The 55372-nt window shown below is 67.8% G+C and carries 56 protein-coding genes (2 of these 56 running past the window's edge); 24 read left to right on the top strand and 32 right to left on the bottom strand.

Annotated features, from left to right (window positions below; translation table 11 throughout):
* A protein-coding gene (locus ABZY89_RS10775) for a site-specific DNA-methyltransferase (RefSeq protein WP_355226985.1) crosses the window boundary here: on the bottom strand, positions 1–849 show its 5' portion. The gene continues 393 nt to the left of window position 1, outside the view; the window shows 849 of its 1242 coding nt (coding positions 1–849); the start codon lies at positions 847–849; the stop codon falls past the left edge of the window.
* Positions 850–859: 10 nt separating this feature from the next.
* Positions 860–1270 carry a hypothetical protein gene (locus ABZY89_RS10770; RefSeq protein ID WP_355226984.1) on the bottom strand — a complete coding sequence of 137 codons (411 nt, stop codon included), beginning with the start codon at positions 1268–1270 and terminating at the stop codon, positions 860–862.
* A gap of 203 nt (positions 1271–1473) precedes the next feature.
* Between ABZY89_RS10770 and ABZY89_RS10765 the strand changes: the two genes are divergently transcribed.
* Positions 1474–2049, top strand: a complete 576-nt coding sequence (locus ABZY89_RS10765) for a mismatch-specific DNA-glycosylase (RefSeq protein ID WP_355226982.1) — start codon at positions 1474–1476, stop codon at positions 2047–2049.
* Between the two features lie 124 nt (positions 2050–2173).
* Here the strand turns inward: ABZY89_RS10765 and ABZY89_RS10760 are convergent, their stop codons facing one another.
* Both ABZY89_RS10760 and ABZY89_RS10755 read right to left on the bottom strand, forming a co-directional pair.
* Entirely contained in the window at positions 2174–3331 is a 1158-nt protein-coding gene (locus ABZY89_RS10760; protein ID WP_355226981.1) for a hypothetical protein, read from the bottom strand.
* A gap of 150 nt (positions 3332–3481) precedes the next feature.
* Positions 3482–7456, bottom strand: a complete 3975-nt coding sequence (locus ABZY89_RS10755; protein WP_355226980.1) for a carboxypeptidase regulatory-like domain-containing protein — start codon at positions 7454–7456, stop codon at positions 3482–3484.
* Between the two features lie 396 nt (positions 7457–7852).
* Between ABZY89_RS10755 and ABZY89_RS10750 the strand changes: the two genes are divergently transcribed.
* The 3 genes from ABZY89_RS10750 to ABZY89_RS10740 all read left to right on the top strand — a co-directional run bounded on the left by ABZY89_RS10750 (position 7853) and on the right by ABZY89_RS10740 (position 10791).
* Positions 7853–9691, top strand: a complete 1839-nt coding sequence (locus ABZY89_RS10750) for a hypothetical protein (protein ID WP_355226978.1) — start codon at positions 7853–7855, stop codon at positions 9689–9691.
* Positions 9692–9793: 102 nt separating this feature from the next.
* On the top strand, positions 9794–10555 hold the full coding sequence (locus ABZY89_RS10745) for a DUF2975 domain-containing protein (protein ID WP_355226976.1): 762 nt from the start codon (positions 9794–9796) through the stop codon (positions 10553–10555).
* Entirely contained in the window at positions 10555–10791 is a 237-nt protein-coding gene (locus tag ABZY89_RS10740; protein WP_350663721.1) for a helix-turn-helix transcriptional regulator, read from the top strand. The genes ABZY89_RS10745 and ABZY89_RS10740 overlap by 1 nt, the downstream gene beginning before the upstream one ends.
* A gap of 12 nt (positions 10792–10803) precedes the next feature.
* Here the strand turns inward: ABZY89_RS10740 and ABZY89_RS10735 are convergent, their stop codons facing one another.
* Entirely contained in the window at positions 10804–11343 is a 540-nt protein-coding gene (locus tag ABZY89_RS10735) for a TOPRIM nucleotidyl transferase/hydrolase domain-containing protein (protein ID WP_355226974.1), read from the bottom strand.
* A gap of 74 nt (positions 11344–11417) precedes the next feature.
* On the opposite strand from ABZY89_RS10735, the gene ABZY89_RS10730 reads away from it, so the two are divergent.
* Both ABZY89_RS10730 and ABZY89_RS10725 read left to right on the top strand, forming a co-directional pair.
* Positions 11418–12167, top strand: coding sequence for a helix-turn-helix transcriptional regulator (locus ABZY89_RS10730; RefSeq protein ID WP_355226972.1), 750 nt, complete (start codon positions 11418–11420; stop codon positions 12165–12167).
* Entirely contained in the window at positions 12161–12946 is a 786-nt protein-coding gene (locus ABZY89_RS10725; RefSeq protein WP_355226970.1) for a hypothetical protein, read from the top strand. The genes ABZY89_RS10730 and ABZY89_RS10725 overlap by 7 nt, the downstream gene beginning before the upstream one ends.
* A gap of 3 nt (positions 12947–12949) precedes the next feature.
* On the opposite strand, the gene ABZY89_RS10720 is transcribed toward ABZY89_RS10725, so the two are convergent.
* A complete protein-coding gene (locus tag ABZY89_RS10720) occupies positions 12950–13561 on the bottom strand; it encodes a nucleoside/nucleotide kinase family protein (RefSeq protein WP_355226969.1) in 612 nt (203 codons plus the stop codon).
* Positions 13562–13570: 9 nt separating this feature from the next.
* Positions 13571–14116 carry a hypothetical protein gene (locus tag ABZY89_RS10715; protein WP_355226968.1) on the bottom strand — a complete coding sequence of 182 codons (546 nt, stop codon included), beginning with the start codon at positions 14114–14116 and terminating at the stop codon, positions 13571–13573.
* Between the two features lie 45 nt (positions 14117–14161).
* On the opposite strand from ABZY89_RS10715, the gene ABZY89_RS10710 reads away from it, so the two are divergent.
* Positions 14162–14404 (top strand): hypothetical protein, encoded by a 243-nt coding sequence (locus tag ABZY89_RS10710; RefSeq protein ID WP_355226966.1) that lies wholly within the window; start codon positions 14162–14164, stop codon positions 14402–14404.
* A 118-nt stretch (positions 14405–14522) separates the two neighbouring features.
* Here the strand turns inward: ABZY89_RS10710 and ABZY89_RS10705 are convergent, their stop codons facing one another.
* The 7 genes from ABZY89_RS10705 to ABZY89_RS10675 all read right to left on the bottom strand — a co-directional run bounded on the left by ABZY89_RS10705 (position 14523) and on the right by ABZY89_RS10675 (position 24069).
* Complete coding sequence (locus ABZY89_RS10705) at positions 14523–15320, bottom strand: helix-turn-helix transcriptional regulator (protein ID WP_355226965.1); 798 nt, start codon at positions 15318–15320, stop codon at positions 14523–14525.
* Between the two features lie 53 nt (positions 15321–15373).
* Positions 15374–16909, bottom strand: coding sequence for an alpha-N-arabinofuranosidase (locus tag ABZY89_RS10700; RefSeq protein WP_355226963.1), 1536 nt, complete (start codon positions 16907–16909; stop codon positions 15374–15376).
* 254 nt (positions 16910–17163) lie between these two features.
* Positions 17164–18186: a LacI family DNA-binding transcriptional regulator gene (locus tag ABZY89_RS10695; RefSeq protein ID WP_355226962.1), complete on the bottom strand. Its 1023-nt coding sequence runs from the start codon at positions 18184–18186 to the stop codon at positions 17164–17166.
* An 816-nt stretch (positions 18187–19002) separates the two neighbouring features.
* Positions 19003–19290 carry a hypothetical protein gene (locus tag ABZY89_RS10690; RefSeq protein WP_355226961.1) on the bottom strand — a complete coding sequence of 96 codons (288 nt, stop codon included), beginning with the start codon at positions 19288–19290 and terminating at the stop codon, positions 19003–19005.
* The gene (locus tag ABZY89_RS10685; RefSeq protein ID WP_355226959.1) at positions 19287–20156 is read right to left on the bottom strand and encodes a hypothetical protein; all 870 of its coding nucleotides are present in this window, start codon (positions 20154–20156) and stop codon (positions 19287–19289) included. Before ABZY89_RS10685 ends, ABZY89_RS10690 begins: the two co-directional genes overlap by 4 nt.
* Positions 20153–21256 (bottom strand): hypothetical protein, encoded by a 1104-nt coding sequence (locus ABZY89_RS10680; protein WP_355226958.1) that lies wholly within the window; start codon positions 21254–21256, stop codon positions 20153–20155. The genes ABZY89_RS10685 and ABZY89_RS10680 overlap by 4 nt, the downstream gene beginning before the upstream one ends.
* Positions 21256–24069 carry a Z1 domain-containing protein gene (locus ABZY89_RS10675; protein ID WP_355226956.1) on the bottom strand — a complete coding sequence of 938 codons (2814 nt, stop codon included), beginning with the start codon at positions 24067–24069 and terminating at the stop codon, positions 21256–21258. The genes ABZY89_RS10680 and ABZY89_RS10675 overlap by 1 nt, the downstream gene beginning before the upstream one ends.
* Before the next feature lie 243 nt (positions 24070–24312).
* On the opposite strand from ABZY89_RS10675, the gene dcm reads away from it, so the two are divergent.
* Positions 24313–25803 (top strand): DNA (cytosine-5-)-methyltransferase, encoded by a 1491-nt coding sequence (dcm, locus tag ABZY89_RS10670; RefSeq protein WP_355226955.1) that lies wholly within the window; start codon positions 24313–24315, stop codon positions 25801–25803.
* Here dcm and ABZY89_RS10665 read toward each other — a convergent pair.
* Entirely contained in the window at positions 25711–26574 is an 864-nt protein-coding gene (locus ABZY89_RS10665; RefSeq protein ID WP_355226953.1) for an HNH endonuclease, read from the bottom strand. The two genes, dcm and ABZY89_RS10665, sit on opposite strands and share 93 nt — an antisense overlap.
* A gap of 52 nt (positions 26575–26626) precedes the next feature.
* On the opposite strand from ABZY89_RS10665, the gene ABZY89_RS10660 reads away from it, so the two are divergent.
* Entirely contained in the window at positions 26627–26962 is a 336-nt protein-coding gene (locus ABZY89_RS10660) for a very short patch repair endonuclease (RefSeq protein ID WP_355226951.1), read from the top strand.
* Positions 26963–27055: 93 nt separating this feature from the next.
* On the opposite strand, the gene ABZY89_RS10655 is transcribed toward ABZY89_RS10660, so the two are convergent.
* Positions 27056–27748, bottom strand: a complete 693-nt coding sequence (locus tag ABZY89_RS10655; RefSeq protein ID WP_355226949.1) for a helix-turn-helix domain-containing protein — start codon at positions 27746–27748, stop codon at positions 27056–27058.
* 275 nt (positions 27749–28023) lie between these two features.
* Between ABZY89_RS10655 and ABZY89_RS10650 the strand changes: the two genes are divergently transcribed.
* Both ABZY89_RS10650 and ABZY89_RS10645 read left to right on the top strand, forming a co-directional pair.
* Entirely contained in the window at positions 28024–29442 is a 1419-nt protein-coding gene (locus ABZY89_RS10650) for a helix-turn-helix transcriptional regulator (protein ID WP_355226947.1), read from the top strand.
* Positions 29443–29472: 30 nt separating this feature from the next.
* Positions 29473–29955: a TrmO family methyltransferase gene (locus ABZY89_RS10645; protein WP_355226945.1), complete on the top strand. Its 483-nt coding sequence runs from the start codon at positions 29473–29475 to the stop codon at positions 29953–29955.
* A 24-nt stretch (positions 29956–29979) separates the two neighbouring features.
* Here ABZY89_RS10645 and ABZY89_RS10640 read toward each other — a convergent pair whose 3' ends face one another.
* Entirely contained in the window at positions 29980–30339 is a 360-nt protein-coding gene (locus tag ABZY89_RS10640; protein ID WP_355226943.1) for a hypothetical protein, read from the bottom strand.
* A 91-nt stretch (positions 30340–30430) separates the two neighbouring features.
* Positions 30431–31351, bottom strand: a complete 921-nt coding sequence (locus ABZY89_RS10635) for an AraC family transcriptional regulator (RefSeq protein ID WP_355226942.1) — start codon at positions 31349–31351, stop codon at positions 30431–30433.
* Positions 31352–31404: 53 nt separating this feature from the next.
* Here ABZY89_RS10635 and ABZY89_RS10630 point away from each other — a divergent pair, with 53 nt between their 5' ends.
* The 6 genes from ABZY89_RS10630 to ABZY89_RS10605 all read left to right on the top strand — a co-directional run bounded on the left by ABZY89_RS10630 (position 31405) and on the right by ABZY89_RS10605 (position 37602).
* Complete coding sequence (locus ABZY89_RS10630; RefSeq protein ID WP_355226940.1) at positions 31405–32103, top strand: methyltransferase domain-containing protein; 699 nt, start codon at positions 31405–31407, stop codon at positions 32101–32103.
* Positions 32104–32150: 47 nt separating this feature from the next.
* Entirely contained in the window at positions 32151–33908 is a 1758-nt protein-coding gene (locus tag ABZY89_RS10625) for a DUF429 domain-containing protein (protein WP_355226938.1), read from the top strand.
* 33 nt (positions 33909–33941) lie between these two features.
* Complete coding sequence (locus ABZY89_RS10620) at positions 33942–35483, top strand: molybdopterin-dependent oxidoreductase (RefSeq protein ID WP_355226937.1); 1542 nt, start codon at positions 33942–33944, stop codon at positions 35481–35483.
* Positions 35484–35565: 82 nt separating this feature from the next.
* Positions 35566–36213, top strand: coding sequence for a fasciclin domain-containing protein (locus ABZY89_RS10615; protein ID WP_355226935.1), 648 nt, complete (start codon positions 35566–35568; stop codon positions 36211–36213).
* 37 nt (positions 36214–36250) lie between these two features.
* Entirely contained in the window at positions 36251–36850 is a 600-nt protein-coding gene (gene sigK / locus ABZY89_RS10610) for an ECF RNA polymerase sigma factor SigK (protein ID WP_355226934.1), read from the top strand.
* The gene (locus tag ABZY89_RS10605) at positions 36847–37602 is read left to right on the top strand and encodes an anti-sigma factor (protein ID WP_355226932.1); all 756 of its coding nucleotides are present in this window, start codon (positions 36847–36849) and stop codon (positions 37600–37602) included. The genes sigK and ABZY89_RS10605 overlap by 4 nt, the downstream gene beginning before the upstream one ends.
* 26 nt (positions 37603–37628) lie before the next feature.
* Here ABZY89_RS10605 and ABZY89_RS10600 read toward each other — a convergent pair whose 3' ends face one another.
* Positions 37629–38405 carry an NPP1 family protein gene (locus ABZY89_RS10600; protein WP_355226930.1) on the bottom strand — a complete coding sequence of 259 codons (777 nt, stop codon included), beginning with the start codon at positions 38403–38405 and terminating at the stop codon, positions 37629–37631.
* A gap of 137 nt (positions 38406–38542) precedes the next feature.
* Here ABZY89_RS10600 and ABZY89_RS10595 point away from each other — a divergent pair, with 137 nt between their 5' ends.
* Entirely contained in the window at positions 38543–38989 is a 447-nt protein-coding gene (locus ABZY89_RS10595; RefSeq protein ID WP_355226928.1) for a hypothetical protein, read from the top strand.
* Here the strand turns inward: ABZY89_RS10595 and ABZY89_RS10590 are convergent.
* The 9 genes from ABZY89_RS10590 to ABZY89_RS10550 all read right to left on the bottom strand — a co-directional run bounded on the left by ABZY89_RS10590 (position 38983) and on the right by ABZY89_RS10550 (position 45789).
* On the bottom strand, positions 38983–39426 hold the full coding sequence (locus ABZY89_RS10590) for a hypothetical protein (protein ID WP_355226927.1): 444 nt from the start codon (positions 39424–39426) through the stop codon (positions 38983–38985). The two genes, ABZY89_RS10595 and ABZY89_RS10590, sit on opposite strands and share 7 nt — an antisense overlap.
* Positions 39423–39845: a hypothetical protein gene (locus tag ABZY89_RS10585; protein WP_355226925.1), complete on the bottom strand. Its 423-nt coding sequence runs from the start codon at positions 39843–39845 to the stop codon at positions 39423–39425. The genes ABZY89_RS10590 and ABZY89_RS10585 overlap by 4 nt, the downstream gene beginning before the upstream one ends.
* Before the next feature lie 2 nt (positions 39846–39847).
* Positions 39848–40207, bottom strand: a complete 360-nt coding sequence (locus tag ABZY89_RS10580) for a hypothetical protein (RefSeq protein WP_355226924.1) — start codon at positions 40205–40207, stop codon at positions 39848–39850.
* Between the two features lie 7 nt (positions 40208–40214).
* Complete coding sequence (locus ABZY89_RS10575; RefSeq protein ID WP_355226922.1) at positions 40215–41417, bottom strand: hypothetical protein; 1203 nt, start codon at positions 41415–41417, stop codon at positions 40215–40217.
* Positions 41417–41719, bottom strand: coding sequence for a hypothetical protein (locus tag ABZY89_RS10570; protein ID WP_355226921.1), 303 nt, complete (start codon positions 41717–41719; stop codon positions 41417–41419). The genes ABZY89_RS10575 and ABZY89_RS10570 overlap by 1 nt, the downstream gene beginning before the upstream one ends.
* A 53-nt stretch (positions 41720–41772) precedes the next feature.
* The gene (locus ABZY89_RS10565) at positions 41773–43785 is read right to left on the bottom strand and encodes an MDR family MFS transporter (protein ID WP_355226919.1); all 2013 of its coding nucleotides are present in this window, start codon (positions 43783–43785) and stop codon (positions 41773–41775) included.
* A 73-nt stretch (positions 43786–43858) separates the two neighbouring features.
* Positions 43859–45019: a hypothetical protein gene (locus ABZY89_RS10560; RefSeq protein ID WP_355226917.1), complete on the bottom strand. Its 1161-nt coding sequence runs from the start codon at positions 45017–45019 to the stop codon at positions 43859–43861.
* 103 nt (positions 45020–45122) lie between these two features.
* Complete coding sequence (locus ABZY89_RS10555; protein WP_141802705.1) at positions 45123–45383, bottom strand: metal-sensitive transcriptional regulator; 261 nt, start codon at positions 45381–45383, stop codon at positions 45123–45125.
* The gene (locus ABZY89_RS10550) at positions 45367–45789 is read right to left on the bottom strand and encodes a DUF302 domain-containing protein (protein WP_355226915.1); all 423 of its coding nucleotides are present in this window, start codon (positions 45787–45789) and stop codon (positions 45367–45369) included. The genes ABZY89_RS10555 and ABZY89_RS10550 overlap by 17 nt, the downstream gene beginning before the upstream one ends.
* A 128-nt stretch (positions 45790–45917) precedes the next feature.
* On the opposite strand from ABZY89_RS10550, the gene ABZY89_RS10545 reads away from it, so the two are divergent.
* The 3 genes from ABZY89_RS10545 (at position 45918) to ABZY89_RS10535 (ending at position 47606) form a co-directional block, all read left to right on the top strand.
* Positions 45918–46307 (top strand): carboxymuconolactone decarboxylase family protein, encoded by a 390-nt coding sequence (locus ABZY89_RS10545; RefSeq protein WP_355019938.1) that lies wholly within the window; start codon positions 45918–45920, stop codon positions 46305–46307.
* A 35-nt stretch (positions 46308–46342) separates the two neighbouring features.
* Entirely contained in the window at positions 46343–46513 is a 171-nt protein-coding gene (locus ABZY89_RS10540) for a hypothetical protein (protein ID WP_355226914.1), read from the top strand.
* Positions 46514–46607: 94 nt separating this feature from the next.
* Positions 46608–47606, top strand: a complete 999-nt coding sequence (locus ABZY89_RS10535) for a hypothetical protein (protein WP_355226912.1) — start codon at positions 46608–46610, stop codon at positions 47604–47606.
* 51 nt (positions 47607–47657) lie between these two features.
* On the opposite strand, the gene ABZY89_RS10530 is transcribed toward ABZY89_RS10535, so the two are convergent.
* The 3 genes from ABZY89_RS10530 to nrdR form a co-directional block, all read right to left on the bottom strand.
* The gene (locus ABZY89_RS10530; protein ID WP_355226910.1) at positions 47658–48017 is read right to left on the bottom strand and encodes an HIT domain-containing protein; all 360 of its coding nucleotides are present in this window, start codon (positions 48015–48017) and stop codon (positions 47658–47660) included.
* Positions 48018–48099: 82 nt separating this feature from the next.
* Positions 48100–51015 (bottom strand): vitamin B12-dependent ribonucleotide reductase, encoded by a 2916-nt coding sequence (locus ABZY89_RS10525; RefSeq protein WP_355226909.1) that lies wholly within the window; start codon positions 51013–51015, stop codon positions 48100–48102.
* Positions 51016–51179: 164 nt separating this feature from the next.
* Positions 51180–51680, bottom strand: coding sequence for a transcriptional regulator NrdR (nrdR, locus tag ABZY89_RS10520; RefSeq protein WP_160025421.1), 501 nt, complete (start codon positions 51678–51680; stop codon positions 51180–51182).
* Between the two features lie 397 nt (positions 51681–52077).
* Here nrdR and ABZY89_RS10515 point away from each other — a divergent pair, with 397 nt between their 5' ends.
* A complete protein-coding gene (locus ABZY89_RS10515) occupies positions 52078–52974 on the top strand; it encodes a hypothetical protein (protein WP_355226907.1) in 897 nt (298 codons plus the stop codon).
* Between the two features lie 112 nt (positions 52975–53086).
* Here ABZY89_RS10515 and ABZY89_RS10510 read toward each other — a convergent pair whose 3' ends face one another.
* Entirely contained in the window at positions 53087–53464 is a 378-nt protein-coding gene (locus ABZY89_RS10510) for a LysM peptidoglycan-binding domain-containing protein (protein ID WP_355226905.1), read from the bottom strand.
* A gap of 182 nt (positions 53465–53646) precedes the next feature.
* On the opposite strand from ABZY89_RS10510, the gene lexA reads away from it, so the two are divergent.
* The gene (gene lexA / locus ABZY89_RS10505; protein WP_160025424.1) at positions 53647–54414 is read left to right on the top strand and encodes a transcriptional repressor LexA; all 768 of its coding nucleotides are present in this window, start codon (positions 53647–53649) and stop codon (positions 54412–54414) included.
* A gap of 97 nt (positions 54415–54511) precedes the next feature.
* On the top strand, positions 54512–55372 hold the 5' portion of the coding sequence (locus ABZY89_RS10500) for an alkaline phosphatase D family protein (protein WP_355226903.1). 810 nt of this gene lie beyond the right edge of the window; the window shows 861 of its 1671 coding nt (coding positions 1–861); its start codon is at positions 54512–54514; its stop codon lies beyond the right edge, outside the window.

Raw genomic sequence — 55372 nt, 5'->3', positions numbered from 1 at the left:
GCCGATCTCCTCGGCCATCCAGATCGTGGTGAGCTTCTTGCGCCTCGCCTCGCCGGAGGCGTCGCGGGAGAGCCAGTCGCGCTGGTAGACGTCGACCCGCTCCCCCAGCTTCCCGCGTACGCGACGGCACATCAGATCGTGGGGACGGGCCGCGATCAGCGGGGCGCTCCACCGCCAGACCGCGGGGCGACCGTCACCGAAGACCGGCCAGATCTCCTGGCCGCCGGCGAACGGCTCGACCGCGACGCGACCGGTGTCCGGGTCTCCCCACACCGGGAAGTGGAGGGTCCTGGCGGTCGCCGGGTTGAACTTCTTGTTGGTGTTGCGCAGCGGCAGCCGCCGGTAGTGGCGCCCGTCGTCGGTGACGAGCGGGAAGTCCTGCTCGTTGACGGCCTCGGGGATGCTCGACTCCAGCGCGCAGGCCCGGGCGTCCTTGGCGTAGACCAGCAGATACTCGTGGGACGTCGCGAACCCGTTGCCGAGCTGGCGGCCCTTGGGGTTGAGGTTGACCACGATCTGCGCGAGCTGGTTGCGCTCCTCGAAGACCTCGTCCATCAGCACCTTGAGGTGGGCGGCCTCGTTGTCGTCGATGGAGACGTAGATCGCCGCGCGCTCCGACATCACGGTGCGCGCCGCCTGCAGCCGGGGCCTCATCATGGCGACCCAGGCCTCGTGGCGACTGGCCCGCCGGCCGTCCTCACCGCGCCGGTCGTCGTGGTAGGCGAAGAGGCTGCCGGTGTTGTAGGGCGGGTCGATGTAGATCAGGTCGAACTTCTCCCCCGCCACCGAGAGCGCCCGAAGAACGTCGAGGTTGTCGCCCTCGACGAATGTGTTCCACGGCTCCCCCACGCGGGGAACGTTAGCCGACCGGGATATCAGTGCTCAGCAACGCGACCGATCGCTCCGCCACCAGGCACTGGATCTTGGTGCTCTTCGGCGGCGTGACGCTCAGGACCACGTCATCGCCGGTCGTGCCCGCCGTGATCGTAGCCGGGTCCGGGGCCTCGCAGCCGTCGTAGACCGTCTGGGCATAGAGCCGCTGGCCGGGCGGGACGTGGGCGAGCAGCGTGGTCGCCTCGGTGGTGAAGGATGCCTGCAGCGAGGTGCCCAGCGTGGCCGCGTACGCCTTGATCGCAGCCTCGTCCGGAAGGGGCGTCGCGGTCCTCTCCAGGTCGCCCTCGGCCGCGCCGCCGGCGGAGACCAGGCCGCGTACGGGCTTCTCCGAGCTCGGCGGACGGGACGGCTCGGGCTGAGGCTTCGGCTTGGGCATCGGGGTTGCGGAAGACGAGGCCGACGGGCTCGAGGCCGGGTCGGTCGCTTCATCGGGGGTGCCGCAGGCGGAGACCAGGAGCGCCGTCGCAGCGAGTGCGAGTGGGAGAGGACGCGTGGGGTGCATATTTCACATACTCCCCACGGCACCTTGCTGTTGCACCCCCGACCGGCACGTCGTTACTGAGATGGAAGGATCACGCCGTGGCCCGCTTCACCCAGGCCGAGCTCCAGACCTACTACGGCGCCTCGGTCCCCGACCTCCTTCCGGCAGACGACCAGCCCCTGCGGCTCCTCTTCGTCGGCATCAACCCCGGCCTGTGGACGGCAGCGACCCAGACCCACTTCGCGCACCCGCTCAACCGCTTCTATCCGGCGATCTTCCGGGCCGGGATCACCACCCGGCCGATCGACGCCTCCGCAGGGATGACAGCGGAGGACCGCGACTACTTCCGGGCCCGGGGCATCGGCTTCACCAACATCGTCCGTCGTGCCACCGCGAAGGCGTCCGAGCTCAGCAACGCCGAGCTCAAGGAGGGCGGCGCCGAGCTGTTCTCCCTGGTCGCACGTCGGAAACCAGCCGTCGTCGCGATCGCCGGGATCACCGCCTACCGGACCGCGTTCAACCGCCCCAAGGCCAAGCAGGGCCTCCAACCGGAGCCGCTGGCCGGCGCCGAGCTCTGGGTCGTACCGAACCCGTCGGGCCTCAACGCCCACGAGACCGTCCCGACCCTGGCCGCCGCCTACGCCGAGGCCGCCCGCGCCGCCGGCCTGATCTGACCCGCCCGCCCGCCCGCCCGCCGAAGAGTCGATTTTTGACGTCGAATGGTCCATTCGACTTCAGAAATCGACGTCTCAGCGTCAGAAACTGACCTCTCGGCGGGAGGTCAGAAGCTGCGGGAGGTCAGAAGCCTGTCGGGGCTTCCGGCAGGTCGGGGACGCCTAGTTTGGCGAGGAGCGCGATTGCGGCTTCGGGCGAGACCCGCGACGACTGGGAGTGGAGCATGTCGTCGACGGCGAGGTCGACCTCGGCGGTGAGGCAGACGAGCACGTCCTCACCCTCGGCCTCGGCAGGCCCCTGGAAGGCGAGCACGGGCAGGTAGGCGAGGTCGAGGGAAGCGGTCTTCTGGAGAAGGCGTACGGCGGCGAGCACATCGGCCCGCGGATCGGCGACCTCCAGCGGGCGGCCTTCGACGGACGCCGCGCCCGAGGCCGGCACCTCGACCATGCCCGCGGTCGAGGGGATGTCGTGCTGCTCGATGACCGCGACCCCACCTGGATGCACCACGACCGCCTCGAGCTCCCGCGAACCGATGCTCACGTTGAGCACGACCAGCGCCGACTCGAGCTGGCCGAGCGCCTGACGGAGCTTCTCCTCGCCGAAGGTCTCCGGGGCGCCGAGGTCGAGCATCCAGCCGCCCGCGGCGGTGGCCACCCACGAGGCGGTCTCCTGCTCCTTCAGCGCCACCAGCTTCTCGGCCTCCTGCCGCAGCCGGTCCCGCTCGAGGGCCGCGTCGTGGGCTCGGCGCCGCTCGTCGTCGAGCTCGGCGCGCAGCATCGCGACCTCGCTCTCGGCCAGCTGCTGCAGCTCGCGGCGCCGCTCCGCCTCCCGGGCACGCTCCTCGGCCCGCTGCTTCTCGGCCCGCAGCCGGGCGACCTCGAAGCGGCGTACGCCCTCTTCGAGCAGCCCGAGGGTGCGGTCGGAGACCGCGACATCGGCGCCCGACTCGAGCCGGTCCCGCAGCGCACCCCAGTTGACCTCGGGGTGGTCGGTCACCAGCGCGTCCAGCACCTTCACGAGTACGTCACCCTCGACGCCCACACGCGAAGCCAGTGAGGCCTGGTTGAACCGAGCCGGCGCGGGCGCCGCGGTCGGGGCCGGAGCCAGGCTCCACTGCCCCGGCGGCCCCTCGACGAAGCCGCCCGAGTTCAGCACGGCGAGCAGCTCCTCCTCGGTCAGCAGCACCCGCTTGCCCTTCAAAGCGGCGCGCAGGACCTGCAGGCTCAACGGAGCCCGCAGGCGCAGGATCTCGGCGACGGCCGGCATGGAGGAATGAGGCATAGGGGCTGGTTAGGGGGTTGTTCTCGCAAGCGCCGCGATCGTACACCGCAGCACCGACATTCAAGCCCCGCCAGAGCCGTTCCGAACAAACACGCGAAGGCCCCGGACACCGACTGGTGCCCGGGGCCTCGCGGTCGAGCCGGTCGAGTGCTAGTCGAGCGGCTTCAGGTCGAAGTCGTAGACAGTCGTCTGACCAGCCACGATCTGCGCCTTCTTGGTCGCCGGGACGAACCCGTCGGCCGCGACGACCACCTGGAGCGGCGCGTTGGACTTCTGCATCCAGTACCCGTAGGTGCCGTCCGCATCAGTCCGAAGCGTCACGTCGTACGACACGCCGTCGAGGGCCACCACAGCACCCTCGAGCGCCTCACCAGAACCCGTCACCGTGCCCGTGATCTTGCCCCAGCCAGCGGGCGCCTTCACGATCATGGTCGCCGGGACCGGCGCCACGGTGTAGGGCGTGTTGTTCCCGATGACCACGTCGGCCGTGTAGGTGCCCGGCTGGTCGACCGTGGCGGCGAACGTGGCGATCGCGGTGACCGACTTGCCCGGCGCCAGGGTGAACGACGGCGGCTGTACGTCCAGCCACGCGATACCACCGCCGCCACCGGCCTCGCCGGTCACATCGAGAATGATGTTGGAGTCGGGGAACCCGAGCTCCGCGGCGTCGGTCGGCTCCGGCGTACCGCAGGCGTCGGAGGCCAGGTAGGTCGGCGACGTCTCGGCGGCGGCGTTGCCACCGAAGTAGACCGCACCACCGGCGACGGAGACGACCAGGATGTCGTCCGGCGCGATCTCCGCCGACGCCGCGATCGGCACGGTGTAGGTCGCCCCGAAGTCGCCGGTCACCGTCGTCGTACCCGACCCGATCGGGGTCAGGTTGGCGAAGGTGAACGCCGCACCCTCCGGCAACGTGTAGAGCGTCGCCGTCACCGGCGTGCTCCCGTTCGCCGACTCCTGGACCGCGAAGCTCACGCTGGTGGGCGTGAAGCCGCCGGAGATCCCGAAGTCACCGGGTGAGTAGGTGCGCAGGATCGTCGTGGTCCCCGAGGGGCACGCGACCGAGCTGGCCTGCACGACCTCGTGCGAGCTCGAGTGGGACAGGGTCGTCTCACCCGCGGGGGTCGGCGCGAGAGCGGTCACCGAGGGCTGCCCCGACGAACCGAGCTTGCTCCCCGACTTCGACGAGGTCAGGCCCGACGCCTTCGAGCCGGCGCCCGGCTTGGTCTCGACCGTCGTGGCCTTCTTGGTGACGCTCTTGGTGACACCGGCCGAGGCGGTCTTGTCGCCCTGGATGACGATCTCCTCGCCGGTGGCACCCAGATCGACCTCGGCGGGCGCTGACCCGGTGTTGGTGATCTTCAGGTTGCGGGAGACCGAGCCACCCATCGCGAGGCTGGCGTTCAGCGCCGTCTGGGTGACGGCGAGCTGGCCGGCCTTGAGCTGGGCGTTGGAGGTGAGCGTGGTGTCCTCGGCGACGGTGAGGTTGCGGCTGATCGGGTCGTAGTCGGGCGCAGTGAAGCTCACGCCGTACTTCCCGGTCACCAGGTCGACGCTGTAGGAGCCGTCGGCGCCGGTCTCGACCGTCTTGACGGACCCGCCGGCGGTCGGGGTCAGGGTGACCTCGGCGCCGTCGATGCCTGCCTTGGTGTTGTAGTCCTTGACGACACCGGAGACCGTGCCCATCGGGGCCAGGTCGAAGGTGATCGACTTGTTGTCGCTCAGCGAGGCGGTGTTGAGCGAGAACTGGGTGCCGATCGTGCCGGTGGCGTTCTCGATGCCGATCGTGGCCGAGCCGCCCAGGGCCCGGTCCGCGGTGGGCAGGTCCCCGTAGCCCAGCTCGACCCGGCCGTCCTCGAAGAGGGTGACCGAGAAGTCGAGCAGGTCTGAGCTGTTCAGCGGGTAGACGTCGCGCCACTCGATGACGAACGCGTCCACGCCGTCGACCGTCGTCGCTGCGGTGAACACGTCGGCCTCACCGCGGGCGTCGAGGTCGTCCCAGAACGGGTAGATCGCCGCGTTCGGCACGGCCGTGGACGGGATCGCCCCGTTGCCGTAGGCCGTGCTGGACGCGAGGAAGTTCACGTGACCGTTCGATGCGACGTACGCCTTGGCGTAGCTGCCGCCGTAGAGCGGGAAGCTGAACGGCAGGTCCACCGAAGCGGCGGCGTCGTCACCGTCCAACCCGAGCGCGGTGGTGCCGGAGCGTACGCCGCTCGAGCCCTCCGAGCAGAAGTAGCCGTAGCCGTCGTAGGAGAAGACCACCTTGACGTTGTGCGTCTTCGCGCCCGTGACCTCGATCTCGGAGCTCGTGGCCTCGGCACAGCCGGACCCCTCGGTGAAGATCGTGTACGTCCCCTCCGGGACGCCCGCGATCGAGTAGGTCCCGTCGGCGCCCGAGGTCGCGGACAGGTTGCCCGGCGAGAGCTGGACCTCGGCCCCCGCGATCGGGGCGTTGGTGCTGGCGTTGGTGACCGAGCCGCTGACCGTGTGCTTCGGAGCCTCGGCGAGGTCGAAGTCGACGGTCGTGGTGGCGTCCTGGGTGACCGTCGCGGACCCCGTCTCGGTGACGAAGCCGAAGGCGGAGGTGGTCAGGTCGTAGTCACCGACGAAGACACCGGCCGAGAAGTGGCCCTCGGCGTCGGTGGTGAGGGTGCGGTCGAGAGCCTCGCCGTCGAGCTCGACGGTCGCGCCCTCGATCGGCTCGCCGCCACTGGTGACGGTGCCGGCGACCGTGCCGCCCTCGGCCGGAGCCAGGGCGATCAGGCGCGCCAGGTCGAGGTAGCCCTCGCCGTACACGTTGTTGTTCTCGGCGGTGCCACCGCAGGTGGTGTCGTCGGCGTCGGTCGCCGCCTCGTTGAGCAGGCGGCGGGTCTCCTCGACGTTACCGATCAGGGTGGGGTTGTAGCTCCACAGCGCCGCGACGGCTCCCGCGAGGTGCGGGGCGGCCATCGAGGTGCCGTTGTAGCTGCCGTACGAACCACCCGGGAGGGAGGAGCGTACGTTCACGCCCGGTGCCGCGATGTTGGGCTTGACCAGGCCGTTCTGGCCCGAACCACGGCCCGAGAAGGAGGCGACGGCTCCGGAGGAGTCGACCGCGCCCACCGAGTACGTGAGCACGTTCGCGCCCGGGGAGGACGTCCCCTGACACATCGAGCCCGGGTTGCCGGAGGCCCACGAGGAGAACTGGCCGGCTGCGTTCCAGGCGGCGTTCACGTCGTCGAAGAAGGAGTCGATGTAGCCGACGCCGTTCCAGCCCCAGGAGTTGTTGATGACATGCGGGCGCTTGGCGACGTCCGGGTTCTCACCGGCGGCGTCGGTCGGCTCCAGCAGCCACCAGCCCGACTCGAGGAGTCCGGCGTCGCTGCCGCAGCAGCCGTTGGTCTCGATCCACTCGGCGTCGGGTGCGACACCGATCTGGTTGCCGGCGCCGTCGTCTCCGATCATGGTGCCCATGGTGTGGGTGCCGTGGCCGTCGAGGTCGCAGGGACCGCTGGAGCAGTCGCCGTAGGCGTCATACCAGTTGTAGTCGTGGGTGAAGGTGCCGTCACCGTTGTTGCCGCGGTACTGGTTCACCAGTGCCGGGTGGGTGTAGTCGGTGCCGGAGTCGACGCTGGAGACCACGATGCCGGCGCCGGTCGCGCCCTGCTCCCACGCCTCGGGAGCGTTGATGAAGTCGATGCCCCACTCGATGCCCTGCGGCGCCTTGGTGGCCGTCTCCTCCTTGACCGGCTCCACGAGCGAGAGCTTGGCCCGCTCGTGGACGGTCTTGATCTCCGGGTCGGCGGCCAGCTTCAGCGCCAGGTCCTCGGAGCCGTCCTTCACCAGGATCGCGTTCGAGATCGCGTACGTCTTGTAGCTGACCTTGGCGGAGTCGAGCTCGGCGACCGCGCCGGCCTGAGATGCCTTCGCCGTCTTCTCGAGCGCGTCGACGACGTACTGGCCACGTTCGGTCCAGTCGTCGATGGAGGAGGCCGGGCCGAGGTTGGCCTTGTCGGAGAACCGGAGCCAGAAGTCGGTCGAGTCCGACTTCTCGAACTTCGACTCGAGGGTGGACGTGAGCTTGGCCGCGGGGGCCTTGTCGTCGGCGGTAGGGGTGCCGGCGAATGCGGGGGTGGCAAGCATCGCAGCCGTTGCGGCGAGTATGCCTGTGGCTGCTACGGCCGATCGGCCGAGGCGTGAATATCTCAAGGTGGGTCTCCTTGCGGAAACCGTCGGCAAAACCCGCGAACAGAGATCGTGCACATTTCCCGGGTAATGCGGACGGATCGATTATTGCCAGGGGAAAGCGTTCTCCGGATTTGTTACAACCGCAGTCATTCGAGGCGCCCGAGCGCGGCAGATACCTGCCAATGTCGTAAAAGCGTCACCGGGACTAGACAAGTTGGCGAGGCAAATATGACACCTCCGCGTCATTGACACCCGCCCCCGGTATCGGCGTCGACGAATGCTCCGTCAAAGGCCGGGTCGTTGACGTAGGTCCGCTTTCCGTTCGCTGTACGTTTTTGTAAAAGGAGGGGCATGTCTGCGATCAAGCGCGTGACGAACACGTCCGAGGCCGAGGCGCTGGCGGCGTTGCTCAACGGCGACTCCCGCACGAGACCGACCGTGGTGGTGACGGTTGCGTCAGGACACACCGAGCCCTACGCCGACGTCGAGCGGATCGCGGCCGAGATCGGCGACCTCGCCGACCTCTACCTGGTCACGACCGGCGGACACACCTGGGCCTTCTCCAACAAGATGACGCCGGGCACCCAGGTCTACGGCGGCGCCGGACGGGTCTACCCGGTCGGCCTGGCGTGGAACATCGACCTGCTGCAGGCCCCGCTGCGGTTCGCGTGGAGCAAGTCCGAGGGCCGCAAGCTCACCGGGCAGCTCATCGACGACGCCCTCGACATGGCTGCGGCGGCCGGCCTCTTCGACAGCGCCCGCACCGCCTCCACCCGCGAGCGCCGCGCCGGCACGGTGCGCTCGATCATGAGCGAGCGCGCGCTGGTGGACCTAGTTGGTGGCGACATGGCCTCGGTCCCGCCCCAGCTCGCCCAGGCTGGGGTCCCGATCGAGCGCGTCCTCGCTCCCGGGATGCACGTCGACGGCGTACTGGAGAAGAAGTCGCGCTGGCTCGACATCCGGGAGAGCCGCCCCACCGCCGAAGAGGCATTGAAGACGTACGCCGCCGGGGACGTCGTCCCCGCCGAGGTCCGCTCCGTGCTGGCCGGCTCGGCCGACCTGCGCCTGCATCCCGACGTCACCGTCGAACTCTTCCGCTCGGATGTGACCGGCGACCCCGACGACGACCTCTCGGCGCTCCTCACCCCCGGTGAGGTCGTGCTCGCGCGGGTCGTCGCCACCGGACCCAAGTGGCGGCTGTCGCTGCGCGAGGTCCGCGAGCACGACACGGCCCGCGAGGCTCTCGCCCTGTACGCCGGTGGCCCGCCCTGGCTCGACCCGGATGCTCCGCCGCCTGCGGTCGTCGAGCATGTCGATCCCGAGCCCGCACCTGCTGAGGTCGCTCCGGTGGTCGAGCCGATCGAGCCGGTTGAGCCTGCTGCCGAGCCCGTGGTCGAGGCTCCGGCCAGGCCGGCGATCCCGAGTCCCGCGATGATGCCGCGGCGCAAGGGCGAACCGGTCCGCGCGGTCCGGCCGGCACCCGCGCCGGCGCCATCGCCCGAGCCCGTGCCGGAGAAGGAGCACGCGCCGGCGAAGAAGGCCGCGGTGCAGTCGATGTCACTGCAGGTCACCGCGATCAAGGCCGAGAAGGCCCATCTCGAGGCCGAGCTGACCGAGCTCCGCGACCAGGTCTCCGGGCTGCGCAACGAGCGCGTGCAGTTCGCCAAGGACCTCGCCCGCGCGGCCCGTCAGGTCGAGACCCGCGACGCCGAGCTGGCCCGGATGCGCTCCCAGCTGCGCCGCGCCAAGCAGCGCACCGCCCCGCCCGACGTCGCCCTGCCCGTCTTCGCCGACCGCGAGCGCGGCTTCCGTCACCTGGTCGAGGCCGCCTGGGCCCGCCGGATCCCGGTCGGCGAGCAGCCGACCCGGCCGCTGCCGACGTACGCGATCGGCGAGCGGTTCCTCGACAGCGTCGACGCGCTCGAGGGCATCGCCGTCGACAAGATCGCCGACGTGGTCATGGAGGTGCTCACCGGCCTCGCGGAGCAGTCGACCGGCCGCGAGCTGCACCAGCTGCGTACATCTGCCGGGGGCAACGCCGCGCCACAGTCCCGCACCGATGGCGCCGTCTGCTACCGCGTCTCGATGCAGATCCACACACCCAGCGCCCGCCGGCTGCATTTCTGGAAGTGCCCCGACGGCACCATCGAGCTCTCCCGCGTCGTCGTCCACGACGACATGGAGCCCTAGGTCGGGCTCCGCGGTCGACCCGAGATCGGCAGTTCTCGGGACGCCTGTCGTCGATCGATCTATATTGTTTTTCGATAAATCTCTATCGAAAAACGGAGAGCCATGCGCCACAATCGCGCGTTCGCCATCGCCGCCTGGATCGCCCTCGCGGCAGCGGCGGTCACCACCCTCGCGGCGCTGGCGGTAGTCGCAACGGCCGTGTCCGGGCTGTCCGGGCGCACCGAACTGCCCCAGCGGATCAGCCTCATCCCCGGCACCGATCTGATCGACCTGAGCTACCAGCCGTCGTGGGAGGTCTCGGCGTACGCCGACATCTGCCCACGCATCGATCTCGACGTCGATCCCACCAACCTGGACTGCGAGAACGCCCACTTCCACCACCTGGAAACGCAGCGGGAAGGATACGTCGTGATTCCGGACGATGTCCGGGCCGTGGGAGTCTTGTTCGAGGGCCGCATGTACTTCGAGACCGACCCCGGCTGGAACCCACTGATCGCGTCGTTGTACGCGATGACCGCGCTCAGCCTGCTCATCGTCGCCTTTCTCCTCACCCAACTCTGGCTGCTGCTGCGCGCGGCCTCCCAGGGCGAACCCTTCACCGACCGCGTCGTCCGCCGGCTTCGGATCATCGGTGCGACCCTGATCGCCTGGGAGTTCGTGGAGCCGTTCCTGTGGTTGTTCCTCAGCCCGAAGGCCTGGGACTACCACCTGGCGACGTACAGCGACGTCAACAACCTTGAACTAGGCTCCATGGAGCCCGGCATGGAGCTCACCCCGATCGCCTTCGGGATCCTGCTGCTGCTCCTGGCCGAGGTCTTCAAACGTGGTGTACGCCTGGAACACGAACAGAGGCTGACGGTCTGATGGCGATCGATGTCCGACTCGATCACGTCCTGCTCGACCGGAGGATGACCCTCACCGAACTGAGTGACCGGGTCGGGATCACCCTTGCCAACCTCTCGATTCTCAAGACCGGCAAGGCGCGAGCGATCCGCCTCTCCACCCTCGACGCCATCTGCCGCGAGCTCGACTGCCAACCCGGCGACCTGCTGATCCATGTCCCGGACGAGTCCAGGCTCCCGCGTTCGTCACCACGGTGACCGGCGTCAGCGTCAGCCCCAGCACCAGGTCAGCAGCCCGATGAGCGGGTCCGGGATCGACTCGAGCTCGACGGCCTCGCCGAGGATGGCGCCGTAGCGGATCTTGCGTCCGGACGCGGTACCGAAGAAGCGGTGCAGCTGGTCGGCGACCTCCTCACCGCGGTGCTCGGGCTGGTTCTGCAGCGTACGGAATTTTCCGCCCTCGCCGTTGGCCTCGAGGATCTCGACGATCCGCGCCGCCCCGATCGCCCGGATCATCTCGTCCTCGAGGTCGCGTCGGCACGCGAAGAACCCCTGCCCGGAGAGGTCCTCCCCGAGCTGCCGGCCGAGCGCATTGGTGACGAAGTGCTCCTCGGCCTCGTCGTAGAGTCCGCCGACCCGATGCCCCGCCGCCGTCGTCTCCCGGATGAACCGTCCAGCGTTCCCGGCGCCGCCCATGGAGACGACCTCGATCCCGAGCTCGGCGAGCTCCACCCCGTAGCGCGGAGCGAGCGCCTCCACCAGAGCCTTGTCGGACTCGCCCTCGACAAGCAGCGTGATCGGTCGCGTCATGGCGCACACGATAGAAGAACGTACGCCGCCGCGCCTGTTCCATATATGCAACAAGTCGCCATAGGGTTGCAAATATGGAACAGGACGTCGGCCGCCTCGTCGCCGAGTGCATCGAGCACTCGGGGCTCAACGCACGGCAGGTGGCTGCGCGCGCCGGCGTGGCCGCGTCCACGGTCCACCGGATCCTCAACGACCAGGTCAGTCCGTCGGTCGCGACCCTCCACAACATCACCGCCGCCTGCGGGCTCGACCTGACGATGAGCACCTCGACGCTGGCGTCCCCGGCAGCCGCCGCGGCGGCACGAGCCATCCTCGACGAGGACTATCCAACTGAGGTGGACGCCGATATCGAGGAGTGGGCAGCCCGGCTCGATACCTGGGCCGACGGCGACCCCGTCCAGATCATCGAGGAGGCGGCACGAGCCTCCGGCGTACTCCACCGCGCCGATGCGATCCGGCTCAGCGGGGAGGCCACCATCGGCCGGCTCGCGTCCGCCGGCGACGCCTCCGGCCAGCGTTGGGCGGTCTCCGGCGCGGCCGGCCTGGACCTCCCCTCCTTCGACGAGGCCATCCCCCGGATCTCGGTCCTGTGGTGCGAGGACCCGAGCGAGATCCGGCCGCTGCTCACCGGCGGCACCCTCCGCCCGGCGTCCGCCCCGCACCGGTCCACCGTGGTCATCACCGCCGCCGAACCAGACCTGTTCCTCGGCACGTTCGAGCGCGATCGGGTCGTCTACGCGGCCCCGATCCAGATCGCCATCGACGCCATCTCGGTCGGCGGCGACGCCGCGGCCCGCGCCCGCGAGGAGATCCGGACATGGTGACAAAACAGCCCCGCTGGGCGCCGGACCCCGAGACGTACGCCGCCCGCAAACCGGCCGCGGACGACACCTATCGGGAGGTCGCGGACCGCGACGCCCAGCTGCGCGACACCGGCATCTGGTGGACCGAGGTCGACACCGCCCGCATCCTGCCGAGCGACACCGACCGCGCCTGGCGCCGGTTCCGCGCGAGCCTGCCCGAGCTGATCTGGAACGCCGCGAGGCTCGAGGGCAACAGCTTCACCCTTCCCGAGGTGCGCTCCCTCCTCGATGGCGTCACCGTCGGTGGCCATCCAACCGCGGAGGAACTGCAGGTGCTGGCGCTCAGCGAGGCGTACGGCACGATCCGCGATCTGATCGGCTACGGCAGGTTCCATATCGACAAATCGACGTCCGACCGTCTCAACCGGATCGTCGCCCGCCACGAGACACCGGACGCCGGAAGATTCCGCGGCGAAGGCACGCTGCGCCGCAATGGCAGCGAGCTGCTCCGAGCCCGCTTCGCCACGCTGCAGGAGCGCCTGGCCGAGACCGGCGACCCACGGCTCCAGGCACTGATCTACTTCTGCTCCGCCGCCCGGACCGGGTTCTACGCCGGCGGCAACCTCCGCACCGCTCTTCTGATGGCGAACGGCATCCTGATCTCGAACGGCTTCGACGCCATCACCGTTCCCTACGTCCGGAATCTCGAGCTCGACCACGCCCTCGACACCCTCGTCACCACCGACGACGCCACCGAGCTGATGGCCTTCCTCATCGACTGCGCGGCCTCCGAGGCCTGACGGCTACAGCACCAGATCCGCCCGATCCCGCGTCGCCCTCACCAGTGCGGCGTTGCGCAGATCGCTGGCGGCAATCTTCGCCTCCGCCTCCTCCCGCGACCTCCCGCCGGCGAGGAACCGCTCGAGCAACCTGGGCACGAGGACGGCGTCCGGAACATCGACGAACCACACCTCATCCAGCAGCCCGCGTACGTCCTTCCACGGACCGTCATCCAGCAGCAGGTAGTTGCCTTCGGTGATCACGATCGGCTCGTCCTCGATCACGACCCCGCCGGGGACAGGCTCGTCCGTGATCCGACTGAACGTCGGCCACTCGACTCGTCCCTGCCGCTCCCGCACCCGTCGCAACGCGGCCACGTACCCCTCAGCGTCGAAGGTGTCCGGCTCCCCCTTCCGCCCCCGCGCCCCCATCGCGTCCAGCTCAGCGTTGCTCCGGTGGAACCCGTCCATCGGCGCCACCACCGCGACGTTCCCGGACTCGTTGAGTATGTCCCGAAGCCGCTCCGCCAACGTCGACTTCCCCGCCCCCGGAGGCCCGACGATTCCGAGCACGAACCTGACGCCCGCCTTGTCTCGCACACGTTTCGCGAGGTCAGCCAGGGCTGTATCAGTCACGTTCACCGATCACCCCTGGAACGCGAGGTACCAGTTCCGAACGACCCGCGAGACGTCACTTTCCGGAACGGCCCCGACGAGGTTGCTGCCGACGAGCGACCGGATGTGACCGTCGCCGATGATCGTCCGCAGATGATCCAGTCCGACCTGGATCGCCTCACCGCTTCGCTCGTCGTCGACGTGGCGATCGAAGACCGCGCGCACCTCGGCACCGTCGCTGGTCGCGAGGAGGCGCCAGACGTCGATCGCGTCCTTCGGCCGCACCCGATTGCGGCCGTTCGTATCCCGCTCACGGATCCGCTCGCCGAGCTTGTAGGCCTTGGCGCACAGCAGACCGGCGTGACCCGCGACCCAAGCCTCGCGGACGGTGCCGTCGACGAAGTTCTCGATCTTCATCAGCGAGCGGTCGAGAACGACGAGCTCCAGACCTGGGGTGTGGCGCGTGGCTTGCTTGCCGTGCCGTTTGAGCGCCCGCGCCGAACGCCGGCCACCGCCCGCGATGGAGGTCGGGACGAGCAAGTCGACCTCACCGACCGGCTCTCCTGCCTTGGTCATCCCGGTCGCCCATAGCCCCGGCTGCGCCTCGTACCGCCGCCTCACGTGAGGATCGTGCTCGCGCGCCTCGGCCTCGATCTCCGCGAGGGTCCTGAACCCCGCGGCTCGCATAGCCACGTCCAGGTGCGGCTCTTCTGCGACAAGGGCAGGGGTGAGCGCAAGGTCAGCGTCCTTCGTCGCAAGGGCAACCACGTCAAGATCGCGACTACGCTCCAGCACAGCGTGCGCCCCGACGACCGTCACCGCTTCCCGATGAGCGCCAAGCGCATCCAGCGCGACGCACAGTGACGCTCGGCTGGGCGCCATCTCCGCATCACGTCCGGCGCACTGCCTCGCGATTGGCACGGCGAACCGGCCTCGATCGGCCACCGGGCGAACCGCCGAACCCGAGGGCCTTTGACTGTCATCAGGCACTCTCGATGTCCTCTTCGTCCGTCGTCATGGGTAGCGTCTCGAGGATCCGGTCTGCCTGCTCAGGGACCCGGTCACTGCCGCCATAGCAGTCGAGAATCACCTGCCATGGCGCGGCGTACCAACAGCCGTCGTCATCTCGCCAACGATCGGCTTCGCCGAAGCCGTCAAAGGGCAGGAGCGTGATCGGGTACCCCCATTCGCGCTCCCCCTTGAACACCAACCCCAGCGTCGTGATCGCCTCGTCGATATCGGACACGTAAAAGGTGGGCTGTCCCTCGCTGGCCGAATAGACCAGCCGGTTCGCCGCCCGGTCGCCGGTCCCGGCCCACTCGATGCCGGCGCGGTTCATCCCGTCTGCCATGTCGTTCCACGTGCGGTCCTGACGCACCCTGACCACGTTCGGACGCCACGCCAGCGCCGCTGCCCGTCCCGCCCGGAAGGCGAATGTCTGCAGATCAGGAACTGTGACGTCGCCGATCTTGTCGAGCTTCAACGTCCCCGTCAGGATCCATCGGTTGATCCAGTAGTCCACCCCCGGCGGCTCCTCGCCGAAACCGAGGACCCAACGCGCGGTGGCGACCGCGAGCGGGTCCGAGATCGGGTCGAATCGCTCATCGAGCCCGACCGCGTCGAGAAGCTTGAGAACCACGTCGTACGTCGGGTTCATCTTGCCCGACTCGACCCTCGTCACGGTCGACGGGGAGACCCCCGCGAGGGCCGCGACCTGGCGCGCTGACAGAGCGTTCATCATCCGCGCGGTGCGCAGCCGCTGAGCGAGCGTCCCCTCCATGCGTACCAAATTACGCCGCGGTGTTGCTGATCCGCAACACCAGCCACGAGAGATCAGGCCGTGGCGACCTCGAGCTCGACCACGGCCCATGACAGCGGAGGCAAGGACAGCCGCACGCTGCTGTCCTGGACACCGACGTCGCGAAGCGGCACGAGCCCCACTCGGTCAGGCGCAGCCTCCACGTTGGACGCGTGCCGGTCACCGCCCTCGGGGATGGTGAGCACCTCGGCGCTCGCCACGCGCGCGACCCCGAGCCCGCGTAGGTCGACGGTTACATCGGAGGCGTCGTCGAGGCCACGGTTGGCGACGAAGAGTGCGACCCGACCGTCCGCCTCGGACCAGGTCGCGGCGGCGTCGATGACATCGACGTCGCCGAACTTCTCGGTCGGGATCTGGTCGGCGGAGACGGCGAGCCGCAAGATCTGCCCGCGAGCGAGGGAAGCCATCCGGGCGAACGGCCAGAAGATCGTCTGCCGCCAGGCCGGTCCGCTCTCCTCCGAGCGGATCGGGGCGATCACGTTCACGAGCTGCGCCTGGTTGGCGATGCGTACGCGGTCGCCGTGGCGCAGCAGGCTGTTGAGCAGGGTGCCGACGACGACGGCGTCGGTGACCGAGTACTCGTCCTCGATCAGCCGCGGATGCTCACGCCACTCCTTCTTCACCTGATCCGGCTGGTCCTCGGAGTCGAGGCCCTCCATGTACCAGACGTTCCACTCGTCGAAGGAGATGTCGACCTGCTTGGTGTGCTTGCCGGCCGCCTTGACGGCGTCGATCGTCGCCACGACGCCGTCGATGAACGCGTCCATCCCGACGGCCTCGGCGAGGAACGAGGCGGCGTCCTCGGAGCGCTCCTGGTAGTACTCGTGCATCGAGATGTAGTCGATCTCGTCGTACGCGTGGGTCAGCACGGTGTGCTCCCACGAGCCGAACGTCTCCATGTAGCGGTTCGAGGAGCCGACCGCGACCAGCTCGATCGAGTCGTCGACGAGCTTCATCGCCTTGGCCGTCTCCTGGGCCAGCCGGCCGTACTCGTGTGCCGTCTTGTGGCCGATCTGCCACGGCCCGTCGAGCTCGTTGCCGAGACACCACAGCTTGATGTCGAAGGGCTCCTCGGCCCCGTTCTTCCGCCGCAGATCCGACCAGTACGTCCCACCGGGATGGTTCGCGTACTCGACCAGCGCCCGCGCTTCCTCGACCCCACGCGTACCGAGGTTGATCGCCTCCATCACCTCGACGCCGGCCTCGCGGGCCCACCCCATGAACTCGTGCAGCCCGAACTCGTTGGTCTCGATCGTGTGCCAGGCACCGTCGATGCGGCGCGGCCGGTCCGCGACCGGGCCGATGCCGTCCTCCCAGCGGTAGCCGGAGACGAAGTTTCCCCCGGGGTAGCGCACCACCGTCGGGCCCAGCTCCCGGACGAGCTCGAGCACGTCCTTGCGGTAGCCGCGGTCGTCGGCGGTCGGATGGCCGGGTTCGTAGATGCCGGTGTAGACGCACCTCCCCATGTGCTCGACGAACGACCCGAAGAGACGTCGGGGTACGTCGGCGATCGTGAAGTCACGGTCGATGGTGATGCGTGCGCGGGTCATGGCACGAAACTATTACATCGTTGTAATCACACTAGCAAGAGTCGCCGCCTCCCCTATTCGGTGGATCCCTTCCGTCTCCGACCGGCCACGCCTCGATCACGAGTGCCAATGGGAAGCATGAAGTCCCGAAGGCCACGCTCCCGATGAGTACGACGATGCTCATCGCCGCAGGTATCGGCTACCTGCTGGGCATCCTGGTCGGCGTCTGGATCGCGCACGGCCGCTGGACCGTGCACTAGACCGCCTCGGCCGAGCTACCGCGTCGTGCTCGCACGGACGACCAGCTCGTGCGGGATCGCCACTGCGCGAGGAGGGCTCGTCCGGTCCCCGATCCGGGTCAGCAGCAGGTCGACAGCCGCCTCGGCGAAGGCGTGCCGGTCCAGGGCGATGGTGGTCAGCGACGGATTCATGAACCGGGCGTGCTCGACGTCGTCGAACCCGGTCATCAGTACGTTGCCGGGCACCGAGATCCCGTGCTCCTGAAGCACGTGCATCGCGCCGAGGGCGATCGAGTCGGTGAACGCGACGATCGCGTCGAAGCCGGTATCGCGGGCCAGCAACTCGGCCGCCGCCTCGGCACCGCCCGCCATCGACCACTCCTCGACGTACACCTCCAGCTGCGGGTCAGGCTCGATCCCGTGCTCCCGCAGCGCCCGGTGGTAGCCCTCCAGCCGCTGGATGCTGGTCGCCGACGCACCGGTCGCGCCCGCCTTCCCGCCCAGCGCCGCCACCCGTCGCGCGCCGCGCTCGAGAAGGTGCTTTGTCACCTCATACCCGGCTTGCCGGCTGTCGATCAGCACCCGGTCGACCTCGTGCTGCTCGACCTCACCGATCAGCACCACCGGCGGCAGCTGATCGTCGTGGACGACGATGCTGTCCTGGAGCCGGATCGGGTTGAGGATCAGCCCGTCGATCTGGTGCTCGCGAGCCCGCGAGACCAGGTCGTACTCCCGCTTCGGCTCGGCCCCCGTCTCCTCGATCTGGACAGCCATCCCGCGCTCGTGCGCCACCTGCACCACCCGGTGCACCAAGTCCGCCGAGAACGCCGTCGCCAGATCCGGCAGCGCGAGCGCAATCACTCCCGTCCGGCCGTTGCGCAGGCTCCGGGCACTCAGGTTCGGTACGAACCCCAGCTCCTCGACCGCCGCCAGCACCTTCTCCTGAGTGTCCGAACGTACGAACACCGTCCCGTTCATCACGTTTGAAACCGTCTTCGGCGACACCCCCGCCAGCGCCGCGACATCCTTCACCGTCGCCCGCCGCGGCCCTCTGCTCACGGAGTCAGCGTAGATGACCGGCACGCACTTCCGTTGGCCGCCGGAGCCGCAGATTCGTCCCGCCGCCGGACTCAGTCGATGGAGATCAGAGCCCCGGGAACGCCTTTCGAAGCACTCCCACCAACTGCGCCGCTATCTCCCGATCAACCTGGATTGACTGACTACTCTTCGGATCACTCGTGCGCGTGTCCGAACCAAACGTCGACAAGTGCAACAAACGCTCGCCTCGCGGTCCTTCAACGATTTGATAGAAGCAGTCAACCTCTGAGGCGTGCGAACGAACGTTCTGCGTCCCTTCACCCAGTGTCCTGATACGAGCCACGAATCCTCCTAACCAGGTCCTCCTCCCAGGCTATGCCAAAGAAGGCCGGTGCCGCTTCTGAACAGCCCCGTTGAACTGCGCGGTGCATCCGTTGCCGTACGTCCACAGTTGCGGCGAGGCCCCGTAGACTGACTCCAACCTGACCTCATTTGGTGACTCGAACGGATCGACGTCAGCACCGGCGTCGCTGATCTTGGCACCCAACGAGAGCAGTCACAGTAGGGCGATGCTGGGATCGGAGCGTCGGTGTTGTTGCACGAACTGAGTTCGAGCGTCGAAGCCGGCGTCTGCGCCCAAGTGAGAGCGACCCCGAGCAGCAATGCAGCGACAGCGGCACTGGCCGAGTGTCGCATACGTGCCGACCGGCCGGATATCCCCCGAGAGCACTCCGGATCCTATCTAGGTTACCTCGGACGAGCACTCGAGGTTTGCGCCGGCTTTGTGATTACGGGCTCCTTCACGCGGTCATCGACCGTCGGCAGTGGATAAGAGACTTACTCCTGGATGTAGAATCTCACGGCTTCACGGACTGCCTGCAGCCCTGGCAGCGTCACAGTTCCACCCCGCGACTCGTGGTCCGGAAGCCACTTCTCACCAGTCGACTCGACGATCGCTTGAGCAATCTGCGGCTTTGTGAGGCTGGTCGGCAGCCCCAACGCCAGTTCCTCGTTGACCATGTCGAAAATCGCACGTGGCTCCGTCGATCCCGTCGACATCTTGGGCGGCTCCTTGCCTAGCGCAACCGCAATCTCAACAACGACGTCCTTCTTCTGAACCTTCACAACTCCCCTATCTCTCCCAGTTCCACCCGAAGTTCATCGAGCGTCGACTCCACCCAGGCGCTAGCCATCTCGTCCTCCTCGCTGACGCCAGCCAGACCGACGATGCGAAATCGATCGAGGATCATGTACTTAAGAGCCAATTCGTCCCATACCGGTCCGGCCGCGAGCGCAGTCGGCGTCGCAAGGGCAGTCATTGGATCTGTGTCCATAGCCAGCCACGAACTCCACAAACGGGTATCGATGTCCAGGCCCTTGGCGACCAGGTTGTCCTGCAAGGTGCATTGCACGAGTAGCACAGGAAATCCCGGGCGGTGGTCTGGAAAGGGCCGCCACGCGACGACGTCAACTCCGCCATCCTTGCGGCGCGGCTGGCGGTAGCCCTGCCCCACTTTGACCCCGATCTTCCCGGCTAGCCACTCGATCGCCAAGTCGAACTCGGGAGGCCTGCCGATGTCTGACGGCCATCCAAACCGAAGCGCTCTCCCAGGTTCGCCCCAAAGCGAGGAAGCAGCGGTGACTACGACGTTCTCGAAAATGACCGCCATGGCTTCGTCTGGCGCTGGATTGATGTACTCGCGGACCGGATTGCCAGGCGCCATGAGAGCTACCGTTGCATATGTTGACGTCGCCGCGCCGTGAGCGCACTGCACCGCGTACTCTCCGTGGATCTTGAACGGATACTGGCCTCCGAGTACACGTGAACGTCGATCCATCTCACGTAGGCCAATGTTGACGCGCTGAGGCTCGAGGCCCTGGATCTTCTCGAAGTACGTGTGGAGAGGGTCAATCCCCAACGGCCGACTCCCCCGAACGAGCAGGGCCGTCTCGATCCAGTCAGCGATGCGCTCGCGCCCGCGGATACTCACTCGGCCGATTCCGCCTGGTCAACGACGTTTCTCATAGACTCGACGAGCGCCTCAAGGTCGGATAGGAGCGCGATCACCTGACTATCACCGGCGTTCTCAGCCAGGTCGTCCGCCGCCGCGCTGAGCGCGCTGGTCGCCGCGGTCATGCGCTTGATGAGCCTCTCACGCGGATCCATGCCATGGCTCTGGACCTGCTGCTTGGCCTCATCCAGGCTCTTCCCTGCCCGAAGGGCGCTGAGACCGATCTCGCTTGAGACGACGTTGCCAAGTGCGCTCATCTGCCGGGAGTCCGTGATGACAGGTTCCGACTCTTCGTCACCGAACACCCACGAGATAAGTTCCTTGAGCTCGCCCACTTTCCCTTGAGGGACCGGGTCCGTGCCAGGCTCGAGCCGCGACCCGAGAGGTGCGCTGATGTGGTCCCTGAGCTTGGTGTTGCTCATAGCTACGGAGAGCACAGAGAACGCCTTCTCGACTTCGCCGGTGTTCAGCCCGGACCTCTCCGCCTGGGCGACGATCGCCTGATCGCGGTAGAGGTCAGCAGCTTTGCTCTTGGTAATGCCGATGAGCTCGGCTACTTCAGCGATGCTTCTGCCTTCGGCAACACGCGCCGCGATGAAGCGGGCCTGCATGTATGGGCGCCAGGGCAACTTGCCGACCACATGGGCTCTGGACACCTCGACGTGGGTTGAAGCGCGGTCGTCGTGCACCACGATGGGAATGATGACATCCGGAGAAAGCGCCGCTTTCGCAGCGACGTCCTCCCACCTGGACGAATCGGCGAAGTCTTTGCGAATCTCCTGGTGCGATAGGCCGAGCAACGCGGTCAGTCGCCGGTTCCCTTCAACGACGATGTACTTTCCCGGCTCGTCGGCAGGCACACCAATGAGAGGCTCGGCAGCGAAGTAGCCGTTATCGGCGATCGACTGGGCGACGGCGAATGCGTCGAAGCCCATCTCCAGCACGACTGCGAGGTCGGCCTGATCTCCTCCCCTGAGCGACTCCGGGAGCCTGGGGTTGTACGGGTCAAGCAGAAGGGCAGAGACCGGGACCTGCACGTTGAGTCCCGTTCGGACCCCAGTCTGGTTGTCGGCCGTCATCAGCGGCTTTCCTTTCGTACAATCTGGCGGTCCCCGAGGTGAACCGCAAGTGTGAGGATCTCGGTTGTCGGGTCGTCGCGGCGTGCGACTCTGTGAACTTGGACGACAACGGAACTGGGATCGAGATCGATGCCACCGATCTGTCGGTCGCCGGGGTACGCCGGGCCCGTACCTTGGCCGAGGTGGTTGTCGCGACCCTGGAACAGGTTGACGAACCCTGTCTCGATGTCCCACTTGCGTTGGCGAACGTTGCCAGAGTCGTCCATGAGGATGACGGGCACCTTCTCGTCCTGGTTGGGGTGACGTTCCAACGACTCCGAGACTTCCCGAAGTCGCCATGACGGACCGTACTCATCTGCAACCCAGTTGTTCACCAACTCACTCACATCCCGAATACTGAGGTCGACGGTGCGGAGCGAGATACGGCCGTAATCCGCCAACGGGGCGTCGAACAATCCAAGGTTCTCGACGATCGCCCGGTTCGCGGCGAGGGCCTCACCGTCAAGGCGCGGAAGGCGAATCGAATACCAGCCTTGTCCGCTGTAAGACAACTGCGAAACGACAGCGTCTCTCGTCGGCTTCATACCCTCTGGAAGAAGAAGCCCGACCTCACGCGCCCACGAGTGGACCGTCCCTCCAGACTCGACATGGTCACGAAGCTGAGCCCTCAGGTCATACTCGGTAAAGACTATGTCTCGAAGTGACCGAACTGTGCGCTTGGTCGCGAAGAACTGGCAGAAAGGGAGTTGGTCGCGGCGGTAGCCGAATGCCCGTGCCCGTTGCTCCAAGGTGTCGACCTGCGAGCTCGGAGGGCGGTTCATGTAGGTAACGGTCAAACCTTCGACCGTGAACCCGCGGTCAAGCTTGTTGCCCCCTATCAAGATGTGGACCGGAGTGACGTTCCACTCAACCTTCTTTAGAGCACTCGTCGAGTTGACAAGCCAGAGCGATGTCTCACGCAAGACCCATCGAACTTGCTCCATGAAGCGAGAGTCCTCCAGATCAGGAGCGCCGCGTTCGGTGAGGGCAACCCGCTCCTTCTGGATCTCGATGGGAAGGTCATCGACGGTGGCAGCCTTGTCAGCGGCCGAGCGCCACTTCTTCAGCGCCCGCTCGGTCAGGAAGCGGTATCGCTCTTGAACATCGTTCCGCTGGGTCGAATGCACAAGCATGCTCACAGGTGCCGCACCGGGTTGCAGATCGGTAAGGATCGCGGCACCGGCAACGAAGGAACCGAGTGCTGCGACGAGGCTGCGTTGCAGTTCTAATGGAGGCGTCTTATTAGCTTGCTCGTCAAGCAACGGCACATCTCGGATGACCTGATCAGCAAACTCAACGAAAAACTCGCGTCCCCCAGTGTAACCGTTCCCTGGCTCGAGGAACTCGACAAAGTTCGGGCTCAAGAGATCGTCCGCGTCAAGCATCAGAGGCGCATACGGCGTGGCCGTGTACTGGACGTAAAGGTGCCGCGGCACCCTGCTGCGAAGGATGCGGATCGACTCGTACGTCTTGCTCTCTGCCTCGGTGCTCGTGTTAAGCGATGCCTGGTCGGCCTCGTCATCGATGATGAGAACGGGAACATTCTCAATGTCTTCTACTGCGTTGAGCACAGCGGCGAGTGCGTTGAGACGACCAGCGTGCTTCAGGACCGGGACGAGAACAGTCCGTCCTCCGGCTATCCGGTCGGTGATGCGCTTCGCCGCCGCAACTCCCGACGGGTTGGCCTCCGTGACCCACCGGTAGTCCTTCCTCGTCTGGGTGCCAAGCGAGGCCTCAAGTCGTTCCTTGTTCTGGTCAAGCAAGAGGTTCGTTCCGCCAAGCATGGCCACAATGATCTTGTAGCCCTGATCGGCGGCCGTCGCGATCAAGGCCGTGATCGATGTTGTCTTGCCCGACTGAACGTAACCAAGCGCGAGCCCCGTCTCCCCGCCAGCCCCAGCGCGCTGAGGTCCGTGTTCGAGGATAGATAGCACGGACCTCCAGACCCTCAGCCGACTCTCGTCGTCCATCTTCTCGGCCAACTGGTCATTCAGACGCCGCGCTTCCAAACCCGAGACAGCATCCTGGGCCATCGCCCCTCCCTCGATCAGTACCGTCCGGCGGACATCATTCCACTTTCCAAGACGACTTCGGAGTAAAGCGCTTGAGGGCGCTGCCGGTGCGTTCGTGCGCCGCCAGTCGTCGAAGCCATGGAAGGCCGCCCTCGGTCCGACAGCTTCGATGTAAGCCCTCGCGTAGTGCCAAATATCATCATCAGTCCACTGCGACTGGTAGTCTCTCTCAATTCGTCGGGGGCTCTCTACACCGGCCATCCGGCAGGCGCTTGCCCATCCGTAGAGTTGGTCAATTCGCGCCACGCTCGGACCGTGGATCTCTCCAAGGTCGACGAGTTGCTGGTACGCACCGCGCGCAAGCGGCCAATCGTAAGTAGCAGCCGTCTGAAGTGCCGCTGTGACGTCGGCCGCCGACCAGCGCACAACGCCCTGCCGAGTTGTTCCCAAGTACGCCGCAAGGTCAGGACCACCCACCCGCCGCACGGTTGCTTCATCGACATCAAGAAGTACAGCCAGATCTGCGAGAGACCGAACGAGTCCCGTAGCAACGATGCCCATCAGACGACGACGGAGCGCGTCGTCGGCAGCCACCTGCCGCGTTCGTCGAGCATCGCGAACCACTGCCAGGTTCACGCCACCTTGGCTGTTGATGATCTGTCGCGCCCGCTCGCGTGTGATCCCGAACCGCTCACCGATCTCTTCAAGGCCAAGGCCCTCTTCGCGCAGCCGCAAGATCTCGCGGTCGCGCTCGGCGTTCATCCTCAGGTCCTCTCTGGTGGGTAGTGGCTCAGGTTCAATTGGAACCTGTGGCCAACATCGGCGGGACGGTGACCACGGACCGCCTATGTGTTCGACGCCACTACGATAGTGAGGAGGTCCGACATTTTCTGTCGCTCTCCGAGATATGCGGCTGTGCGCCCCGAGCAACGCGCGGCGGATCGAGCTCGTGTTCGACGGCGCGCCACCTCGTTGTCCGAGTCCTAGTGTGGTTACCATCAGCGCGTGGCCTTCTCTTTCGCTGACCTGTTCGCTGGCATCGGGGGCTTCCACGCCGCGTTTGGTGCGATGGGTGGTGAGATGTGGTTCGCGAGCGAGATCGATCGCAACGCAACTGCCGTGTACGACTACAACTGGTGCCGGCCGCTGCGAACAGGCAGCCAGGACGACCGTCAGAAGCGAGTGCACGGCGACATCGTCCCGCTCACCGAAGGCCGCATCGCGGTGCCTCCCACAGATGTGCTCGCTGGTGGTTTCCCATGCCAGCCGTTCTCGAAGTCAGGGTTCCAACGTGGCATCGAGGAGACCCGCGGCACCCTCTTCTGGAACATCGCGCGCATCCTTGAGGAGCATCAGCCGTCGGTTATCTTCCTTGAGAACGTCCGCAACCTAGCTGGGCCCAACCATCGCGACACGTGGGCAACGATCGTCAGGACGCTGCGCACACTTGGCTATCGGGTCGCATCTCGACCTGCCATCTTCTCGCCCCACCTCCTGCCGCCGGACCTTGGAGGTAGGCCCCAGGTACGGGAACGAGTATTCATCCTCGCCCACAAAGTTAAAGCGGGCGCTCCGAAGGACCTCGATGATCCGATCGTGACGGCGCAGCCCGTGGGCAAGTGGGACCCCCAGTCTTGGGACCTGCGCAAGCACCTCCCCCTTCAGGCGGAAGACGAGATCGAGCACCTCGACCGGTACTCGCTGTCGCGTGACGAGGTCAAGATCATCAATGAGTGGGAACGCCTCCTCCTTGAGGTTGCAGAGCGCCTTGGCCCAGGTGAGCGTCTCCCAGGTTTCCCGATCTGGGCAGATCACTTCCGGTCGGTCGAGGAGGCCGAGGCAATGATCGACAGGGCGGATCTCGATGAGACACCTATCCCGAAGTGGAAGAGGGACTTCCTCAGGAAGAACGCGATGTTCTACGAGCGCCATCGCGACGTGATCGATCCCTGGCTCCCCGGCATCGCCGACTTCCCGCCGTCCCGGCGAAAGTTTGAGTGGCAAGCCCAGGATCCGCGCCCTTTGGACGACACCATCATGCACTTCCGACCGTCGGGCGTGCGCGTCAAGCAGCCAACGTACGTGCCCGCCTTGGTGGCAATCACTCAGACGTCGATCATCGGGAAGTCACGACGTATCACGCCACGCGAAGCAGCTCGACTCCAAGGCCTTCCCGACTGGTTCGAGTTCAAGCATGAGGGACCCGACGGAACCGTGTACGAGCAACCAGACGCCGCGTCGTACAAGCAGATGGGGAATGGGGTTAACGTCGGGGCTGTCTTCTATGCGTTCCGTAAGTACGTCCTCGAGCACCAAGACGAGATCGCCGAGACGGCGCCGAACGTGGTTGAAGCCGTGATCGACGCTGGCGACGACCCCGACGCTCTGCTCAAGAATCGGCCCCTACACTCCAGCCCACTCTCGGTGGGACCGGAGAGCGGCAGTCGAGGGATGGTGGACGGGGCTTTCCGGCACCCGGAGCCGCTGCTCGGCTAGGTCGGCGTACTGAGTCACCATCAGATGGGGCTTGACGAGAACGTCATGTGTCGTCTCATGCACCGATATGGCACCTCGGTTGTAGAGCTGACACACGTCGAGCCTCAGGAGGAGGCCGTTGGTCACGCTGTTCGCGGCGGGCCCGGCGTGCGGATAGATGTGTGTCGCTGCTAGCGCCTCTACGGCTTCGCAGCCTGTGATCGCGCACTGCTCGCCATACGCGTCAAGCAGCGCAGAGCGGAAGTGGTCCTGGCCCTCGTTGGCCGCGATCTTCATCAGTCGTCGGTCACGCTCGTCGTTCAGATCTGCGAGGTCGAACTCCAGGGAGTCACCATCGGCAAGCGGCCTGCCTTCGACTTGGGGAACGTCGGGACGCCCCTCGGCACCGTGCTTCATAATCCCATCGACGATTGTCTGGAGGGCTTCGTTCGTCACCGTGGCGCCGGGTGAGAGCAGACCCGGGTCCATCGGAGCGCGAGTCGCCGCTTCAACAACGGCACTTAGAACGTCATCCTTTGTCGGTAGCGCCTGAAGTGTCTCGGCCGAGACTCCCAGCCCTTCACCGACAGCCACGAGAAAGTCGCGTCGGACAGTGCTCCCGGGGGACGTCGTGAAGTGCTCAATGCCCATCAGGTCTGAGATCACACCCATCAGCGGGCGCTCCGGAAATTCCTTACCATAGGTGCGTGCCACTGTCCGAGCGTAGAAGAAGCACCGCCCCTGCCGCAGATGGACGCGCGTAACAGTGCCGAGCGCGAACTGGGTCAGCACAGAGAGATCCTCGCATCTGACAGGGCGGAAGAAGACGAGCACTGAACCCGAGATGCTCCTGCGGCGCGCCCTCCACGCTGCCGGCGTTCGGTTCCGCCTGCACCGCCAACTGGCCCGCGGATGTACACCAGACATCGTGCTACCAGGCCGCCGACCCGCAGTCTTCGTTGATGGATGTTTCTGGCATTCATGTCCCGAGCACGGACGCAAAACACCATGGACCGGCCCAAACGCCGAGCTTTGGGCCGAGAAGATGCAGCGCAATGCACAGCGCGACGCACGTGCTACGGCGCTGGCGGAGGGACTTGGTTGGACTGTCATCCGGCTGTGGGAGCATGAGATACGCGATGACCCGATCGCCTCGGTCACGCGAGTTATCCAACGCTGACGGTCCACGTGACGTTGTGTCTCGATCAATACTCCGAAGCCAAGATGGTTCGCCCGGCCTGACCGCCACCATCGGAGCGGCCCGGCCGGGAGACTAGGTGAACCGGCCGACCAAGCGCTCCGCGGTGAGGGCGGCTATCCAGATCTGTTCTTCGGGTGCGTCACAGATGCGAAGTGCGGAGGCTGCGATGGCGTGGCGTTTGGTGTCGGTGAGGGTGTCGCCGGTACGGCGGATGCTGATGACGACCTCGACGAGCTGGAGCAGGACGTTGCCCAGGCGGAGGTCGTGGTGGCGCCTGTGGTCGATCAGGCGTGAGGCGATCCGGTCGTAGGCGTCGATGAGTTCCCGTCGTACGGCCTTGGAGTGCTCGAACAGGGGCTGCCTGGTCACGTCGGGCAGCCTTGGGAGCATGCCTGCGTTGTGGGGAGCGATGGCAAGGGTGTGTACGTCGACAAGGACGAGGACGTACAACACGGTTGCCCAGCCGTGCTCCGCGGCGAGCTGTTCGATCTCCTCGACCTTGTCGATCGTCGGGCGGATGGTCTGGTCCAGCAATTCGCTGAGGATGTCGCCCTTGTCCGCGAAGTGGTAGTAGAGCGAGGACTGTCGAATGCCGACGGCCTCAGCGATGTCTCGAGTGGAGGTGCCTGCGTAACCGCGACTCGTGAACAGACGCGCGGCGTGGTCGAGGATGTCCTCGCGCGCCGATCCTGTCGCGATCTGGCCGGTGTGGCGAGGACGCCCGGGCCCTCCGGGCCTGCCGGTGCGGGTCATGGTTGCTGACATCTCGATCTCCGGGTTCTGGCGCGGCACGAGTACCGCGGCTTGACCTGACCAGTGTGCTGGAGCAAGCCGGTCAGGCTCCCACGCGGAACGGCAACTTTCTGGGTCCGGCGCCCAACAGGCGCTTGACCTGCGGAATTGGACATTGTTAAGTCGAGATCTTGTATCTGGATGCAAGTTTCTGCGCCGCGGTCTCGCATCGGTGGCTGCGGGATGGGTGCGCGGATACGATCGCGTCAGGTAAGGGCCGCAGACGACGATCGGGCGAGGTATTCGACGTGGCACGTAGCGAGAGGGCAGCGCGCGAGCAGCTGCGCCTGCGCCTGGCCGCCGAGGATCGCTCGGTGGCCCAGATCGCTGCGCAGATGCAACAAGCCTTCGGTGACCGCCCACGGCGGGCCTGGCGAGCAGCTCTCGGGTGGACGCAGTGGAAGGCGGTCCAGCAGTACCGGACGGTCAACCCGGATGCTCCGATCGATGACTCCCGGCTCTCGCGGTGGGAGAACTGGCCCCACGGGGGTTCACGTCCCGCGCTGGAGGACCTCGCACGTCTGGCTCGCGCATTTGGGCACGGCTGCACGGTCCTCGACCTTCTCGATGACGTCGATCACGAGCACCTGCCACTGGCTCAGCAGGATCTGCTTCGGCAGCTGCGAGCCCCAACGGCTCCGGCCGCTCGGCCGGCCCGGGACAATGGCGCCGTGGACCTGACTCGACGTGAGGCACTTGGTGCGGCCGCGGCAACCGTGGTGTCGTGGGGTTCCCCGCCGACAACGGGGCGACGCTACGGCGCGATCGATGTGGCACGGATCCACTCCACGGCGGCCGGGTTCGCTCGAGCCGACCAGAAGCACGGCGGCGGGAGTGCGCTCGGTCAGGTCACCGCGTACCTCATGAACGACGTGCAACGCATGGTCACCGGGGTCTTCCCGAACGAGTCGGTCAGAGCAGCGATGTTCGCAGCAGCATCCGAGGTCGCCTACGTCGCCGGATGGATGGCGTTCGACGATGCCCGCCACGGCCAGGCACGTCGTCTCCTGACGACCTCGGTCAAGCTCGCTGAGGAGGCCAGCGACCCGGCACTGGCCGGCCACGCCCTTCGGGCGCTCGCGCATCAGGCGATCGAGCTCGAGAAGCCCAACGATGCGCTCGCGCTCGCGGAGGCATCCGTGGACGGCGCCCGCTACCGCACGGCTTGCCCGCGTGAGCGTTCCCTGATCGGGGTCGTCCATGCTCGAGCGCTCGCCACCGCCGGACTCGGGGGTGCCTCCGCGGCGGCGCTGTTGCGCGCGGAGAAGGATCTCGCCGCAGCGAGCAGTGGAGACGAAGAACCAAGCAGGGTGTTCTTCTTCTCCCAGGCATCACTCGCCCATGAGACCGGCCGCACCCTGTACGCCAGCGGTGACCTCAACGGCGCCGAGACCGCCCTAACCCGCAGCGTCGAGCTGCGCGGCAAGGAGTTCGTACGCACCCACGCGGTCACCCTCGGCTACCTCGGCGAGATCCAGGCCGCCCGCGGCCACCTCGATCGTGCCGGTGCGACCTGGTCGACCGCGCTGGACGCCACTTCTGGCGTGCGCTCCGGACGGGTGCGGGACATGGCCGCCACCGTGCGCCAGGTCCTCCAACCTGTTCGCTCCACCAGCGAGTTCGCAGACCTCGACCAGCGTGCTGCTGCCTATCTCGCAACAGCCTGACCCGATCCCCCTCGTCGCCAAGGAGCATCTGTGGAACCCATCCCCATGACCCCGATCGCCCAGGTCGTCGGCGGCCGCACCGAGCCCACTGACGACTACTGGGGCGGTACCGCCGCGATCATCCGTCTCGACCCCGACCTGTACCCGGTCGAGGCAACCCAAGGTCTGGAGGAGTTCTCCCACCTCGAAGTCGTCTTCTTCTTCCACCTCACCGACCAGACCGACCTCAACCTCGGCCTACGCCGCGCCCGCGAGAACCCGGCCTGGCCCGAAGTCGGCAACATCGGCCACCGCAACATGCGCCGCCGCAACTGGCTCGGCATCTCCCGCTGCAAACTAAACAAGGTCGACGGCCTCGACCTCCACGTCGAAGACCTCGACGCCGTCGACGGCACCCCCGTACTCGACGTCAAGCCATGGTTCACCGAGTTCGGACCCCGCGGAGAGACTCACCAGCCGACCTGGGTCACCGAGATGCTCGGCGACTACTTCGCCCCGTCGACGAAGGCCTAGCGACGCAGCGCAACGTGAGCGCTGTCAGCGTTGGTAGGAGAGCGTAATCGGTCTGGTGGAGCTCACGACGACGCCGGGAAGCTGGGCAAGGACGGCACAGACAAAGGACGAGCGCTTCACGTTGAGGTCGTCAGAGGCGCGGAGTTCCTTGTTCGTAAGTACGCCCCGAACCGTAAGACGGTCCCATGCCTTCGACAGCATCTCGGCAGGAACACGCTCCGGGCCGACGCGGCCACGTTCTCTGGAACGCTCGGTCTCTACGTAGATCCCCTCGGGAGCGATCCTGACGATCCAGTTCGGTTGCTGCGAGCCAAGGGTGTAGATCGCCTCGCCGAGTCGCAGATTGTCGGAGAGGAGCTGGAGTAGGTCGTCGTCGAGCGACATGCAATGAGCATCCCATGGAATGGGCGGGCTTGCAGTCGCTCACACGGCGTCCTCGCACTGGCACCAGGAGCCAAACTCGACCATCACGGCATCAAGCCTCCCGGCGCCAGCGGTCGGGGGTGGTGCCGTAGCGGGACTTGAAGCGGCGTACCAGGTAGCCGGGGTCGGTGAGGCCGGTGCGGGTGGAGATGACCGAGAGCGGGAGGTCGGTCTCGCGGAGGAGCCGGCGGGCTTCGGTGAGTCGGCGCTCGGTGAGCCAGTCGAGGAGGGTGCGGCCGGTGCGTTGGCGGATGACGGTGGTGAGGTGGCCGGGGGTGTAGCCCAGGGTGCGGGCGAGGTCGCCGGCGGAGACCTTGGTGGCGTACGTCCTCTCGATCTCGTCGAAGACGCGGCTGACCAGCGGGTCTGGGGCGATGGGGGCGCTGGGGGCCAACCGCGCCGACGCGACCAGGAGGTTCGTGAGGATCGCGGTGATGGCGTCGTGGGAGCCGAGGCGTTCGGGGTGGCGGAGCTCGTCGTCGAGCTCGGTGAGCCAGGCGTGCCAGCGGGGGCGCTCGGCCTCGGGGACCATGCCGCGGCGGCCGTCGGCGGCGAAGAGGGCGAGCAATGGGTGGTGGGCCCAGGTGAGCGGGGAGATGGAGGCGAGGGAGGGGATGGCGTCGGGGGTGAACGCCACCGACCAGGCTCGTGCGTGAGTGAGCTCGGCGAGCGACTCGGCGGCCACGACCTCGCCGGGAGCGACCGCGTGGACCTCGCCGTCACGCAACGCCACCTGCTTGCCGTCGAGGCCGACGGCGCCGCCGCCGCGCTCGACATAGGCGAGCACCCAGAAGTCGTGGGCGTGCCGGTTGTCGGGAGGCAGGTGCTCGGTGTCGCAGTCGGGATCGAGGGGTACGACCCTGACGGCGGGTCTGCCCGGGCGCTGGTCCCAGGCGTAGACCGGGGTGCCGTCGGCACGCACGGTGCGCACGGCTCGGGCGAGCACCGGGGTCGAATCCGAAGAACGTCCCATGCCGACCGACTTCCCTCCCACCGTAGATCCGCAAGATGTCCCATCGTGGAACTATGACCACCATACAGATCATCGACGGCCGCGCCGAGGGCGAACGGGACCGCCCGTTCCTTCCCGGCATGGGCCGCACCTGGCTCCTCCCCCTCTACGACCTCTTCACCCGGCTCGCCCGCGTGCGCGCGCTCCACGAACGGACGGTCGAGCTCGCCGGCATCTCGCCTGGGCAGACGGTGCTCGACGTCGGCTGCGGCACCGGCAACCTCTCCTTCTCGGTGCTTCGAGCCGTCCCGGGAGCCGTCGTCACCGGGCACGACCCCGACGACGCCGCGCTGCGGATCGCCGCTCGGAAGGCGGGTCGTCGAGGCGTACGTCTCTCACTGGTGCAGGGGTACGCCGACCGGCTGCTGCCCGAGGACGGCAGCGTCGACCACGTCGTCTCCTCGCTCGCGCTGCACCACGTCGACGACTCCGGGCGCGAGGGGTTCGGACGCGAGGCCCACCGGGTGCTCCGGCCCGGCGGACGGGTCACCATCGTCGACTTCGGCGCCCCCGACCACGGACCGGGCCACGACCACGGCCACAACCACCAGCACGGGGGCCGCCGGCATCGCGGGATGAACGCCTACACCGAGCGCAACCTAGACAACGCGCTCGTCAGCCTCCTGACCGACGCCGGGTTCACCGACGCCCGCGAGGTCGACCACATCAACCACCGATTCGGGCCGATCACGATCGTTCAGGCGACTCGCTGACGGCCCGGGGGTTAGACCCGCGCCTCTTGGGCGGGCAGTCTGGCCCCATGTACTTCCTCGGAGTCGACCTCGCCTGGGGCGTGCGCAGGCCGACCGGCCTGGCCGTCCTGGACGAGGAGGGCCGCCTCGTGCACGTCTCTGCCGTCAAGACCGACGACGAGATCGTCGCCGCCATGGAGCCCTACGTCGAGGGCGACTGTCTCGTCGCGATCGATGCTCCTCTGATCGTCACCAATCCCACCGGGAACCGATCGGCCGAGGCGGCCCTCAACAAGGACTTCGCTCGCTTCGACGCCGGCGCGCACCCCGCCAACACCAGCAAGCCGGAGTTCAGCGAGCAGCCTCGAGGCGCCCGGATCGCGGCTCGGCTCGGGCTCGACATGAACCCCCGGTCCGGCCGGCGGCGCCGGGCGATCGAGGTCTATCCCCACCCCGCGACGGTGGCCCTCTTCCGCCTGGGCCGGACGCTGAAGTACAAGCACAAGTCAGGGCGTGACATCGACCAGCTCCGGGCCGAGCTGATCATGTTGTTCGGCCTGCTCGAGGGTCTCGCCAGCGCCGACCCGCCGCTGCTGCTCGACGACCCGTCGTGGCAGGCCCTGCGCACAGCCGCCGAGAATGCCGTACGCAAGAGCGAGCTGCGCGTGGTCGAGGACCAGGTCGACGCAGTGTTGAGCGCCTACATCGGCCTGTTCGCGACCCGCGCACCGGACCGCACCACCACGTACGGAGACTTCGCCACCGGCTATATCGTCACTCCGACGCTGCCCGACGACCTCCGCCCGACGCCCCGCGGGCGAGCGGGAGCGAGGATCCACGACACCGCGACCGCGGTCCGTGAGTACGCCGCGATGCAGCCGACGCTGCAAGAAGCAGCCGACCAGTACGTACAGCTGGTGACCTCGATCCTCGACGACGCGGGCATCAACTACCTCACCGTGACCTCGCGCGCGAAGTCGGTCGCCTCGTTCGCGGCCAAGGCGGCTCGTACCGTCGACGGACGACAGGTCTTCACCGACCCGCTCCGCCAGATCACCGACCAGATCGGGCTGCGGGTGATCACCTACGTCCACAGCGACGTCCAGGCCGTCGCCGATCTCCTCGACGACCAGGTGGTGGTCCACGACGACCGCGACATGGGCGAGGAGACCGCGAGCGAGGGCCGGTTCGGGTACGCCAGCCGCCACCTGCTGGTCAGCCTCGACCCCGCGCGGGAGGGCCAGGAAGCGTACGAGCTGTTGCGAGGCCGCCAGGCGCAGATCCAGATCCGCACGGTGCTGCAGCACGCCTGGGCAGAGTTCGAGCACGACATCCGCTACAAGGGCACGATCCCCAGCGAGCACGTGCCCGACTTCGACCGACGGTTCACGCTCGCTGCCGGACTGCTCGAGCTCGCCGACCGTGAGTTCTCCACGATCAGGGACCGGCTCCGGGAGGGCGCGACCGCCGCCAGCACAGAGGCTCCCGACGACGACCCGCGGATCAGCCCCCGGGAGCTGGCGGCGTTCCTGGCCGGGCAGTACGCCGACGCCGGCTGGTCGCGGACCGACCACTACGGGTGGATCTCCGGAGTCATCCTCGAGCTCGGCATCACCTCGCTGACCGAGCTCGGCGAAGCGTTGCGCTCGGTCGACGAGGAAACCCTCATGGCGCGGATGGACTACCGCTATCCGCCGGGCGCGGTGCGGCGGCTCGACGACGCCCTGCTCTGGGTCTACGGCGACGCCTACGTCGGGCTGCGTGCCAATGCGCACCGGGCGCCCGGTCTGAGAGCCAGGCTCGCCAAGATGCGCGACTCCGACTGAAATCCGATCCGGGGGCGGGCGCGAATTCCCGCTATGAGACACCTGGATCGCCATACCCTCGCCCATGCCGCCGCCGGTGTGCTCGCCGGAGTGGCCGGGATGTCGGCCGCGCACCTCACCGCTGCGCTGCTCACCCCGGCCTCGTCCCCCGCGCTCGCGGTCAGCACGGCCGTCATCGACGCGACACCCACCCCGGTCAAGGAGTGGGCGGTACGCGAGCTCGGCAGCGCGGACAAGCCGATCCTGATCGGCAGCGTGCTGCTGGTCACGATCGCGTTCGCCGCCGTGATCGGCGTCGTGTCCCGCAGCCGGCTGAGACTCGGCGTCGGGCTCATGGCGGGCCTGGTCCTGCTCGCCGGGGCCGCCGTGGTCCGCCAGCCGCTCTTCGAGATCGCGAACCTCGTGCCCACGGCCGTCGCCCTCGTCCTCGGCCCCGCCGTCCTGGTGCTGCTGACCCGCGCCCTGACGGCTGAACGCACACCGACGCAACGGAGCGACGACGACTCGAGCGACGGCACCGCCACCCGCCGGAGCGTCCTGATCGGGTTCGGCGCGCTGGCACTGCTCTCCGCCGCAGCCGCGACGGGCGGGCAGCTGATCGTGCGCGGACGTACGGCCCTCGCCGACATCATGCTGCCGCGGGTGCGCGACCCGCTGCCGGCGCTTCCGGCAGGGCTGGAGGAGACGCACCAGGGGATCTCCCGGTTCATCACCCGCAACCGCGACTTCTACCGGGTCGACACCAAGCTGGCCGTTCCGATCGTCGATCAGAACAGCTGGTCGCTCACCATCGACGGTGATGTCGGCCGCGAGCTCACCTTCAGCTATGACGACCTGCGCGCGCGGGAGAACGTCGAGCACGACATCACCCTGACGTGCGTCTCCAACGAGGTCGGCGGCAAGCTCGTCGGCGCGGCGCGCTGGACCGGCGTACCTCTCAAGGAGCTGCTCGAGGAGGCCGGTGTCGGCAAGGACGCCGACCAGATCCTCTCGACCGACGTCGAGGGCTTCACGATCAGCACCCCGCTCGAGGCCGCGATGGACGGCCGCAACGCGATGGTCGCCCTCGGCATGAACGGCGAGGTCCTCCCCCGCACCCACGGCTTCCCGGCCAGGCTGGTGGTGCCCGGCCTCTACGGGTACGTCGGCGCCACCAAGTGGGTCACCAAGCTGACCCTGACCCGCTATGACGAGGCGACCGCCTACTGGACCGACCGCGACTGGGCCATCGATGCCCCGATCAAGCTGTCCAGCCGGATCGACACGCCCCGTCCGCTGAGCAACATCGAGGGCGGCCGCACCGTGATCGGCGGTGTCGCCTGGGCCCAGCACCACGGCGTCGCCAAGGTCGACGTACGCATCGACGGCGGCCGCTGGCAGCCGGCCGAGCTCGGCCCGGACGCCGGGATCGACTACTGGCGCCAGTGGTTCCTGCCCTGGGACGCCCAGCCCGGCAGCCACCAGCTGGCCGTCCGGGTCACCGATCGCGACGGCAACGTGCAGAGCTCGGGGCGGGCCACCCCGTTCCCCGACGGGTCCAGCGGAATCCAGGAAATCGTCGTCACCGTCACCTGATCAGAAATTGGCGAAATCCGATTCGGGCACCGTGCCGAAGCCCTCATGACAGCAAGAGACCAACCCTCGAAAGGCTCTCCCAATGAAGCTCAACACGATCACCCGCACCGGCAGCGTCGCCGCGTCCATGGCGCTCATGCTGGGTCTCGGTCTCTCGGCATGTGGTTCGGAGGACACCGCGTCCGGCAGCGAAGGCGGGTCCAGCACCTCCGAGTCGACCGAGGCGGCGCCCGAGGAGTCCGAGAACATGGAGGCCGGCGCGCAGACCTTCGGCGAAGGCTGCAAGCTGATCCCCGCCGACGGCGCCGGCTCGTTCAACGGCATGTCGACCGCACCGGTCGCCTCCGCGGCGAGCGCCAACCCGCTGCTCAAGACGCTGGTCTCGGCCGTCGGTGAGGCCGAGCTCGTCGACACCCTCAACAGCGCCGACGCGCTGACCGTCTTCGCCCCGACCGACGACGCCTTCGCGAAGATCCCGAAGGCCGACCTGGACGCAGTGCTGGCCGACAAGGAGACGCTGACCAAGGTCCTCACCCACCACGTGGTGGCCGGTCAGCTCGGCCCGGACGAGGTCGCTGGTGAGCACGAGACCCTGGCCGGCGACATGATCACCGTCGAGGGCGAGGGCGAGGAGTTCACCGTCGGCAAGGAGAACGCCAAGGTGCTGTGCGGCAACATCCCGACCGCCAACGCCACGGTGTACGTCGTCGACACCGTTCTGATGCCCTGATCGGGACATCGGACCGGATATCCGCGAGGATCGATACATGAGACCGCTCAGCTCAGTTCCCTCCGGCGACTCGTCGCCGGAGGGAACCGGGTCCCCGGGGCTCGCCGAGCTCCTCCGTCGCGTCGCCCGAGGCGACGAGGCCGCCTTCGCCGCGCTCTACGACGCGACCTCCGCCCGCGTGCACGGACTGGTGCTGCGGGTGGTGCGTGACCCGGCTCAGGCGGAGGAGGTCACCCAGGAGGCGTACCTCCAGGTGTGGCGCACCGCCAGCCGGTACGACGAGAACCTCGGCAGCGCCCATTCGTGGCTGCTGACGCTGGCCCATCGTCGTGCCGTCGACCGGGTCCGATCCGCGGAGTCCGCGGGCCGCAACGACACGGCCTACCACGGCACCACCCAGACCCCGCCCCATGACACGACGGCCGAGGCCGTGGAGACCTCCTTGGAGGCTCGCCGCGTCCACACCGCCCTCGAAACCCTGACGGCAGTTCAACGCGAGGCGCTACAGCTGGCGTACTTCGGCGGTTACACCCACACTGAGGTCGCCGCCATGCTCGATCTGCCGATAGGCACTGCAAAGACCCGAATCCGGGATGGACTGATCCGGTTGCGCGACGCGATGGGAGTGAGCCGATGACCGCGCATGACATTCACGCCCTCTCCGGCGCCTACGCCGTCGACGCCCTCGACGACATCGAGCGCGCCCGGTTCGAGGAGCATCTCGCCGTGTGCGCCGACTGCCGCGACGAGGTGGCCAGCCTGCGCGACACCACCTGGATGCTCGGCGGCCTGACCGACACCGCTCCCTCGCCGGAGCTGCGCGACCGCCTGCTCGCCGGCATCAAGGAGATCCGGCCGCTTCCGCCCGAGACCGCGCCCAGGCACAGGGCCGTCGAGACTCCTGAGCCCTCGGACGCGTCGCCCAGCCGTCGACGGTTCGGTTGGCGTACGTTCGCCGCCGCGGCCGCGGTGCTGGCCGTCGTCGGTACCGGAACGGTCACCGCCGTCGAGCTGCTCCGCGACGACACCAGCCAGACCATGACGACCGCGGAGCGGGTCCTGAACGCGAAGGACGCCACCACCGTGGCCGTCGACCTGCCCGGCGACGCCCGGGCCCGGGTGGTCCGCTCGGTCTCGGAGAATCGGGCGGTGCTGGTCACCTCCGACATGCCGGCCGCACCGAACGGCAAGGTCTACGAGCTCTGGCTCCAGCACGACGACGTCATGGTCCCCGCCGGCCTGATGCCCGCCGGCAGCGACCAGACCGTCGTCCTGGAGGGTGACGCCGGGGACGCGAGCGCGGCCGGGATCACCGTCGAGCCCGAGGGAGGCTCCGATGAACCGACGTCGGCCCCGATCGCGTTGTTCGACTTCTCGCAGGCCACCTGACCTGCGAGAAGTGGGAGCCGGCCGGCTCAGGCGTAGGGGTCGAGGGAGACCCCGGCCGGCTTCCCGCCCGCCAGCGCGTTGCCGAACCGCGCGTCGGTGAGCTTGAACGTGGCGGCGCCGAAGTCGGCCGCGACGAGGCGGTCGCGGATGCCGGCCGGGTAGTTGTCCCAGCCGACCAGACCCTTGACCTGCCAGACACCCTCGTGGTTCTCGGGCGGCTCGTCTCCGCCACCGGTCTTGGGGAAGCGGAAGCAGTGGGTGCTGCCGCCGTCCTTGTGATAGACGGCCTTGGGGTGCGTACCGCCCTCGAACTGCAGCTCCGACTCGGGCTTGATCTGGTAGCCCGAGTGCTGGGAGACGGACATGTATCTGGTGTGACCGTCCTGCACCCACACGATGATGTGCTCCCAGTCGTGCCGGTGGCCGGCCGATCCGGGGCCCCACGAGACCTGGTCCTTCTCGAAGTAGTAGCCGTAGAGGTACGCACACCAGCCGTTGTTGCACTTCGAGCGGGAGTAGACGTTGGTGTTCTGCAGGTCGGAGAGGTCGCGGCACTGGCCGTTGACCGTGCCGCCCATCGCCAGGCCGCCGTTGAGCGTGCCGTCCGGGCCGATCGCCGGGGTGCTGTAACAGCCGTCGGTGTCGAAGTCGAGGGCCGGCTGCCAGGTGCGGTCGCCCTCCGGGGCCGAGGCCGGGAGCGCCGGGGGCGGGGCGGCCCAGGCGGCCGCCGGAATGACGGAGAGGAGTGCGGCGAGCGGAAGCGCGAGGGCGAGCTTGCGCGTGAGTCGTTTCCCGAGAGTCATGTGGGGGGTCCCTTGTTCGTGGGGGAAGGGGGTGCACAGATGCAACCAGTGCCGCGATCGCGTGACAACCCCTTGTGTGTGAACGCGCCGGTAACGCCGCCCTCCGGTGGTCTCCCGTGCCCTGGTTGGATGGTCCGGTGGACGCAACGCAGTGGCAGGAACGGATCGTCGCCGAGCTCGCCGGCCTCGGCCAGCAGGAGTTCGTGATCATCGCTGAGCCCTCGCCGCCGGCGCCGGAACCGACGGGCCTCCTCGCCCGGCTCAGGGCGAAGGCGTCACGGTCCGCCCCACCGTCTCGCTGGGGGCAGGTGCTGTGCGTGGACTCGGTCCTCTCCGCGGAGTTCGCCGGTACGCAGCACATCGGCGGCACCTGGGAGGCCTCCGCCGAGCAGCACGAGGCGCTTCGCGCGGCCGGTTGGCTGACCCCCGACGAGACCGACCCGATCGCCCCGGCGCCGGGGGTGCCGCACTACTGGCGCACCGTCCCCCGGGCCGAGGCAGCGCTCGTCGCCGGGCTCCTCGTCGACGCCTTCGGCATCCTCGGCGCCGACTTCTCGACGCTCACGCTCCGCCGGGATCAGTAGGCGCCGAGCTGCTGGCAGAGCATGCGGTAGAAGGCGGTGTTGGTCATCGGGGTCAGCCTGTCCTCCAGCGCGAGGTGGAGGCCGTCGGGGCCATTGATGCCGGCGAGCTGCCACGGGCCGACCGTGATCGACCAGGCGGTGCGGGCGCCGACCTCCTTCAGGACCACGTCGCGAGCGTCCTGGTCCTCGCCCAACAGCTCTGCCATCCGGGCGGTCGGGAACGGGCGCACCGACCCAGCGGCGCCCTTGACCGGGCGGATCTTCAGCGTTCGGACCAGGCTCGGGACCAGGTGACCTCGCGGGAGGTCGAGGGGCTGCGTACGCGTGCCGTCGACGCCGAGCTCGAGGTGGATGCCCGTGGGGTCGACCGCGGCACGGTGCTCGAGGCGTCCGCCCGGGCCGGCAAGGACCCAGACGACCTCCGTCGCGGCGCTCATGCCGGGCCCCAGGTCGCGGCAGCAGCGTCGATCTGGGCGGCCCAGGTCGCATAGTCGCTGGTCAGCACGGTAGCGGTCAGGGTGTGGCCGACTCCGTCGATCGCCACGAACCACTGCTCCATGGTCAGCGCGGAGCCGCCCGGCCCGTCATACATCGCCAGCCGCCGCCCCGCCTCCTGCCCGGCGATCGTGAGGCGCTCGAGGTCGATCGGCGTGTAACCCGGCATCATCTCGGCGAACGCCATCTCGGAGCCGACCTGCCAGTCGCGGAACCCCAGGTCGCCGTTGGTCTGGGCGGTCACCGTGAGGTTGGAGCGGAAGGTCCCGCTCGCCGGCGCGAGCGCCAGGAAACGTACGCCCTCGGGTGGCTCGACAATCTCCCAGCCGTCCGGGAGCGTCATCGTCGTCTGATCAGACATGGTCACTTCTTTCCTGCGGTGCGCTTCTTCTTCGGGCTCGACTCGCGATACCACTTCGGCTTGATGAACGACGGGGTGGGCACGATGACCAGCAGCGGATAGACGAGGCAGGCGAGCAGGAAGAGCCCACCGATGACCGTCCAAGCCGCGGTCTGCTCCGGCACCAGCCCGAACGCCGTCGAGCCGGTGATGGCCAGCGCGGAGATGCAGGGCAGATGGATGAGTACGACGTCCTCGCCCACACCGCCGCGGTTCCACGCGGTCGCCCAGGAACGGGCACGAGCGGAGAGCCCGAGATGTTGCCAGATGCTGACCCCGGCGCCGATGACGCCGGCGACGAGGATGAGTACGGCCCAGATCATTGCGGTCCTAGTCCCAGAAGGTGATGGCGTCGCCGACATCGGAGGCTACCTCGCCGGCGCCCTCCGCGAAGTCGCTGACCCCGTCGACAACGGCCTCACCGAGCTCCCCGGCCTCGTCGACCACGAAGTCGGCGGCCTTGCCGGCCAGCCCGGAGCCGATCGCACCACCGATCACGCCACCCACGACACCGCCGATCACCGTACCCGGGCCGGGGAAGATGCTGCCGATCGCGGCACCGGCCTGTGCGCCGGCCCAGGCTCCACCGGCAGCGCCTGCCGTCGTGATCGCGGAGGTGCTCACCGTGCGGCTCACCCGCTCCGTCGTCGACAGCGACGGGTCGTCGGCGTCCTTCTGCCACTGCTCCCACGCCGAGGTGCCGGCCGTGACCACCCAGCCGGCTCGGGTCGCCCACTTGCCCGCGGTCAGCCACTTGCCGCGTACGGCTGCCTTGTTGGCCTTCGCGTGCCAGTTCTTGTCGCTGAGCACCTTCGCGGCGCGCTCCAGCTTCGTCAGGCTCGACGGGCTGGCGAACCGGCCGTTCACCCGCGGCTGGAACGTGCCGTAACGGCTCTTGACCATCCAGTCGACGCCGGCGCCGGCTCCCAGACCGGCCAGCCCCAGGGCGTACGCACCGATCTGCATGCCGTCGGAGAAGTCCTTCGGCAGCAGGCCCAGGTCCTCGAGGCGGTCCTCGATCCAGCCGTCGCCGGTCGACTTCGAGATCGCCTTGCCGAGGTCCTCGTGGGCGTTGTCCTCGTCCTTGCGGGCCGTCTCGACCCGGCTGACCAGGTCGTTCCACTTCTCGACCTTGGTGTTGTGGGCGTTGACGTCGCCCTCGGAGGCGTCATCGCCCGGGTCGGTCGGCGGCGAGATCATGGTGCCACTCACCGTCAGCCCCGCGCCGCTGGCCTCGGTGCGGATCGTCGACATCTTCGTCTCGACCGCCTTGAGGTCACCCGAGAAGGTCGAGAGGCCCTTGCCCATGGCCTCGATGCGCGACTCGAGCTGACGCAGGTCGTTCTTGCGCTTCTCCGCCTTCGACTCGAAGGCGGCGCCCGCCTGGCCCTTCCAGGAACCGGCAGTCTTGATCGCCTTGCCGAGGTCGTCGAGTGCGTCACCGACCGCGTCCTTGGCGGTCGTGCACGCGTCCGCCGCGGTCTGCGCTGCCGACGCGTCGCCGTAGACCTTCGTGTCCATCGCCTCAGGCATCAGTTGCCCCTCACCCTCTGCTCCTGGCGCCGGCCCGCGTCGCCGGCCCCGTGATCGGCCGTGGTCGCGTGGTCGAGAGCGTTCTGTACGCCGTCGCTGAGTGACCCGAGGCCTTCCGCCATCCCACCGACGGCCGCCGCCAGCGACGCCAGCGCGGTCGCGACCTCGGAAGACGACTCGCCCACGTCAGGCGTCTTCTGCAGCGGCTTGGCCTGCTTGAAGAGGTCTCCACCGGCGGTGTCGAGCGTGCTCTTGATGGACCTGAGATCGTCGGGATTGACGTGCATGTCGTCGTCACTCATGCCCTCGTTCTACCCGCTTTCGCCGATTTCAAACATGACGAAAGTAAAAAGCCCTATACGGCCGCCTCGGCCGGGCTCCGTACGTCATGCTCGCCCTCCACGAACCTGCGGGAGAGGGCGGCGAGCGCCTCATCGAGCTTGGCGTCGTCCGCGCCCCAGTCGGAGAGCTCGGTGACCAGCCATTCCTTGAATGCCGCGACCAGCTTGTCGAGCTCCCCCCTGCCCGCCTCCGTCAGGGCGTACGCCGTCTCGTCGCCGTAGAGGTAGCCCTCCGCCGCGGCGGTGGCGAATGCCGGTGCCAGCACCGCGCCCGGCATCCCGAGGCGGTGGCCGATCGCGACCAGTGAGGTCTCGCCGCCGACCCACTCGCGGATCCCGATCTGGCGTACGCACCACGCGGTCGCCGCATCGAGATCGACCGCCGACTCTCGGAGCATGGTGAAGGTCTCCGGAGGCTGGCGGCGGACCAGTTCGGCGACGGCGACATCGAGGCGCATCGCACTGTCGGAGGAGTTGGGCATCGCGAAGCCGTCGCCCGTGTCGGTCGCGCCTGCCCTCGAGGTGCCGCGTAGGGGCACTTCCTTGAGGAAGAGCGCGACCAGGAACGCCAGCCCGGCGACCGGGACCGCGGCGAGGAAGACGACCTGCAGCGTCTCCGCATAGGCGCCGATGATCGGCGCGCTCTGGGCGTCGGGCAGCGCGTGCAGCAGGGCCGGTGTCGCGACTTCGTCGGCGGGCACTCCTGCCGAGACGAGGGCGGCGGGCAGCCGGTCGGCGAGCCCGTTGGCGTACACGGTGCCCATGATCGAGGCGCCGAACGAGCTGCCCATCGTCCGGAAGAAGGTCACGCCCGAGGTCGCCACGCCGAGGTCCTCGTAGGCCGCGGTGTTCTGCACGATGATCGTCAGGATCTGCATGCTCAGGCCGACACCCATGCCCATGATCAGCAGGAACAGCGACATCATCAGGGTGCTGGTGTCGGCGTCCATGGTCGAGAGCAGATAGAGCCCCAGCGCCATGATCAACGCACCGGCGACCGGGAAGAGCTTGTAGCGCCCGGTCCGGCCCACGATCGAGCCCGCCACCGTCGAGGTCACCAGCAGACCGATGACCATCGGCAGGGTGCGGATCCCGGACGACGTCGCAGAGACGCCGTGGACGTACTGCATGTAGGTCGGCAGGTAGGTCATCGCGCCGAGCATCGCGAAGCCGACGATGAACGAGAGCACGACGCTGACCGTGAACACCCGGTCCCGGAACAGCCGCAACGGCAGGATCGGAGAGACCGCCCGCGACTCGACCCAGACAAAGATCGCGAAGGCGACGGCCGAGCCGATGAACAGACCGATGATGGTCGCCGATCCCCAGGCGTACTCCGTCCCGCCCCAACTGACGGCCAGCGTCAGCATCGAGGCGCCGAGACCGACGAAGAGGATGCCGAGGTAGTCGATCGAGGGGCGCTTGCCTCGGGCGATCTGCGGCAGCGTGAGGCTCGCGATCGCGATCACGGCGATGCCGAGCGGCAGGTTGATGTAGAACGCCCAGCGCCAGGAGAGGTGGTCGGTGAAGACGCCGCCGAGGAGTGGTCCGAGCACGGTGGTGGCGCCGAAGACCGCGCCGAGGGCGCCCTGGTACTTACCTCGCTCCCGCAACGGGATGATGTCGCCGATCAGCGCCGTCGCGGTCACCATCAGGCCACCTGCGCCGATGCCCTGCACGGCGCGGGCGCCGATCAGCCAGGCCATGTCGGTCGCGAACCCGCACGCCGCCGAGGCGAGGATGAAGAGCCCGGCGGAGACCTGCAGCATCAGCTTGCGGCCGAAGAGGTCGCCGAACTTGCCGGCGAGCACGGTCGCCACCGTCTCGGCCAGGAGGTAGGACGACACCACCCACGACAGGTGGCCGGCACCTCCGACGTCGGCCACGATCGTCGGCAGCGCGGTCGAAACGATCGTCTGGTCGAGCGCCGCGAGCAGCATGCCGAGGAGCACGGTGCCGAAGATGAGATTGATCCGGCGCCGGCTCAGCTGAGGCTCGACGTCCGATGCCGCCTGCGGTGCTGCCATTGCGACCCCCACGGTCTCGACTGGAATCAAACTAAGCGAAACTCCAGGTCGGGGCGAGGGGCCTCGCGGAGTGTCAGGCAGCCTCCTCGTGGTGGTCGGCCAGGTCGCGGATGAGACTCGCGGCCGGCTCGTGGACGAATTCGGCGAACCCGACGAGCGCGGAAAGGCCCTCCAGCGGCACGCCCGCGCCGAGCGCTGTGATCGTCTCCGGTCGCATCAGCCACGCGGCCAGGCACGCGGGATAGTCAGCCGGATGGTTGAACAGCTCGTCGAGCTCGACCAACCCATCGTCGTCGGGACTCCTGAACGCATGCAGCCCCGCGTCCATGGCGAGGTTGACCAGTCCGTACGGAATGTCGGTGAGCAAGCCGTAGTCGCGCAACCCGCGGTGGGTCCAGATCTCCCCCGGCTCGTGCCCCGGCCTGCCGGTCCTGTCACGCAGCGCGTCGATCCACCGCTCCGGCTCATCCGTGACGGCGTACGCCACTTCCTCAGGCACCCGCAGCGGCGCCGTCTCGAACATCAGGCCGTCGTCGATCGGCACGATCCGGCCGATCACGCACTCCCCGTCATCGACGAGCAGTCCGGCACCGATGTTGATCGTGGTCAGCTGCTCTCCGGTCCTCGGATCCTCCCAGAGCAGGTTTCGCGGCTCGTGTCCCAGCAGCCGTAGGCCACGCATCGGCGCCCGCACCCACTCCCAGATCCGGTCGGCGCCGGCGATGAGGTCGCCGGACGCGTTGTGGCGCAGGAACGCCTCGAGCCCGCCGAGCTCGTAGAGGAACGTCTGCCGGTAGACCCAGTCGCGATCCAAGATCTGGATCCGGTCGTCCTCCCGGTCACGTCCGGGATCGGGGCCACCACGGACGTCCAGCGCGACACGGATCGCCTTCGACATCCGCCACTGGTTGCGCGCGTGGGTGCTCTGCATCGCCTGCGCGACGATCCATCGCGAATGCGCCCACCTCGGCATCAGCGCCTCGAGCAGCCGCAGCTGTTCCAGCCGCTCGAGGCGCGACGGATGCCAGAACTGCTCCTTGTCGAGCTGGTCGCTGGTCGTGTGAATGATCTCCAGGGCTGATTTCACGTCCCCGCGGGCCTCGGCATCGTTCACCGCGAACATCGCCGGCCAATAGGGACTGTCGACGACCTTCTCCGCGAACGACCGTCGCCGCGGATCCCCGGGCCTGTTCGGCGGACGAGGTGACTTCTCACGCTTCTTTCGTTTGGGCATGACCCCAGCAGACCCCGGATCCGTACGCCCCGCCAGCGCCTATCACCGGCCTGTGGATAACCCTGTCCTGGAGGCCGCCTGTGGACAGTGAACGGCCCGCCGATCAGGCAAGAGCGAGGAAGAGCTTCTCCATCTTCTTGGTGTCGACACTGTCGCGCCCGCCCTCGGCGAGGCACTTCTCCAGCCCGGTGGCGACCAGCGCGTAGCCGCCTCGGCTGACCGCCTTGTTGACCGCCGCGAGCTGGGTCAGTGCGTCCTCGCACTCCGACCCCTCCTCGAGCATCCGGATCACGGACGCCAAGTGGCCGTTGGCCCGCTTGAGTCGGGTGATGACGGCCTTGATCTCGTCAGGCTCGAGCTGCATCGTCGTCCTTCTTCTCTCCAGTGAGTGCTTCCAACATGCCAGTGAGGCGCTGACGCGCGTCCGCCGCGACCTCGGCGACGCCGGCGTCCGGGCTGAACGAGGTCATCGCAGCCGGGTCGAAGATCTCCACCCGGGTCTCCTCGCCCTCGGCGGCGACCACGACGTTGCACGGCAGCATCGTCGCGATCCGCGGATCTGCCTCGAGCGCGCGATGTGCGAGCTGGGGCATGCAGGCTCCGAGGATCACCTGCTGCGGGATGTCGACACCGAGCTTGGCGTGCAGGGTGGCGCTCAGGTCGATCTCGGTGAGGACGCCGAACCCGGCGTCGCCGAGGAGGTCTCGTACGCGCGCCAAGGTCTCCGCGTACGACGCGGCGACGGTGGCGCTCAGGGTGAAGCTGGTCATCTGTTCTCCTTTGTCTTCAGCGATTCTATAACCCCCCGGGGGGTTATGCTACCGTCCTGATCGTAACCCCCCGGGGGGTTACGATCTGAGAGGAGACACCTCCTACACCGCGGCCGAAAGGAGCCACCATGACCACCACTACTGACCATGCCTCGCCCCACGGCAAGAGCGTCCTGCGGGACCTGGGGCCGCTCCACCAGGAGCTACGCCGCGCCATCCCCGACGTCTACAAGGGCTGGGGCGGGCTCTCCAAGGCCGCCTTCGCCGACGGTGCGCTCGACCGTAAGACCAAGGAGCTGATCGCCTTCGCGATCGGCGTGGTCGAAGGCTGCGACGGCTGCATCGCCTCCCACGGCCAGGCCGCCGCTCGCGCCGGTGCGAGCCCCCAGGAGGCAGCCGAGGCCATCGGCGTCACCTTCCTCATGCACGGCGGTCCCGCCACCATCCACGGCGCGCGAGCCTTCGACGCGTTCTGCGAGTTCGTCGACGCCCTCGACGCCGGCGAACCTCCCGCCTGACCACCACCCAGATCCACAGAAGCAGGAACCGAACAATGTGTCGCCCCGTCCGCTGCAAGAAGTGCAGGAAGACCACCTGGGCCGGCTGCGGCCGCCACGTCGCCGCCGTCAAGGCCTCCGTGCCCACCGGTCAGTGGTGCCCCGGGCACTCCGCCGACCCCAAGGACCCCAACGGCACCTGGCTGAGCCGCATCCTCGGCAACTGAGCCTCCCGAAGGCGGAACCCAGGGCACACGAAACTGTCGGAGGCGGCACCTATCGTTCCGAGCAACGCTCGTCGCGGCTAAGAAAGGGGCAGAGGTGACGGCTCTTGCAGATCTCGAACTCTCTGCCCGCGAGCTGGCCGCGCGGCGAGCCTGGGCCGAGCGTGAGCTGGAGCTACAGGACGGCGTGGCCAGCCGCGCCCAGCTCACCGTCGGCGGATACACACCGAACGACGTCCGTCGCGCGATCAGACGCCGCGAGATGCAGTTGGTCCATCGCGGCGTCTACGTCACCCACACCGGCCCGCTCACCTGGCGCCAGCGCGCCTGGGCGGCGGTGCTCTACGCCGAGCCCGCCGCCCTGTGCGGGCCGACGGTCCTCGAACCGCTCCGCACGGACGACGCCGACGGCCCCATCCACGTCGCCATCGACCACAGCCGCCGTCTCGACCCACCCCCGGGCGTGATCGTCCACCGCGTGGTCGGGATGGCCCGCCAGATGTTCGCCGGCCAGCGCCCGCCCCGCCTCAAGCTGGAGGACAACGCCCTCCTCCAAGCCCGCGAGGCAACCTCCGAGATCGAGGTCATCGGCCTACTCACCGACACCATCGGCCGCCGTGGAGTGACCACCAACGCCGTACGCACCGCCCTGAAGCGCCACCCACGACTCCCCCGTCGCGGCTTCATCACCAATCTGCTCGCCGACGTGGACGCGGGCACCTGCTCGGTCCTCGAGCACGGCTACCTCACCCGCGTCGAACGCGCCCACGGCCTCCCGACAGGCACCCGCCAGAGCGAACGATCGACACCGAATGGCAAGGAGTTCCGCGACGTCGAGTACGAGGCGTACGGCCTCGTAGTCGAACTCGACGGCCGGCTCAACCATGAGTCCTGGCGAGCTCAGGGCCGCGACGCCGACCGCGACCTCGACGACCTGGCGCTGGGCGGCAGGCTCACCGCCCGCGTCCGCTGGCCCCAGGTGTTCGAGACCCAGTGCCGAACCGCCGCCAGAGTCACACAGCTGCTGCACCAACGAGGCTGGCAGGACAACCCGAAAATGTGCGGAGACGAGTGCGCCCTGGAGATCTGGATGTGACGTGGGAGTCCCGATGTCACCCAGTGACACCGGGACTCCCACGTCACCGAGTCAGCCTCGGCGCCCGCCGCTGTGGACGTGCACGTGGAGGTGCTTGGAGTCTTGGTAGGCACCCAGATTGGTGAGCACCGCCGCGGCGCCGTGCTCGAGTTCCACATTTCTGGCCACTGCTTGGACTACCCCGAACAGCTCACGTACGTCGGTCTCGTCCTCATCGCTCACAGTCGTGAGCGACGCGATGTGACGTTTGGGCACCACCACGATGTGGACCGCCCAGAACGGCCGCGTGTGGTGGAACGCCAGCACCCTGGCGCTGTCGTGCACCACGTCGAGACGGTCGGGGTGGGGAATGGCGACATCACAGTAGAAGTCAGGTCCGTCGTATCCGGCACCGGTGCTCACGACCTCCACCCCGTCAACCTTAGGACCCACAAATGAGTCCGGTCCCGCACCCTTACTCGGGTGCGGGACCGGACTCATTCAGCCTTCAGGCTCAGCTGCAACCGGAGGTCGAGCCGCAGCCCTCGCAGACGTAGCAGGAGCCGGCGGGGCGCATCTTGGTGCCGCAGGTGAAGCAGAGCGGGCTGTCGATGGCCATGCCGCTGATCGATTCGAGCAGCTCGGCGGTGGTGTGGGCGGTGGCCTTCGGTGCCTCCTCGACGACCTCAGCCTCCTCCTCGACCTCGGCCTCGACCGGCTCGGCGACAGGAGCGGCCTTGCGCTCCGGGGCCGGCTTCTGGACCAGCTCGGCGGCGGTGGTGCCGTTGCCGAGCTGCTCGTAGGAGCCGGTCTCGAGGTAGCGCTGGCGCTCGTCGGCGGAGTAGATGCCGAGAGCAGAGCGATCCTCGAAGGACATGTAGTCCAGCGCCAGGCGGCGGAAGACGTAGTCCATGAGCGACTGCGCCATGCGTACGTCCGGGTCGTCGGTCAGACCGGCGGGCTCGAACTTCAGGTTGGTGAACTTGGAGACGTAGGTCTCCAGGGGCACGCCGTACTGAAGGCCGACGGAGACCGCGATGGAGAAGGCGTCCATGACACCGGCCAGGGTCGAGCCCTGCTTGCCGAGCTTAAGGAAGACCTCACCGAGCTCGCCGTCGGCGTGGGCACCGGAGGTCATGTAGCCCTCGGCGCCACCGACCGTGAAGGAGGTGGTGCGCGATACGCGGGACTTCGGCAGGCGCTTGCGGGTCGGCGCGTAGACGATCTTCTCGATGATCTTCTCGACGACCTCGGGCTCGACCTCGGCCTCAGCAGCCACGGCGGCGGTGGAGAGGCCCTGGTCCTTCTTGGCACCCTCCGACTTGCCGTCGGCCAGCGGCTGGCCGACCTTGCAGTTGTCGCGGTAGATCGCGGTGGCCTTCAGGCCCAGCTTCCACGACTCCATGTAGACCTGCTCGATCTCCTCGACCGTCGCGGTCTCGGGCAGGTTGACGGTCTTGGAGATCGCACCGGAGAGGAACGGCTGGGTCGCCGCCATCATGCGTACGTGGCCCATCGGCTGCAGCGCACGCTTGCCCATCGCGGTGTCGAAGACCTCGTAGTGCTCCTGGCGCAGGCCGGGGGCGTCGATGACGTGGCCGTGCTCGGCGATGTAGGCGACGATCGCCTCGATCTGCTCGGGCTGGTAGCCCATCTTCTTCAGCGCGCGCGGGATCACCTGGTTGACGATCTGCATCGAGCCGCCGCCGACGAGCTTCTTGAACTTGACCAGCGAGAAGTCGGGCTCGATGCCGGTGGTGTCGCAGTCCATCATGAAGCCGATGGTGCCGGTCGGCGCGAGCAGCGAGGCCTGGGCGTTGCGGAAGCCGTTGACCTTGCCGATCTCGACGACGTCGTTCCACACGCGGGTGGCCGCGTCGATGATGTTGCGGTCGACCGGGTTGATCGAGCGGACCGCGTCGTTGGCGGCCTGGTGCTTGCGCATGACCCGCTGGTGGGCCTCGGCGTTGCGGGCGTAACCGGCGTACGGCCCGACGACCCCGGCCAGCTCGGCCGAGCGCTTGTAGCCGGCACCGGTCATCAGCGAGGTGATGGCGGCGGCCATCGTGCGGCCACCCTCGCTGTCATAGCCCAGACCCATCGCCATCAGCAGCGCGCCGAGGTTGGCGTAGCCGATGCCGAGCTGGCGGTAGTCGCGGGTGGTCTCGCCGATCGCCTCGGTCGGGAAGTCGGCGAAGCAGATCGAGATGTCCATCGCGGTGAAGACGACCTCGCAGGCCTGCTGGAAGCGCACGGCGTCGAAGGTGTCGTCGTCCTTGAGGAACTTGAGCAGGTTCAGCGACGCCAGGTTGCAGGAGGAGTTGTCCAGCGACATGTACTCCGAGCACGGGTTGGAGCCGGTGATCCGGCCCGTCTCCGGGTTGGTGTGCCAGTCGTTGATCGTGTCGTCGTACTGCAGACCCGGGTCGGCACACTCCCACGCGGCGATCGAGATCTTGCGGAACAGCTCGCGGGCGTCGATCTCCTCGATGACCTCACCGGTCGTACGCGCCCTGAGGCCGAACTTCTTGCCCTCCTCGACGGCGCGCATGAACTCGTCGGAGACGCGCACGGAGTTGTTGGCGTTCTGGTACTGCACGGACGAGATGTCCTTGCCGCCCAGGTCCATGTCGAAGCCGGCGTCGCGCAGCGCGCGGATCTTGTCCTCCTCGCGCGCCTTGGTCTCGACGAACTCCTCGATGTCGGGGTGGTCGACGTCGAGCACGACCATCTTCGCCGCGCGGCGGGTGGCGCCACCGGACTTGATGGTGCCCGCGGACGCGTCGGCGCCGCGCATGAAGGAGACCGGGCCGGAGGCGGTGCCGCCGGAGGACTTCAGCAGCTCCTTGGAGGAGCGGATGCGGGAGAGGTTGAGACCGGCACCGGAGCCGCCCTTGAAGATCAGGCCCTCCTCCTTGTACCAGTTCAGGATCGAGTCCATGGAGTCGTCGACCGAGAGGATGAAACAGGCCGAGACCTGCTGGGGGGACTCGGTGCCGACGTTGAACCAGACCGGCGAGTTGAAGGCGAAGTGCTGGTTGACCAGCAGCCAGGTGAGCTCGCGACCGAAGAGGTCGGCGTCGGCGTCGGAGGCGAAGTAGTCGTTCTCCTTGCCGGAGGCGACGTAGGTGTTCACGACCCGGTCGATCAGCTGCTTCAGGCTCTGCTCACGCTTCTCGGTGCCGATGGCGCCGCGGAAGTACTTGGTCGTCACGATCGTCGAGGCGTTGATCGACCAGAAGTCGGGGAACTCGACTCCGGTCTGCTCGAAGACGGTCTCGCCGGTCTTCCAGTTCTTCTGGACGACGTCGCGCCGCTCCCAGGTGATCTCGTCGTAGGGGTGGACGCCCTCGGTACTGAAGATCCGCTCGATCTTCAGCCCGGCGCCTGCCTTCGCCGATGCCTGTGCCTCTGCTGCCGTGTCTGTCATTTCGTTCCCCCTGTTGTCATCGATCGCTGTGCCGTACTGCTGGTCGGTGCTGATGGTGGAGTCCTTGCTCTGTTCTATCTGTTTCCGCTGGCTGTGCCGTTGATTGGCCCGAGCAGGTCGCTTCCCCACGGCCTGCCCGGGCCGGTCTATGTGTCCCGTGGGACCTAGTCGGAGCCCACCGGGGCCTCGACCGGATGTTCTGCCTCGAAGTCCTGGACTTCCCGTTCCGTACGCAGCATCTGGATCTCACGCTCGAAGTCCTCCACCGAACCGAAGGCCCGGTAGACGCTCGCGAAGCGCAGGTAGGCCACCTCGTCGAGCTCGCGCAGCGGCGCGAGGATCGCCAGCCCCACCTCGTTGCTGGGAACCTCGGCCAGCCCCTGGCTGCGCAGCGCCTGCTCGACCTCCTGGCCGAGGCAGGCGAGCTGGTCCTCGGTGACCGGCCGGCCCTTGCATGCCTTGCGTACGCCGTGCACCGCCTTGTCGCGGCTGAACGGCTCCGCTGCGCCGGAGCGCTTGGCCACCATCAGCTGCATCTGCTCGACGGTCGTGAACCGCTTCCCACATTCCTGGCAGACCCGGCGGCGCCGGATCTGGCCACCGTCCTCAGCCACGCGGGAGTCGAGCACCTTGGTGTCGCTGTGTCGGCAGAACGGACAGTGCACGGTAGAGCCCCTCTCGTGAGACCTGTGGATCCGGCCGTCTCATTGGCGGCCCGAGCCTGTGGAACCTGTGGATATGAGCGTGAGTCCCTGTGGAACAACACCCCCATCGCTGTGGGCCATCCGCCTGTTCATGTGAACTAGATGTGGATAACTACAGCCGTGTAACTACTAGATGTAGTGGTAACCGTACGCCCGCCCCCACGACGATGCAAGCGAGGGTCGGGTTTACCCGCGTGTCCGGCGTGTCGCCGGTCAAACACCGAAAGATTCCGGTTCAGCGGCGACGGACTGGCCTGGATGAGTAAGAATGACCCCCGTGACAAACATCTCCGGAGGAAATCGCGTCGGGTCGCGGAGAGGCACGCGCCCCAGAAGCGGTCCCCGGCCACCTTTCATCTTGCCTGCGATCGCGACACTGGCCTTCCTCGTCATCTGGGGAGTGCTCGTGTGGGTCGCCGTCGGTTTCGGGGCCGACGCACGGGGAGGCGATTCCGGCGCCTGGGCGAAGCTCGCCATCGCGGCGGTCGTTGCAGTCGCCTGCCTCTTCCTGACCTTCACCTTCGCCGGGAAGGCCTGGCGGGCCTTCTCCGGCTCCCCCACCACGCCACCCGCCGACGACTACGCCGGAAGCCACTCCAACGCCTACGTCGAGGAGCAGGACTACTCGGCCCCGGCCTACTCCGACCAGGCCTACCCTGAGCAGGCCTACCCGGAGCAGGACTACTACGGCACCGGCTCCTACGGCTACGACGACACCGGTTCGTACGGCCGGCACAGCTCCGACACCGGGAGCCAGCCGCCCTACGGCGACACCTCGAACCGCTCGGCCTACACCGACACCGGCTCCCAGTCGCCCTACGGCTACCCCAGCAGCGATCAGGGCTACGGCAACACCGGTAGCCGGGCCGCCTACGGCGCACCGTCCTACCAGCCGCCGACCAGCCCGCCACCCACCCCGCAGCCCTACTACTCGAGCCCGCCGACACCGACGTCGACGCCGCAGAGCACTCCGGGGTACGGCTCGCAGGGCTACGGCACGGACAGCTACCCCACCCAGCAGGGCGGCTCCCCGCAGTATCAGTCCGGCGCCTACCAGACCCCGAGCGGCTACGGTCAGACCGGCTCGCGTGCTCGACTGACCCAGGACCCCGCCGCAACCCAGGCGATGCCCACCCAGCGCCAGCCGCAGGACCCGCCGGTCGAACCGGACGACGAGTGGCCGCCGCGGCACGGCACTCGCAACAAGCAGTGGCCGCCGGCCGAGCCGGACAGCCCCTACCGCGGGCGCCACTGACCCGATACAGCGAGAGTGCTGCAGACGCTTCCCATCGTCTGCAGCACTCTCACTCTTTCCCCGGTAGCCGGCTGCCAGGGTCGAAGGAGCAGCCGGACAACTGTGCGGCGCCTCAGGGCGCGGTCGGAACGATCAGCGTCTGTCCGGACACGAGCATCGAGGACTCGAGACTGTTGAGCTCCTTGATCCTCTGCTCCATCTCCCGAATCGAGGAGTCGGTGCCGGCGACGGCCTTCGAGGAGATGTCCCAGAGCGTGTCGCCATCGCCGACGACCATCGTGTGGGCGGTGGAGGAGGGACTTTTGTCGGCACCGTTCTCCACCGCGAACGCCACCTTCGCCCCGATCAGCGCGATCCCGAAGAGCACGACGAGCGCGAATGCGAACACGACGACTCGTCCGCGACGAGTGAGCCGCACGGTCGAGCGACGCACCTCAGGCACCGGACGCGGCGGCTCGGCTACGGGCAGCACATAGACTGTTGCACTCATCTCACGGCCTCCTGATCACAAGTCTCTCGATCACGTGTTCGATCGAGCACATGTTCGAAGGTAGATCACGTGTTCGAACAACGCAAGTAGCGACCCCAAGAATTTTCGAACGCCGACACGCGCCGCCGATGAGGTCGAACAAATGTTTGATGTCGTGGTGCCAGAGGGACTAATGTGGTGACATGACCACGCAGAAGACAGGCACCGGATCAGGCGGTTCGAAGAAGAGCCGCGTCCGCGAGCTGCCCGACGGGCCGCCGGACGCGACCGGGCTCACGCCGCGTCAGCAGCGCATCCTCGCTCACCTGCGCGACAGCATCGAGCAGCGCGGCTACCCGCCCAGCATGCGCGAGATCGGCGCCGCGGTCGGGCTGACCAGCACCAGCAGCGTCGCCCACCAGCTCCGTGCGCTGGAGCAGCGTGGTCTGATCCGCAAGGACCCGAAGCGACCGCGCGCCCTCGAGGTCTTCCTCCCGGAGGTGATGGCCCACCGCAAGGCCATGTCCGGCGAGGAGCCCGAGTCGACGATCACCGCCGAGGCCGACATCAACCCCAACCCCGACGCCGCCATGGTCCCCCTGGTCGGGCGGATCGCGGCCGGTGGCCCGATCCTGGCCGAGGAGACCTCGAGCCAGCAGAGCATCGAGGACGTCTTCCCGCTGCCCAAGCAGCTGGTCGGCAACGGCGACCTCTTCCTGCTCTCGGTCTCCGGTGACTCGATGGTCGACGCGGCGATCTGCGACGGCGACTTCGTGGTCGTGCGCCAGCAGCCGACCGCCGAGAACGGCGAGATCGTGGCCGCGCTGATCGACGGCGAGGCCACCGTCAAGACGCTCTCCCGCAAGGACGGCAAGGTCTGGCTGCTGCCGCACAACGCTGCGTACGAGCCGATCGACGGCACCCACGCGACGATCCTCGGCAAGGTGACGGCGGTCCTGCGCAGCCTCTGAGTCCTGCGCCACACCTCCCGGAACCAGTCCGGGAACACTGCGTGAAATCCAGCCGCCGGCCCATGACAGGGCCGGCGGCTGCGTCGTTCCATGCAGCGTGACCCAGACGCAGATCGACCGCCGCACCCTCATCGCCGCCGGGCTGGCGACCGCCGCAGGAGCCGGAGCCATCGCTCTTCCCGAGCCCGCCGAGGCCGCGAGCGGCGCGCTCAACCACTTCCAGCACGGCGTCGCCTCCGGCGACCCGCTCCCGGACCGCGTGGTCATCTGGACCCGGGTCACGCCGACGGCGGACGCGACGCCGGGGTCCGGGCAGGGCAAGGAGGTCCTGGTCCGCTGGGAGGTCTCGCCCGCCGCCGACTTCGGCCGCGTCACCGCGAGGGGATCCCAGCAGACGGGCCCCGACCGCGACCACACCGTGAAGCTCGACGTCGCCGGACTGGCCCCGGAGAGCTGGTACTTCTACCGCTTCATCTACAACGGCCAGACCAGCCGGGTCGGCCGTACCCGCACCGCTCCGGCCGCGGATGCGGCGCCGGAGAACGTACGTTTCGGGGTGGTCTCCTGCTCCAACCTGCAGGCCGGCTGGTTCGCGTCCTACCGCCACCTGGCCGCCCGCGACGACCTGCACGCGATCCTCCACCTGGGCGACTACCTCTACGAGTACGGCCCCGGCGAGTACGGCTACGGCATGGCCAACGAGGACGTCCGGCCGCACGAGCCGGCCCACGAGATGCACACGCTGGCCGACTACCGGATCCGGCACGCGCAGTACAAGCGCGACGTCGACCTCTCCGCCGCCCACGCCCGGCTGCCCTGGATCGTCACCTGGGACGACCACGAGTCGGCCAACGACGCCTGGATGCTCGGCGCCGAGAACAACGAACCGGGCGAGTACGACTGGATCGACCGCAAGACCAACGCCAACCAGGCCTACGACGAATGGATGCCGCTGCGC

The sequence above is a fragment of the Nocardioides sp. NPDC006303 genome, assembly GCF_040613175.1.
GTDB lineage: Bacteria > Actinomycetota > Actinomycetes > Propionibacteriales > Nocardioidaceae > Nocardioides.
This window is presented reverse-complemented; position numbering and strand designations above follow the sequence as displayed.

What these genes read in the sequence shown, in the direction of transcription:
- ABZY89_RS10575 (WP_355226922.1), bottom strand. Translation starts at nt 41,417, where the DNA reads ATGCCTGAGGCGATGGACACGAAGGTCTACGGCGACGCGTCGGCAGCG.
- ABZY89_RS10740 (WP_350663721.1), top strand. Translation starts at nt 10,555, where the DNA reads ATGGCGATCGATGTCCGACTCGATCACGTCCTGCTCGACCGGAGGATG.
- ABZY89_RS10510 (WP_355226905.1), bottom strand. Translation starts at nt 53,464, where the DNA reads ATGAGTGCAACAGTCTATGTGCTGCCCGTAGCCGAGCCGCCGCGTCCG.
- ABZY89_RS10725 (WP_355226970.1), top strand. Translation starts at nt 12,161, where the DNA reads ATGGTGACAAAACAGCCCCGCTGGGCGCCGGACCCCGAGACGTACGCC.
- ABZY89_RS10615 (WP_355226935.1), top strand. Translation starts at nt 35,566, where the DNA reads ATGAAGCTCAACACGATCACCCGCACCGGCAGCGTCGCCGCGTCCATG.
- ABZY89_RS10705 (WP_355226965.1), bottom strand. Translation starts at nt 15,320, where the DNA reads ATGGAGGGGACGCTCGCTCAGCGGCTGCGCACCGCGCGGATGATGAAC.
- ABZY89_RS10540 (WP_355226914.1), top strand. Translation starts at nt 46,343, where the DNA reads ATGTGTCGCCCCGTCCGCTGCAAGAAGTGCAGGAAGACCACCTGGGCC.
- ABZY89_RS10640 (WP_355226943.1), bottom strand. Translation starts at nt 30,339, where the DNA reads ATGTCGCTCGACGACGACCTACTCCAGCTCCTCTCCGACAATCTGCGA.
- ABZY89_RS10590 (WP_355226927.1), bottom strand. Translation starts at nt 39,426, where the DNA reads ATGAGCGCCGCGACGGAGGTCGTCTGGGTCCTTGCCGGCCCGGGCGGA.
- ABZY89_RS10635 (WP_355226942.1), bottom strand. Translation starts at nt 31,351, where the DNA reads ATGGGACGTTCTTCGGATTCGACCCCGGTGCTCGCCCGAGCCGTGCGC.
- ABZY89_RS10715 (WP_355226968.1), bottom strand. Translation starts at nt 14,116, where the DNA reads ATGACCAAGGCAGGAGAGCCGGTCGGTGAGGTCGACTTGCTCGTCCCG.
- ABZY89_RS10750 (WP_355226978.1), top strand. Translation starts at nt 7,853, where the DNA reads ATGTCTGCGATCAAGCGCGTGACGAACACGTCCGAGGCCGAGGCGCTG.
- ABZY89_RS10660 (WP_355226951.1), top strand. Translation starts at nt 26,627, where the DNA reads ATGCTCCTGCGGCGCGCCCTCCACGCTGCCGGCGTTCGGTTCCGCCTG.
- ABZY89_RS10555 (WP_141802705.1), bottom strand. Translation starts at nt 45,383, where the DNA reads ATGCAGCTCGAGCCTGACGAGATCAAGGCCGTCATCACCCGACTCAAG.
- ABZY89_RS10680 (WP_355226958.1), bottom strand. Translation starts at nt 21,256, where the DNA reads ATGACGGCCGACAACCAGACTGGGGTCCGAACGGGACTCAACGTGCAG.
- ABZY89_RS10700 (WP_355226963.1), bottom strand. Translation starts at nt 16,909, where the DNA reads ATGACCCGCGCACGCATCACCATCGACCGTGACTTCACGATCGCCGAC.
- ABZY89_RS10755 (WP_355226980.1), bottom strand. Translation starts at nt 7,456, where the DNA reads ATGCTTGCCACCCCCGCATTCGCCGGCACCCCTACCGCCGACGACAAG.
- ABZY89_RS10585 (WP_355226925.1), bottom strand. Translation starts at nt 39,845, where the DNA reads ATGTCTGATCAGACGACGATGACGCTCCCGGACGGCTGGGAGATTGTC.
- ABZY89_RS10620 (WP_355226937.1), top strand. Translation starts at nt 33,942, where the DNA reads ATGAGACACCTGGATCGCCATACCCTCGCCCATGCCGCCGCCGGTGTG.
- ABZY89_RS10730 (WP_355226972.1), top strand. Translation starts at nt 11,418, where the DNA reads ATGGAACAGGACGTCGGCCGCCTCGTCGCCGAGTGCATCGAGCACTCG.
- lexA (WP_160025424.1), top strand. Translation starts at nt 53,647, where the DNA reads ATGACCACGCAGAAGACAGGCACCGGATCAGGCGGTTCGAAGAAGAGC.
- ABZY89_RS10525 (WP_355226909.1), bottom strand. Translation starts at nt 51,015, where the DNA reads ATGACAGACACGGCAGCAGAGGCACAGGCATCGGCGAAGGCAGGCGCC.
- ABZY89_RS10560 (WP_355226917.1), bottom strand. Translation starts at nt 45,019, where the DNA reads ATGCCCAAACGAAAGAAGCGTGAGAAGTCACCTCGTCCGCCGAACAGG.
- ABZY89_RS10625 (WP_355226938.1), top strand. Translation starts at nt 32,151, where the DNA reads ATGTACTTCCTCGGAGTCGACCTCGCCTGGGGCGTGCGCAGGCCGACC.
- ABZY89_RS10580 (WP_355226924.1), bottom strand. Translation starts at nt 40,207, where the DNA reads ATGATCTGGGCCGTACTCATCCTCGTCGCCGGCGTCATCGGCGCCGGG.
- ABZY89_RS10760 (WP_355226981.1), bottom strand. Translation starts at nt 3,331, where the DNA reads ATGCCTCATTCCTCCATGCCGGCCGTCGCCGAGATCCTGCGCCTGCGG.
- ABZY89_RS10545 (WP_355019938.1), top strand. Translation starts at nt 45,918, where the DNA reads ATGACCACCACTACTGACCATGCCTCGCCCCACGGCAAGAGCGTCCTG.
- sigK (WP_355226934.1), top strand. Translation starts at nt 36,251, where the DNA reads ATGAGACCGCTCAGCTCAGTTCCCTCCGGCGACTCGTCGCCGGAGGGA.
- ABZY89_RS10655 (WP_355226949.1), bottom strand. Translation starts at nt 27,748, where the DNA reads ATGTCAGCAACCATGACCCGCACCGGCAGGCCCGGAGGGCCCGGGCGT.
- ABZY89_RS10745 (WP_355226976.1), top strand. Translation starts at nt 9,794, where the DNA reads ATGCGCCACAATCGCGCGTTCGCCATCGCCGCCTGGATCGCCCTCGCG.
- ABZY89_RS10550 (WP_355226915.1), bottom strand. Translation starts at nt 45,789, where the DNA reads ATGACCAGCTTCACCCTGAGCGCCACCGTCGCCGCGTCGTACGCGGAG.
- ABZY89_RS10565 (WP_355226919.1), bottom strand. Translation starts at nt 43,785, where the DNA reads ATGGCAGCACCGCAGGCGGCATCGGACGTCGAGCCTCAGCTGAGCCGG.
- ABZY89_RS10770 (WP_355226984.1), bottom strand. Translation starts at nt 1,270, where the DNA reads ATGCCCAAGCCGAAGCCTCAGCCCGAGCCGTCCCGTCCGCCGAGCTCG.
- ABZY89_RS10605 (WP_355226932.1), top strand. Translation starts at nt 36,847, where the DNA reads ATGACCGCGCATGACATTCACGCCCTCTCCGGCGCCTACGCCGTCGAC.
- ABZY89_RS10675 (WP_355226956.1), bottom strand. Translation starts at nt 24,069, where the DNA reads ATGAACGCCGAGCGCGACCGCGAGATCTTGCGGCTGCGCGAAGAGGGC.
- ABZY89_RS10630 (WP_355226940.1), top strand. Translation starts at nt 31,405, where the DNA reads ATGACCACCATACAGATCATCGACGGCCGCGCCGAGGGCGAACGGGAC.
- ABZY89_RS10600 (WP_355226930.1), bottom strand. Translation starts at nt 38,405, where the DNA reads ATGACTCTCGGGAAACGACTCACGCGCAAGCTCGCCCTCGCGCTTCCG.
- ABZY89_RS10570 (WP_355226921.1), bottom strand. Translation starts at nt 41,719, where the DNA reads ATGAGTGACGACGACATGCACGTCAATCCCGACGATCTCAGGTCCATC.
- ABZY89_RS10735 (WP_355226974.1), bottom strand. Translation starts at nt 11,343, where the DNA reads ATGACGCGACCGATCACGCTGCTTGTCGAGGGCGAGTCCGACAAGGCT.